We start from the raw sequence: 54,737 nt of genomic DNA, 5'->3' as shown, positions 1-54,737 counted from the left end.
GCAGTACTGCCCACGCCGTTCAAGGCAAGGTTCAGGTCATTGCCGGCCAGGTCCGTCAGCGTTTGGCCACGCAGGTCGAGGCTGCTGACCGCGATGCCATCGCTGTCGTTGTCGCCCGCCTGGACGATGTACTGGAACACCAACGCCGACGTGCCACTGCCAGACACGTAGTTGGCATAACGGGTGACCCCGCCCACATCCAGCGCCAGACGCGGCGCCAGTGCGCCGGTTTGCACGGCTTCGCTGGCGTTGACGGTGAAGGTCAGCACATCGCCGGCCTTGTAATGGCCCTCCAGCGGCGGCGCCACACTCACCACCGTTGGGGCAACGCCGTCGACATTGACAGCGGCAGTACTGGCCACATTGTTCAGGGAGGCAACAATGGTGTTGCCCGCCAAGTCGCGGATGGCGCCGCCATTGAGCTCGATGCTGCTACCTACGGTAATGCCATTGCTGTCGAGCTGGCCGTTGGCCACGGTCATGCGGAATACCAGGGCAGTGCTACCGGACCCGGATACATAGTCAGCATAAACGGTGCCGCCGTTATCCAGGGTCACAGCAATGCGCGGCACCCCGCCAAGCGTATCGAGCACCACCTGCTCGCTGAAGTTGACGGTGAAATCCAGGTTCTGGCCGGTGATGTAAGTGCCGTCGGACGGTGCCTGGACGCTCGCCACCCGTGGCAGCACACCGTCGACCACAATATTGCTGCGCCCACCAAGAGAGTCGCTGCCCCCCACGCTCGGCAGGGTAAGGACCGCCAGGTCATTGCTGGCATTGGCCAGGATCGCGCCGTTGAGTTGCAGCGCTGCCGTGCTTTGGAAGTCCAGGTCGGCACTGACATCCCCTGCCTGCACGGTGTACTTGAACACCAATGTATTGCTGCCCGAGCCGCTCGAGTAAACCGCCGCCCGATCAACCAAGCCAGTCTCCAGCAGCAGGCTAGGAACCCCACCGCTGGTATCGGCGTTGACCACCTGGTCGAAAACCACGTTGATCAACACTTCATCACCCACCTTCACAGTGCGGTCCATCCCTTGGGCCGAGACGCTGGTGACTCTGGGGTTCAACGGGATGACGTTGATCGTAAGGGTATCGATATCGGTTCTTGCCCCGCCGCTTCCGCTGTTGCCATTGTCATTGGTCTCGATGGTGAGCGTGGCGCTGCCGATGAAGTTGCTAGCAGAGGTGAAGGTCAGGGTCTGCAAGGCTGCATTGAGGTTGGCACGGGTACCCTCGAAGATCATCAATGGGCTGTTGGTTCCCGTCCCCAACAGCAGAGTGATACCGCTGAGGCTGCCAAGGCTGAGGGTGCCATTGGTCGCGCTCAAGAACACGGTTAGCAGGCCATTGCCTGCATCGACATCGCTGATGGATATCGCGTTGCCGTTGGCAGTATTGAAGCCTAGGCCGATGCCTTGCTGAGCAGTCTGGGCTATGGGCAGATTGTTCACCGGCGCATCGTTGACCGCAGTGACATTGAGGGTCACGGTCTTGCTGTCGGTCTGCGCAGGGCCGCCGGTATTGCCGTTGTCGTCGAGGGTGACCGTAAGGATCACGCTATTGGTGGCATCCTGCGCGGTCTTGAAGGTCACGCTGTTGGCGGCGATGAAGACGTTGATATCGGCCAGGCTGCCGGACAGGGTCAGCACGCCAGTATCGGCACCACTGACGGTGACGCCCAGCCCACTGCTGGCGCTCAGCGTGCCGCTGGGTACCGAGAAGGTAGCAGTGACGGTGCTCGCACCCGCATCCACATCGCTGAAGCTGATACCGCTGATCACGCTCGCCACATCCTCGGTCACGGTGATCGACGCCGGCGCGGTAACCACGGGCGCATCGTTCACTGCAGCGACTTGCAAGGTCAGGCTGGTGGTGGCGTCAGAAACGCTCAAGGTGTTGACGTTGATGGTCAGTTGCACATCGCCGCTGGCGTTGGCCGCCGGGGTGAAAACCAGGCGATTGTTGGCGATGAACAGGTTGATATTGGCCAAGGTGCCGCTCAAGGTGAGCGCAGTCGAGGTCCCCCCCACGGTCACACCACCGGCGCCGGTCGCGCTGAGGGTGCCGCTGGCGACCGAGAAGGTCACGATACCCAATGTGGAGTCGACATCGCTGAAGCTGATCTGGCTGAGCGCGGTGGGTGTGTCCTCGATGATCGGCAAGGCGGCTACAGCAGTGATGACTGGCGAATCGTTGACGGCGGTGATGGTGATGTCCCGGGTCACGGCAGCCGACGCAAGATTACCGCCATCAGTCACGATGAACTGTACCGTGCGGGTGGTGGAGTTCGGGTTGTCCGAGGCGTTGTTGTAGCTCACCGCACGCAGGGCGGCCTGGAATTGCTCCACGGTCGCCTGGTTGCCCGCGGAAGTAAGCGTCAAGGTGCCAGTGCCCACATTCCACACGCCGACGATATTGCCCATCGACACACCGTCGTTGATGAAGCTGAGGCTGTCCTGAGCGCTGTAGTAAGTCAGCAGGCGGGCGGTAGCCCCAAGCGGATTGGGGCCGTCCGTATCGGCCACGGTCAGGGCCGGGTCCACCGCGATTGGGCTTGAAGGCACGTTATTGCCTTCGATCCAGGCGGCCGGGGTGCCGCTTACAGTAACCACTGGCGCATCGTTGACCGCTGTCACCACTACACTGGCGCTATCGCTGGCCGTGGAATAGGCCGACGTGCCGCCGGAGGTCAGGACACTGACCTTGCTGCCCTGCAGGCCGGCGTTACTGCTTTGATCCCAAGCCTTGTAGGTAATGGTCGCGGTTTCGCCATGGATGCCGTCAGGCACGAAACGCACCAGGTTCTGCGCGGTGAGCAGCAACGCAGCGCTGGAGGAAACCACCCCCACATCATTCCAGGTGCTGCCCGCGTCGAGGCTGTACTGCCACGTGCCATAGGTGCCGGTCAGGCCGGTGACCGCCATACCCTTGAGGGCGCCGGTATCGACATCGGTGACCCCGCCCAACAGTGATTGGACGGTATTGCCGCCGTTGTTTACAGCGGTGTCGGTGAGCCCGCTCAGGCTAGGTGAGAGCGGAGTCATCACAGGTGCATCGTTGACGGACGTCACCCCTTGGTTGGCCACTGCCATAGCGCTGGAGAATGCTGAAGCGCCGCCGTTGCTGGAGGTATCGGCAGTGCTGCGGATACCGTTGACAGACGCACTACCCTGCGTTTGATCCCAGCCACGGAAAGTGAAACTCGCGGTTTCGCCGTTGGCGCCATCGGGGACGTAGCGCAGATAGGTGGTGGCGCTGAGCAACAGCGCGCTGGTATTGGACACGGCACCGAAGTCAGTCCAGTTGGCGTTATCGGAGGAATACTGCCAAGTGCCGTTGCCGCCCCTGGCCACCACCGCGATGCCGCTCAAGGCACCGGCGTCGGCGTCGACCACGGTGTAGTTGGCCAGCAGGGTCGAAACCTGCATGCCAGATGCGGTAGTGTCTTCGGTGATGCTCGGCAGGCTGTAAGGCCCGCCTGACAACACCGGAGCATCGTTGACGCCCACTAGCGAGACAGTACTGAAAATGCCCACTGCCGTGGTCGGCAGGCCGCCGTTGGCGGAGCCTCCGTTATCGCTCAGGGTGTTCAGGGTCACTACCCGGTTGGCCGTGTTCGGGCTGTCGCTGTCATTGCGATAGGCCAGAGTATTGACGATGGTCTGCGCCGTCGACGTATCCAGGCCTGAGCTGCTGCTGAGGATGACAGTCGCTGTACCGCTGGCCACCGAGACGGTGACCACCGTACCGTTGTTGGTGGTGACCACACTGTTGCCATTGACCAGGGCCACGTCACTGCCGTCGATGACCAGCTTCTCGGCCGCGCCATTGGCGACATTGGTGACGGTGAACGTGATCTGGGCCACTTTCTGCCCAGACTCTACGGTGTTGATCGTCGCCCCACTGAACAGCTGCACGGCTGAGGTGTTCTCGGTGTAGGTCGGGTTGGCCGCCGTTACACTGACCAAAGGTGCATCATTGACTGACGCGACGGCCACGCTGACCACCGAGACGGTGCTGCTACCGCCAGCACCGTCATCCATGCTGATCGACACGCTGCGCACCGTTGTCGACGGCTCGGTGGTGTTGGAATTGCGATACGCAAGGTTCTGGATCAGCGCTGTGACCGTGGCCGCAGTGGCATTGCTGGTCAAGGTGATCACCAGTGGATTGCCGTTACTGCCGCCGGTGAAAGTGCCCAGCACCAGGCCGTTGTACAGCACCGAGGCGCCGGACAGCACAATCTGGTTGGCCCCTGCCCCCTGATCGCGGATGAACAGCACATCTTCACCGGACGTACCGCCAGCTGTGACCTGCACCGTCAGCTTGCCGCCGCTGAAGCTGGCCGAGTCGGCGTCGGTGACCGTCGCATTGCTGCCGGCATCGAGCAGAGCGTAGGCGCTTTTTTCCACGTAGGTGACGGAATCGCCGTTGAGGTTTCCGATTACAGGGGCTGCCACTGCGGCAATCGTGAAGTTCAGCGTGGTGTTGTCCTGGATGCCCTTGTATACCTGGTTAGCGGCATTGACGAAGGTCTTGCTGTCAATGCGAACGGCATATTGCACCCCTGCCAGCAGGTCGGCCGGAGGGTCGATGGTCCAGGTGGTGCCACTACCGGTGACCAAGGCGCTGCCCACGTCGATCGTCTGAATTATCGCGTTGTCACTGGTGCGTACGATGTAGATGTTACCGGCCCCCTTGCTCACCGACTGATCGAAGGTCAGTGTAATGTTCGCGCTCGGAGCAACACTCAGGCTATCGTCGGCCGGGGTTGCGCTATTGAGCTTGGGTGGGCTCCCATCCTGGTAATAGATGACCGTAGCGCCTGCGGTGGAAGACGTCCCGATCAAGTCGAGATCGCCATCACCATCGAAATCCCCGACACGGTACCGCTGAGACGTGAAATCCGGGAAGGTGGTGATACTGGCAAACGGCGACAGCGACCTTGGAAGGTCGACGAAGCTTCCGTTGTCGTTGCGCACGTAGCGAATTTCGGTACCGTCGCCGCCCACCTGATACAGGATGTCCGCGTCCCCGTCACCGTCGAAGTCCGCCACGATCGCCCGCGACACCGTTGGCGTCGGCAAACCCGCTGTACTGGTCAGCTCGACAAATCGGCCGTTGTCATTGCGTAAGTAGCGCATCTGCTGGTTAGCAGAGACGATGATGAGGTCGGTATAGCCATCACCATCGACGTCGGCAGCTTTGTAGGAGTAGGTGGCGAAGTTGGGCAGTGTGAACGTCTGGTTCCAGCCAGGATCGGTGTCCAGGATGTTGGTGAAATTACCGTTGCCATCGTTTACCAACATTCCCCAAGGTGAGTTTGTAGCGGTCTGCTGATACAGCACATCGACGGCACCATCGCCATTGAAGTCGCCAATGAGCGTCTTGACGCCGCCGAAAGTCCCCGCGACATTGGTGGTGGTGAAGCCCGAGCCATTGTTCAGGTAGAGCTTCATCGAGCTGTCGGTGATGGACGCCACCAATAGGTCGATGCGCCCATCACCGTTGAAGTCCGCCGCATGGAAGTTGGTTCCGGTGGTCGAATGGGCGCCGAGGGTCAGGCCGGCGAAAATCGAACTGTTCTGGTCTTGGATACTGAAAGTCCCGTCACGGTTGTTCACCGCGAAACTCCAGGCACCGGACGTACCATTCGCTTGATAGAGAATGTCGTCATAACCATCGCCATTGAAGTCGGCGACCACGTACTTCATCAGATTGTTGAGCGTAGCCCCCAGCACCGGCGCAGAGGCCACGGCCCCGCCGGTATAGTTGGCTGCCAGCAGACCTGAATAGCCATCCACGCTGAGCGCACTGGTTTCAATCACCCCGCTGCTGCGCTCCAGCGTCCAGTTACCCCCCAAAGCGGCGGCACCCGTGTCATCCACCGAAGCTGCGACATCGGCACCGGTAATAGACGCCAATTCATCGAGGAAGGCCTGGCCCTTGCTGCCTTCACCGACATCACAGCCGTACAACATCAGATCGCCATCAGCCTTGAGTGTCGCACCGATGCTTTGAAGGGCTGAGCGATGCTCGGCAAGGTTGTTGCTGGCCAGCCAGATATTGCCCAGTTGCACGGTACCGTCGGCACCATGGGACAGTAGGTGGATGGCATCCAGGTTGTCCCGGCCTTTGAGGTAATCGGCCATCTGCTGCAGGCCATCCTTGTCAGGATCGAGCACGACCACTTCGGCATTGGCCGGCAAACCCGCAATCAGTTGATCGGCTTGTCCGACCTGCCCATCGACGAACACGACTTCCTGGCGCTCGGCCCCTGGTTGAGCACCAGATGCCTGAGTGGAGGCCGAGGCTTGACTGTCTTGGTTGCTGGAGGTGCTGTCATTGGCCGTGTCGACGGTTGTCTGCGTGGCCGCATCCTGGGCTACGGCACCGACCGACGCATCGAACATGATTCGCGGTTCAAGAGCCATCAGCAGCGGAGCCTGGCTAGGTTCAGCGGTTTGGCGCTGCTGGGCGGCCTTGCGCAAGAATCGCTCGATGAGTTTCATGTGCACCTCCTGGTGAACTGCCGTGCTGGCGTGGCGCCAAAACAGCGAAAAAATTGGCGGTACCCTTGGGCACCGCCGTTTGTAGCCGTTAGTTGCGCGTCGGGAACACGCCCTGCATCGCAATGATGAAGTTCACTGAGATGAAAGGGCTAAGTACCGGGATCGCTACGCCGCTACCGGTTACGCTCACCGTATTGGTTGCAGTGATGGCACCGCTGACTGGCACCGTTTGCGAAGCCAAGCTAACTCGAGGCAGCGGGTTCCCGCTGTTGTCCAGGCCGTCGTGATACAGATTGAGCGCGCCTCCGCCGCCGTCGTTGACCACACCCAGGCAGCCACCGGGAATCGGCTGGGGGCTTGTCGCTTCGGCGTTCACCACTTGCAGGGCAGTGCTGCCACTCAGCGCACTGCTGACGTTCGACTGAACCACGTGGTTGTGAGGCGGCATGTTGGTCAACGACTGGGTGACCGTTTCAGTGCCGCCTTTTTCGCCCATTTCGTACATCGCCAGGCCAGGCCCCTGGCCTTGGCCGACCGGTGTACGACCGCGTAGGTCAGGCAGTGCGAAGGTACTTACGCCGTCGCCGCCAAACTGCGTGCCTAACAATGCGAACAAAGCGGTATTTTGGCTCAGGGGTACAGTCTGCCCTTGGCACAACGCCCAGCCGTACGGGTTGAAGTTGAACCCAGCCATTCTGATTTCGCCCAGATAGGGATCAGCCATGAGACTCTTCCTTACGTTGATTTGCGTGGTTGAAATACTACGAATCAAAGAGCATCGGCGCCCGCGGGGCGGTCGCAGTGAATAATGGCTTCAAGTACATGGCGCCCATCGGGCTCAGGCATCACCGGGCTCATCATCAACATCCAGGGCTGCTCGCGGCCAGGCCCGTAAAGGTTGAATACTGCTTGCGGTAACTTGACGCCCAGCGGCAAGGCCAGCACCAACGAATAGCATTGATAGTTACGGTTCATGGCCACCCCTTCGCGCACTTCCAGCAAGCTGACTTTGAGGCCCTGATCGGCGGCTATCTGCAGCACGAAACCCTCTGGGTCGGCATCGCGCAGTTCCTGCAGGGTCGGGATGGCATTGCTGAGGATGTCGTTCATGAAACTTTCCTGGCTTGAACACGGGCGTCGCGGCGCAACTTCAAGTACACCCCGGAATCACCGCACACATAAAAACCCAGCCGGGCATATAGCCGCTGTGCAGGGTTGTAGTACTCGACGAAAAGTTCGACGTTAAGCCCAAGCTGATCCGCGCGGTACAATTGTGCCTCGATCAACATCGAACCGATGCCGCGCTTTTGAAACTCAGGAAGCAGGCATATTTCAATCAAGTTGAGGGTAGTTGGCCCCCAAAATAGATAGAGACGGCCGATAGGCTGGCCATCAAGTTCGACGATCAGGAATTGGCCATCGGCATAATGAGCCTGGTAATAAGTATGTTGGGCGTTGAACTGTTGGCGAAGAAAGTTCTCGATCTGTTCTGCAGGCCAGCCACTATGGGACATTTCCTCAGACCGCGAGCCCGCGAACAGGCGCTCGATGAAAGGCATATCATCTGGATGCAAAGCACGGAGGGTCACAGCGTCCTTGTACATGAATGCATTCATCCCTGATAAGCCGACTGGTTAATTAGCAGGCTATTATTATTTTGAAGCGTTACGCTTACTTGCGTGGCGCATTGATATCAGATTACCGCAACTGTCCTACAATCGCACGATCAAAATCCACTTTCCCTCACCCCAATGGCTGCCGTGCGTCGCCATGCCGCAGCGAGCAACGACTCGCCTTGCCCCTCGAGCACGACAACGCCGCGCACCGGATGAGTTATAGCCAAGGATGTGGGGTGGCGTAACTGAAACTGCACACCATATTGCCCTTGCAACGGCTGAGCGCGCTTCTGATCGTCACGGCGCGTTGCAATAGGCCCGTGATGCTCAGAAATCAACGCCTCCTGATCGATGTAAGCCACGCCATTGGCGTCCATCGACTGCAGCGTCACCGGCAGAGCGTCACGCAACACATCGTCAGCGACGAACTGGCCGTCAGCACCCGGCTTCACCCGCCATAGATCCGCTTCGGCCAAGTAACCGCGCAAACGCAGGCCACTTTCAGCCACGTAAACCAGCGGCAGCTCAGAACTGACCCAGCGCCCAGGCACCAGGTTGTCGGCCATGTCCCGCACGATGCCAGCGTGGGGCGCACGCAACACCAAGCGGTCGCGCTGAGCGGCAAGGCCGCGAAACTCGGCCACGGCCTCGGCCAGGCGCTGTTCGAGAATACCGCTGTCCGCCGCCGTCTCGCTGCGCCCGGACTGACGCCGCAACTGTAGTTGCAGAATCTCGATCTCGCGCCGGCCTATGCCCATCCGCGCCTCCAGGTCGGGGGACACCAGGCTCAGCAAGACCTGGCCTGCCTCCACCGCCTGCCCATCGCTGACCTGCACCTGGCGCACCTGCGCGGCGGCCGGGGCATGCAGGGGGCTCAAGCGCGCCACCTCCAGCATCGCGGGCACTTCCACGCTGCTGCGCCATGGCAGCAGCAGTATTGCCAACATCAGCACCAGGCCGCTACCGAGCAGCAGGACCTTGCGTGGCTGGGCCGCTTGGCGGTGCTTCCACCAATGCTGCCACTCGCGCCAGATCGGCAGGCCGATGAACCACACCAGCTCGACCGTCATCAGGAAAATGCCAAGCACTTTGAAGAACAAGTGATACACCGCCAATGCGATACCGAAGAACAGCACGGCGCGCCATAGCCACGAAGCGTAGCTCCAACACAGCAACCGTCGACGCAGCTTCGGTGACCAGCGTTCAGGCATCGGCTCGCCGTACCCGAACAACAATTCCCGCAGGTGCCAGCGCCCCAGGGCAAAGCCGCGGCCTTGCAGGTTGTCTACGCCCCACAGGTCACTGAGCAGAAAGTAGCCGTCAAACCTCATGAGCGGGTTTACGTTGATAGCCACCGTTGTGATCCAAGTGGCACTGGCCAGCATGAAAGCAGCGGTGCGCCCTGCCCCGTCCGGCAGCAACGACCAGGCCAGCAGGGCGATACAAGCCAACAGCAGCTCGGCAAGCACACCGCCAGCACCGATCAGCAGGCGTGTGCGGCGGTCTTGCACGCGCCAGGCATCACTGACATCGGTATAGAGCATCGGCAGCAGGACCATGAAGGCGATGCCCATGCTCGACACCCGGCAACCGGCGCGCTTGGCCATGTAGGCGTGGCCGAACTCATGGCACAGCTTGGCAAAACCCAACGCGATGGCGAACGCCGCCATGCCCCCGAGGCTGAGCAGGTGCGGGAAAGTGGAAAGGAAACGCTCCCAGTCGCGCATCACCAGAAATACGCCCAGCAGTAGCACGACCGGCAAACCAAAGCGCAACAGGTTCGGGCCATAGCGCTCCAGCCAAGGCCAGGTGCGGTTGAGAAACGCATCTGGCCGCCACAGCGCAATACGGAAGAACAGGTACTTGTGCAACACCAAGCTCCAGATGCCCTGGCGCTGCGCCGCAGCCTTCGCCGCATAAGTGGCGCGCTGCTCGGCATCGGTGGCGCTGATCAGGTCATGGCCGCGCAAGAAATGCAGCAGTTCGTCCAGAGACTGGCTGGTCAACGGTGCCCCTGGCTCGGTATTGGCCGCGTTCAGCACTTGCCCAGGGTCACCCAGACTCCAATGTCGAAGCAAGCGCATGGCCGGGGCGCCGAGTTTGAAATAGCGCCCGCGCAGCGGGTCGGCCAGGGTCCACTGGGGCGCGCCATCAAGCCCCGGCGCCCCCGGCGAAAGCTGAAGGTCAGGGCGCAGCGCCGGCAGCCTCACAGGCCCACCGACTGGCGCAGGGCCGCCAAGGGCCGACGCAGCAGGTACAACGCCAGTGGAGCACGGGCACCATATACCTTGGCGGTGCCACGCAGGCCGATGCGCGGCGGCGATTGCCCGAAGCTGGCATCCAGCCGGTAGGCCAACTGCCCGGCTGGGGTCGTCTGAGCTTGATAAGCCATGCGTTCAAGCGTGGCATCGTGGCGGTTCAACGGGTCGCTGTCGAGAAACAGCGCAACCTCGGCACCAGGCGCCAGCCCTATGGCGTCAGCCACCGGCAACTCGATCCGAAGCTCGGCCTGGGCTGGGTCGGCGATCTCCATCAAGCGTTCACCGGTGCGCATCGGCTTGCCGACAAAGCGCTGGCCATCGGCGAATACCGCGATGCCATCGCGCTCGGCGCGCACCTCACTGCGCCCGAGCAGGTCACGGGCGTAATCGCGCTCGGCACGCTTTTGTTCGACCCTGGCCGCCAGCAGGTCGAGCCGGGCACTGGAGTCGGCATCGGAGAATGCCCGCTGGCTGTTGGCGCGCAATTCGGCCTCTGCGACGCCAAGGGTACGCTCGGCCACATCGGCCTGAGCCTTGAGCGTGGTGGCATCGAAGCGCACCAGTACCTGCCCGGCCTGGACGGCCTGGTTTGGCTTGACCTGCAATTGCGCAACGACCCCGTCCAACGGCGCAGCGACCACTTGGCCGTTGCGTGGCACCACCTCGGCAGGCGCCAGCACCGACTGCCGCACCGGCACCAGCAAGGTCAGCAGCAGCACGCCGGCCAGCGCCCAGCGCGTGCGAGCCGGCCACCGCAGACGCCATGGCTTACCAGGCTGCAGGGCACACCAGGCATGGTTATAGCAGTCGCCCAACTGCACAAGCAAAGCCTGCTCGGCGTCGTTCCAAGGGTTTTCGCGGGCCAGCCACAACCCTCCGAACACTTCGCCTTTACGGTCCTTGAGCGGTAGCCAGAACCCATAGGGCGCCGACAAGCCCTGCCATTCTTCGCGGCTAGCTTGGTCAAGGTCCTCAGCCGGCACTACCCCGGCCAGGGCGAAACGCTCACTGCTCGCCAACTGCGCAGCGACGCGCTCGATGAACACCACGAACGGGGCGTTGGGTTCCACAGCGCTGATGCCGGTCAACGCGCGCACCCTGCCGGTGATCAGCAAAGCGCCATGGCGATAGCCAAACAACGGCTGGCTGTCATTGACCATACTGAACGCCAGGGTCTCCAACGACGATGCGCTGCGGGCCTGACGCTCCAGCTTCAGATAATGGGCAAGCAGTTGCTCGAGCGCACCTGGCACCGGGGCGTTCATGGCCGCTCCGCAAACTGCGCGGTACCGCTCATACCTGCCAGCAGCCCCGGCGTGTTGGCCGGTACGCTGGCTATCAGCAACAGGGTCTGACTGCCCTCGTCAATCCGCGCTCCCAGCCGCTTGACCACCGCCTCGATAGGCTTGCCAGTCTCATCGGGTACGAAGCTGAAAGCCTGCTCGGGCTTGAGCCTGCCAAGCCAGCGCGACGGCACCAACAGGTGGATTTCCAAAGAACGGTTATCGACGATTTCCAGCAGCGGCGCACCGCTGGCCACACTCTCGTGAGCCTGCACCCGGCGCGTTACCACCTGGCCATCGAACGGTGCCTTGATCTGGCAGCGCTGCACCTGCACCTGATAAACCTGCGATTCAGCCTGAGCCTGGGACTGGCGCGCCTCGGCCAACGCCACTTCGAAACGGCCGACCGAATTCAACGCCGCCAGTTGCTGCTTGTTACGCAGTTCTTCACGGGCAGCACGTACGGCCGCGGCGGAGGCGTTGGCCTGAGCTTGGTAAGCGCTGCAGTCGAAACGCACCAGCACATCGCCTTTACTGAACGCCTGCCCTTCGGCGTAGGGGATTTCAACCACTCGGCCAGGCAACTCGCTAGCCAGCACTGCCTGGGAACGGGCACGCAGCACGCCACGCACTTCGCCAGCAGTGGCGCTGGCAGCGTCCAACAACGGGTCGCCAGCGTCGGCAGCCATCACCCCAGCGCTGAACAACGCCAGCACCGCACCCCAGACAACCTGCTTCATCTCGCTACGTCCCTGTAATAATTGCACCGCTTGAACACGATGTATCGGCTGCCCGCACAAGAACGTGAGCGCCGCTGGTCTGCGTGTTTGGCATTTTGCGCGTTAGAGATCACATTCCATCGAGGCGCAAGCTCCTCGCCAGCCTTGGGAGAGTGGCCGGATGCTATCAGTGATTGTGCACGCCCGGAAGTGCCCTTGTGGGGGTGGCGGATTAGAACTTGGAGCGGGTTGCATACGCTCGAGTGTGCGGATGGCAGGCGATCGAAACACAAGGTGTTCACCCTGGTCCTGGACCGAAAACGACAAAGCCCCGAAACGGAACCGTTTCGGGGCTTTGTTTACTTCGCGTATGGCGGAGAGATAGGGATTTGAACCCTAGGTACTGTTGCCAGTACAACGGATTTCGAATCCGTCCCGTTCGACCACTCCGGCATCTCTCCAATGCCGCGCATCATACCAGCGAATTCTTGAAAGGCAAACTTTTTTTCAAAAAAAATCACGTGGTATCAGGCGCTTGCGTGAACGCGCAGCTTACAGCGGCACGCCCAGACGCTTGGCAACTTCTTCGTAGGCTTCGATCACGTCGCCCAGGCCCTGACGGAAGCGGTCCTTGTCCATCTTCTTGCGGGTTTCTTTGTCCCACAGGCGGCAGCCGTCGGGGCTGAACTCGTCGCCCAGAACGATCTGGCCATGGAAGACCCCGAACTCCAGCTTGAAGTCGACCAGCAGCAGGCCGGCGTCATCGAACAGCTTGCTCAGCACTTCGTTGACCTTCAGCGACAGCTTCTTCATCTCCACCAGTTGCTCGGCGGTACCCCAGCCGAACGCAACAACGTGAGACTCGTTGATGAACGGATCACCCTTCTCGTCGTTCTTGAGGAACAGTTCGAAAGTGGAAGGCTCCAGCTTGATGCCCTCCTCCACGCCCAGGCGCTTGACCAGGCTACCGGCAGCGTAGTTACGTACCACGCACTCGACCGGGATCATGTCCAGCTTCTTGACCAGGCATTCGTTGTCGCCCAGCAGCTTGTCGAATTGAGTCGGCACGCCGGCCTCTTCGAGCTTTTGCATGATGAAGGCGTTGAACTTGTTGTTGACCATGCCTTTGCGGTCGAGCTGTTCGATGCGCTTGCCGTCGAACGCCGAGGTGTCGTTACGGAACAGCAGGATCAAGCGGTCGGCGTCGTCGGTCTTGTAAACCGATTTGGCCTTGCCGCGGTAGAGTTCGTCGCGTTTTTCCATGATTGGGCTCCGCTTGCTGAGGTGTTGGGCTAGGCGATTTCGCGCCAGTCGAGCCCGTGTTCCTGATTAGCCACCTGGAGCCAGGCCGGGTCGCACCCTAGGGTGTCGACGAAGCATTGGCGGGCCAGATGTGGCAGGTTGTTCTTGCTGCTGAGGTGGGCCAGCACCAGGTGCTGCAGGGTGCTCCAGCCCAACTCCTGCACCAGGCGCGCGGCCTGATGGTTGTTCAAATGTCCGTGCATGCCACCTACCCGCTGCTTGAGAAAGGCAGGGTAATGACCACGTGCAAGCAGGTCACGGCAGTGGTTGGCTTCGATCAGCAGTGCATCCAGGCCCTGATAACGCTCGAGCAGCCGCGCATCGTACGAGCCAAGGTCGGTCAGCATGCCGAACCGCCGACGCCCATCACTGATCACGTACTGCAAGGGCTCGTAAGCGTCGTGCTCGACCCGAGCCGCGCTCACTTGCAGCGCGCCAACCTGCAACCGCTCGCCACAAGCGAGAAAACCGGCCACCTCCACCGGCTTGCGCATGCCGCGCAATGTGCCCTGGCTGAGGTAGACCGGTACATTGTAGCGCCGCGAAAGCAACCCCACCCCATGCACGTGGTCGGCATGTTCGTGGGTCACCAGCACGGCACTCAACTGGGCCGCCGAAACGCCGAGCAACGCCAGGCGCCGCTCGGTTTCACGCAGGGAAAAACCGCAATCGACCAGGATGAAGGTGTCACCACTGGCGATCAGCGTGCCATTTCCCTGGCTGCCGCTTCCAAGTACCGCGAAGCGCACTTAACCCAGGTGGTCCTGAATGGCGCTCAGCACACGGCGGGCGACATCGGCCGGGGCCACGGTGTTGATGTTCTTCTCGACGGTGACCTGCACGCTCTCGCCAACCTTGCTCAGGCGTACCTGATAGCGCTCGGCGCGGGCTTCACGCTCTTCCTTGGTCGGGGCACTGCCGAACAGGCGGCTGAAGAAGCCTGGCTCGTTCTGCTTGTCCTCGGGCTTTTCCGACAGGTTGATGTAGTACAGGCCCAGGCTGCGGTTGATGTCCTCAACCCGCCACTGGCCACCCTGCTCAAGCGCACGCCCCACACCGGACCAGGCACGGTCCAGGTCGGAGCCCAGGAACAACACAGGGTTGCCGCTACCGTCTTCGCTCAGGCTGACCCGGCTAGGGGCGTCGAAATCACGCGCTGCCAGCAACGATACCGAACCGCCCTTCTCGGCGCTGCGGCTCATGCTGGCGAGCATTTCGTCGACCAGCAGCGCATCGGCGCCGGTGTTTGCGGAAGTGGACGGGAACGCAGGGTCGGCAGTGCTACCGGCCGGGCGCTCGACGCTGACGATGTACACCTCGGAGGTGTTGCGCTGCACGCCAGGCTCGATGCGCACACGCACACGCACTTCGCTGTCGCCGCTACTGGCGGTGCTCGCCAGACGCTGGCCGAGCGACGCCGAGAGCTCGTCGAAACGCTGCCAAGTGGTGTTGAATTCACCAGTCTGCGGGCGCTCTTCAGCAATACGGAAGCCATTGTCCTCGAAGAACTGGTGCGCCACCGGCCACACTTCGGCCGGTGAGTGCTGAGCCAGTACCCAGCGGCTGCTGCCACTGCGCTGCAGTGTGTAGTCGCTGGCTTCGACGCCGGCACTCAGGGGTTGTGGACGCGGCACCTCGAACTCGCCAGTGACGCTGTCGTCGGCGACGTTGCGCGGAATTGGCAGCAACGGGTCGAGGCGTTTGACGTTGGCCGCATCCGGTGGCAATTGCATCGGTGCAGTCGGGTGCGCCTGCAGGTAATCGCTGCCGCGGTCACGGAAATAGCCATCCTCGCCCCACAGCCAGCCACACCCACTGGTGCTGGAGATGATCAGGGCAAGCGCGGAAAGACCAGCCAGTCGCTTCATGCGGTGTACTTCCTCTTAAACCAGTACGCCGGACTGGCGCAAGGCAGTACGGACTTTTTCGTGGCAGCCTTCGCTCAGCCAGGTCAGTGGCAGGCGAATGCCTTTTTGCATCAGGCCCATTTCCACCAGCGCCCACTTCACAGGGATCGGGTTGGCTTCGCAGAACAGGTCTTTGTGCAGCGGCATGAGTTTTTCGTTGATTGCGCGGGCCTTCTCGGCATTGCCCTCAAGGGCGGCCTCGCACAGGTCGGCCATTTCGCGCGGGGCGACGTTGGCGGTGACCGAGATGTTGCCCTTGCCGCCCATCAGGATCAGCTCGACGGCGGTCGGGTCGTCACCGGACATGACGATGAAGTCCTTGTCGACACCTTCGAGGATCGCTTTGGCGCGGGCCAGATCGCCGGTGGCTTCCTTGATCCCAATGATGTTCTTGACCTTCGACAGACGGATCACGGTCTCGGCCTGCATGTCGCACGAGGTGCGGCCAGGCACGTTGTAGAGGATCTGCGGGATGTCGACGGCTTCGGCGATGTGCTTGAAGTGCTGGTACAGGCCTTCCTGGGTCGGCTTGTTGTAGTACGGCACCACCAGCAGGCAGGCATCGGCGCCAGCGTTCTTGGCGTTCTGGGTCAGGTGCACGGCTTCGGCGGTGGAGTTGGCACCGGTGCCGGCGATGACCGGGATCGGCTTTTTGCTGTGCTTGACGCGCTCGACCACATGCTTGATGACCAGGATGTGCTCTTCGACGTCGAGCGTGGCCGACTCACCGGTAGTGCCGACAGCGACGATCGCGTGGGTGCCGTTTTCCAGGTGGAAGTCTACAAGTTTGTCGAGGCTGCCCCAGTCCAGACGCCCTTGTGCATCCATGGGTGTGACCAACGCCACCATACTGCCCGCAATCATGTAACTGCTCCTGCCGGAAAAAGAGAGCGGTAATGGTACTGGGGGCATCGACCTTGCACAAGCGAAGCAGGCGGGCGGAGCATTCCCCTCGGCGCCTTATTTCGCTACCCTTGATCCTTTGATCGGTGCAGCGCGGCCCGCCGGGCCGTCGACCATGCTCCCCGGCCAGTGTCCACGTCCTCGCATGCGAGCCCCGGGCTCTGCCGACAGGAGGCTTTCGCCCGTCCTGCACCGACCGCTCATCGCTTTAGGAATGCTGCATGTCCACCCCCACCGTCCGTGAACAATTCCTCGTCATCAGTGCCCTGGGCCCCAATCCCATGGAACTGGCCAACGTTCTCAGCCGCGCCGCCTTCGAAAACCGCTGCGCGGTGGTCACCTCGCGCCTGAGCCGCCACGGCGAGACCAGCGCTTTGGTGCTGCAGGTAGGCGGCAGCTGGGACGCCCTCGCACGCCTTGAAGCCATGCTGCCGAGCCTGGGCAAGAAGCACGGTTTGACCCTCGATGTGGTGCGCAGCGCCGACCAGGAGGTGCGTCCGCAGGCCCTGCCTTATGTGGCCTACGTCAGCGCCGCCTACCGCCCGGATATCATCAACGAGCTGTGCCAGTTCTTCCTCGACCACCGCGTCGAGCTCGAAGCCATGACCTGCGACACCTACCTGGCGCCGCAGACCGGCAGCAGCATGCTCAATGCGCAATTCACCGTGATCCTGCCGGCCGGCACGCAGATCAGCTGGCTGCGCGACCAGTTCCTGGACTTCGCCGACGCCCTGAACCTCGACGCGCTGATCGAGCCATGGCGTCCACAAAACCCCATGTAAGGAAACCCGCCATGGCTGTAGAAATCGACCATCCCGTCGCCGACTTCAAGGCTCAGGCCACCAGCGGCCAGACTATCAGCCTGGCCGAGCTCAAGGGCCGCCAGGTGGTGCTGTACTTCTATCCCAAGGACAGCACCCCAGGCTGCACCACCGAAGGCCAAGGCTTTCGCGACCAGCATGAAGCCTTTGCTGCCGCCAATACTCTGGTCTTCGGCGTATCTCGCGATGGCATCAAGTCGCACGAGAACTTCAAAGCCAAACAAGCCTTCCCGTTCGAGCTGATCAGCGACAAGGACGAGGCGCTTTGCCAGCTGTTCGACGTGATCAAGCTCAAGAAGCTGTACGGCAAGGAATACCTGGGCGTGGACCGCAGCACGTTTTTGATCGACAAGGACGGCGTACTGCGCCAGCAATGGCGTGGCGTGAAAGTGCCCGGCCATGTGGATGCGGTGCTGGCTGCTGCTCAAGCGCTGCACAAGGCTTGAACCAAGCGCCGGCCTCTTCGCGGCTGAACGCCCACACCAAGGTCAGTGGGTGCGGCTTCACCTGCGAAGACGCCAGCGCTGCACACTTCAAAGCATCGGTGAAACACTCGGCTCGTGCCGCGGCCAGGCATCCAGTACAGCCTTGATCAAGGTCGCCAGCGGGATCGCGAAGAAGATCCCCCAGAAGCCCCACAACCCGCCAAACAGCAGTACCGCGCAGATGATCGCCACCGGGTGCAGGCTCACGGCCTCGGAGAACAGCAGCGGTACCAGCACATTGCCGTCCAGTGCCTGGATAATCGCATACACCGTCATCAACAAAATGAACTGGTCGCCCCATCCCCACTGGAACAGCGCAATCAGCGTGACCGGCACGGTCACCACCACTGCCCCGACATAAGGCACCACCACCGACAACCCCACCAGCAACGCCAGCAAAGCCGCGTAGTTCAGCCCGAGGGTAATGAAGGCGATGTAAGTGGCAATGCCGCAGATCAGGATTTCGATGCCCTTGCCCCGAATGTAATTGGCAATCTGCCGATTCATCTCGCTGCCCACCCGGTTGAGCAAAGTGCGCTGGCGCGGCAGGTAACCACTGACCCAGCGCCCGATCAACTCGCGGTCCTTGAGGAAAAAGAACACCAGGATCGGCACCAGCACCAGGTAGATCATCGCGTTGACCAGCAGCGGCAGGCTGGACAGCGAAAAGGTCAGCGCCCATTGGCCGAACTTGCCAATTTCGCCGCGAACCGATTCGATCGCATGCAACACCTGCTCGTCAGACACCAGGTGCGGATAGCGCTCAGGCAGCAACAGCAACAGCGACTGCCATTTGCCCAGCATCCCAGGCAGTTCGTTGAACAGCGTAATCAGCTGATGCCAAAGCAGCGGCACCAGCACCAGCATGAACACCGCCAACGCCCCCATGAAAAGCGCGAATACCAGCATCACGGCCAGCCGGGTCGGCACCCGCAGGCGCTCCAGCGCGTTGACCAGGCCCTGCATGAGAAAGGCCAGAACCATGCCCGCCAGCACCGGGGCCAGCATGCCGCCCAGGGTGAGTACCACCGTGAAAGCCAGGAACAGCAAGACCGCCAGCACCACCGCTTCCTCATCGGAAAAGTAGCGCTCTATCCAGTCGCGAAGCACTTTGAACATTGACGATCCTTGGGTGGGCTCAGGCCTTGCGCAGCCAGTAGGTGTAGGTACCGGCCTCGGCCGTTTCGTGCAGCAGCGTATGACCGGCCAGTTGAGCGAAAGTGCGGAAGTCGCGCTGGGAACCTGCATCGGTGGCGGTGACCTTGAGTACCGCCCCGCTGGCCAGGCGGTTGAGTTCCATCTTTGCCTTGAGCAGTGGCAGCGGGCAATTGAGCCCGCTGGCATCGAGTTCGGCGTCGCAGGTCAGGGTATCACTCATCGGGCGCATCTCCAGAGCGGGGGCGTAGATTACGGAAAATGGCCGGTAGCATACCGCCACTGGTCGGGCACGCGCGACCCGGCTACAGTAAGGCTTTTTTGATCGACGCGAGCTTGTGCATGAATCTACTGCGCCCCACCCTGCTGGCGCTGGCCTGCCTGATGGCCCTGCCCGGCCATGCCGATGACTTGCCGTCGCTGGGCGACGCCAGCTCCGCGATCGTTTCACCGAAACAGGAGCACGACCTCGGCCGCGCCTGGCTAAGCCTGCTGCGCGGGCAAGTCCGGCAGCTGAACGACCCGCAGCTCAAGGACTACGTCGAATCCACCGTCTACCGCCTGGCCGAAACCAGCCAGTTGCAGGACCGGCGCCTTGAATTCATCCTCATCGACAGCCGCGAACTCAACGCCTTCGCAGCGCCTGGCGGCATCGTCGGCGTCAACGGTGGCCTGTTCCTAAACGCCAGAACCGAAGGCGAGTATGCCTCGGTATTGGCCCACGAACTGGCGCACTTGTCCCAACGCCATTTCGCCCGCGGCGTCGAAGCACAGCAACGTATGCAATTGCCGATGATGGCTGCGCTGCTGGCTGGCATCGTGCTGGCGGCCGGTGGTGCAGGCGATGCCGGCATCGGTATGATTGCCGGCACTCAGGCTGCTGCCATTCAGGAACAACGGCGTTTTTCGCGCCAGAACGAGCAGGAAGCAGACCGCGTCGGCATCCAGAACCTGGAAAAGGCCGGTTACGACCCCCGTAACATGCCAACCATGTTCGAGCGCCTGGCCCAGCAATATCGCTACGGTGCCAAGCCACCGGAGTTCCTGCTGACGCACCCGGTGACCGAGTCGCGTATCGCCGACACCCGCAACCGTGCCGAACAGGCCCCCAAAGGGGGCATCGAGGACAGTGCGCGTTACCAACTGATCCGTGCCCGCGTGGCCCTTACCTATGAAGAAACGCCTGGCCTGGCAGCCAAGCGCTTTCGCGCTCAGCTCGACGAGGACCCGAAACTGGACGCGGCCCGCTATGGCTTGGCCTTGGCTCAGATCAAGGGTGGCCAACTCAACGAAGCACGGGAAAACCTCAAACCTTTGCTAGCCAAAGCGCCGAACGACATTACCTACAACCTGGCGCAAATTGATCTGGACATCACCAACAATCGCTTGGCCGACGCCCAACAGCGCGCTACCCGCATGCAGGGGCTGTATCCAGGCAACTACCCGCTCAAACAGGTGCGCGCCGACCTGCTGGTGAAACAGAACAAGCCGGCTGACGCCGAAAAAGTGCTGGACGACCTGCTCAAGAGCCGGCCAGATGACCCGGACGTGTGGTACGACATGGCTGAAGTACGCGGCTTATCCGGCAATACCATCGGCTTGCACCGGGCGCGCGCGGAATATTTCACATTGGTGGGGGATTTCGACCAGGCTATTCAGCAGCTCGATTATGCCAAGCGTCGGGCCGGCAGCAATTTCCCGCTGGCTTCGCAGATCGACCAGCGCCAGCGCGAGATCATGGAGCAACGGCGCATGGTTCAGGAAATGATGGGGCGCTAGGATGCAAAGGGGGCGCATCGCGCCCCTGCACTATCAGGCGTTACCGGACAACTTCAGGCGTGCAGCCTGGGTGAAGTCCAGCATGCGGTTCAGCGGCTTGATCGCCTTGGGCACCAGCGCCGGGTCGACGAAAATCTCATTGGTCCCGTTGCGCAGGCAATCGAGCACGCGCTCCAAGGTGTTCATCGCCATCCACGGGCAGTGCGCACAACTGCGGCACGCCGCACCGTTACCGGCGGTCGGCGCCTCGACGAACGCCTTGTCAGGGCACAACTGCTGCATCTTGTAGAAGATGCCGCGGTCGGTGGCGACGATGAAGGTCTTGTTCGGTAGCGTCTGCGCCGCGTTGATCAGTTGGCTGGTGGAGCCCACCGCATCGGCCAGCTCGATCACCGCTTCTGGGGACTCCGGGTGCACCAGAATGGCGGCATCCGGGTACAGCGCCTTCATATCGGCCAATTGGCGTGATTTGAACTCTTCGTGGACGATGCAGGCACCGTCCCACAGCAGCATGTCGGCACCGGTTTGCTTCTGGATATAGCGGCCCAAGTGCTGGTCCGGCCCCCAGATGATGGTCTCACCGTTGTCCATCAGGCTTTCGACGATTTCCAGCGCGCAGCTGGATGTCACCACCCAATCGGCCCGCGCCTTGACCGCGGCGGAGGTATTGGCATACACCACCACGGTACGCTCGGGGTGCTGATCGCAGAAGGCAGAAAACTCTTCTACCGGGCAACCCAGATCGAGGGAACAGGTCGCTTCGAGGGTTGGCATCAATACACGCTTTTGCGGCGTGAGAATCTTGGCGGTTTCGCCCATGAAACGCACACCGGCGACGATCACCGTCTCGGCCGGGTAATTTTTGCCGAAGCGGGCCATTTCCAACGAGTCGGACACGCACCCGCCGGTTTCTTCGGCCAGCGCCTGAATGACCGGGTCGCAGTAATAATGGGCCACCAATACCGCATTCTGCGCTTTGAGCTCGGCAGCGATGGCCGCACGATATTCGGCCTCCTGCTCGGCAGTCAGCGGGTTGGGCTGCTTGGCGTCGAGGTGAGCCTGAACCAAAAGGCGTTCGGAAATCTGGGTCATGATCGCTGGACCTGCGGGCGCGCGTGCGCGTCGAATCGAGTGTACCACCCGGCCCTGGCAGATCGGCTAAGGATGCCGGGCGGCAGACACACCGCCACGGCCCTCTGCGGGCGCGGATTATTATCGGACGCCGAAGGCTACAGCCAAACAGGGGAATTCAAAAGTGGTTTTTGCAGGGTTGTGCCGGCCTCTTCAAGGCTCGGGCAGCTCCCCGAGGGAGCGCCCTGCCTATGGAGCGGCTTTAGCCGCGAACAAGCCTACACACCTTATTGCCTCAGTCTTGCGGTTGCATCGCGGCAAAATGCGCTGCCAGCAGCATGGCGAACTGCTCGACGGTCATTTTCTTGCCATTGAAGTCGACCATGCCATCGGCGTAGTGAAGGCTTGCCACTACATCATTGCCCTGTACGGTGGCCAGACCACTTTGCAAGGCCATCAACCCGACCATTTCACCGGCCTGGCTAGATTGCGCGGCAATCGCCTGGGCATCGGTTTGGCCTTCCAGCAGCGCTTGCAATGTAGCCAGGTCACCGATCATCGGCTTGGATAGGGAAAGCTTGCTCTTGACCTCGGTGATCAATTGCTTACTCAACTCATCAGGCGGCAAGTCGAACGATGCCGGGTCGGCAAAATCCATCGACAAGTCGAAATGGCTCTCACCATTGGCGGTGCGCAGCGCCAGGTTTTCAATGGCCAGTTTGGGCTTGGACGCCAGCAACTGCCGCAGGTCACCCTGGAATTTGGCCTTTTCCGTTTCGTCCATCGGAATCACCGGCACCGGCTGACCGGCAGCCTGGGCCGCTTCGAACTCCGGCAAGTGGGCCTGATACCACTGCGACAGCGACTGCAAAGCTGGGGCATTGAGCGACTTGAGGCTCACCCCCATCTGCAAGCTGCCAACCGCACGGCCATCCCAAGTGATATCAGCCACCCGATAATCCGCACGACCACCCACTGTGTCAGGGCCATCCACAGTCTGCAGCAGGTTCTGTTCGATACCCTTAAGTACCAGTTGCTGTTGCCTGGCGCCCAGGGTTGCCTTGGCCTCGGCCAGCAGCAGGTCGACATTGCCGACGTACACGGCATCATGCTTGCTGGCCGCCAGGTTGCCGCCGACCTTCAGCCCCGAAAGCTCGAAAGTGGCGGGCGGATGGTCATCGCCGACCAGCTTCATCTCCAGGCGATCTGCACTGCCATGGAAGGTTGACGCCTTACCCTGCTGATCACCGCTGACCTGCAGGGTCATGCCCGAGAAGTTCAGGCTGCTGCCATTGGCCTCGTTGCGTTGGAGCGGCGCAAAGGTGATGCTGCTGTCGACATCCCCCATGTAACCCAAGCTGGTATGGGCACTGACCGGCGACTGCTCACCCGCCGCAGCGAACCACGGTGCGGTGAGCTCGTCCTTCTGCAGGCGGCTATTGCTCACCGCCATTACCGGCAGCAGTTTAAATGCCTTGACTCGGGACCAGGGGAAGGGACCGTGCTCGATCTGATCGGTCACTCCCAGGTCGAAACTGACGATCTCGCCATGACCAAGGTTGATGTCCTTGGCCTTGAGGCGGTACTGCGCAGAGCTGCTGAACCAGTGCCGATCGAGCGCGACCAGCTCGACGGTCATGCTACCGCCATAGTTGACCAGCGCTCGCTTGAGCTGCTCGTTGCTGCGGCTGACCGCCTCATCGAGCTGCTCAGGCAGCTGCTTACCGGTGTACCAGGCGCCAGCGGTGGTGATGCCGGCTATGGCAATGGCCAGGCCGCAGAGAATGCCTACTGATTTCTTCATGAATAGAACCGATCGATGTCCATATGGGCGAATTTGCGGCCTGTGCCGCACTGGGGCCAGAGAATATCACCCTATCCCCCTCATGGTGGCGGCCGAGACGGCATCATCCATTATTTGAGAATGTTCTGAATCGGCATTTCACCGCGCCCATTTGTTAATTTTTACGGACACAAAAGACGATCAAAAACGCAGATAAACGCACAAAAATTGAACATTTCAGCCATCTAATCGATAAAAATCTCGAGATAGCAACATTTTGTCATGTTTAACTTGACGCCCTGCTATCAATCGTTTTTTATTTTCACCACCTCGCTCAGCGCCCGATCCACGAAGAAGAAAAAGTCGCGCCGTCAAGATGCTCGGATGCCCCTGCCCGCACGCTTCAACCTCCTCGCCAAGGCACTGCCAGCCTGATGCCGGCGCCTAGCACGCGCCTATCTCTGCTCCAAACAAAAAAGGTGAACAACATGGGGCCACACCAGCATGCAGCATGACCAAAACGCCACCGGCAATGGCCAGTTCCGTAAATCCTTGCGCCTCTGGCACGTAGTCATCATCGGCCTGGCTTACCTGACGCCCATGACCGTGTTCGACACGTTCGGCATCGTCTCCGGCGTCACCTCCGGCCACGTGCCGAGCGCCTACCTGCTGGCCTTGGCCGGTGTGCTGTTCACTGCGGTGAGCTATGGCACGCTGGTTCGGCGGTTCCCGCAGTCCGGCTCCGCCTACACCTATACCCAACGCGCCATCAGCCCGCATGCAGGCTTCATGGTCGGTTGGGCTTCGCTGCTCGACTACCTGTTGCTGCCGATGGTCAATGCGCTGCTGGCCAAACTGTACCTTTCGGCCATGTTTCCCGAGGTGCCTGAGTGGATGTGGGTGGCAGGCTTCGTCACCCTGATCAGCTTGATCAACATGCGTAGCATAAACCTGGTGGCGCATTTCAACCTGTTGTTCGTGGTTGTGCAGCTGGCGATCATGTCAGTGTTCATCTACCTGTGCGTGCGCGGCCTGGGCCAAGGCGAAGGGCTGGGCACCACCTGGAGCCTGACCCCCTTCGCAGACTCGCAGACGCAGTTCAGTGCGCTGGCTGCCGGCGCGACCATTCTGTGCTTCTCGTTCCTGGGCTTCGACGCCGTTACCTGCCTGTCTGAGGAAACCAAAGAGCCTGGCAAGATCATCCCACGGGCGATCTTCCTCACTGCACTGATCGGTGGTGTGGTGTTCATCGCTGTGTCTTATTTCATGCAGGCCTACTTCCCCACCAATGCCCGCTTCCACGACCCGGAAGCGGCGCTGCCGGAAATTGCGCTGTATGTGGGTGGCAAGTTGTTCCAGTCGATCTTCATCGCCTGCACGGTGATCAACACCATCGCCTCGGGCCTGGCTTCGCAGACCAGCGTGTCGCGCCTGCTGTATGTGATGGGCCGGGACAACGTCATCCCAAGCACTGTCTTCGCCCGCCTGCATGCGCGCTACAAGACCCCGGTTGTGAACATTGCAGTGGTCGGCGTGATTGCACTTTCGGCGATCTTCTTCGACCTCGTCACCGCTACCTCGATCATCAACTTCGGCGCACTGGTGGCGTTCAGCTTCGTCAACCTGTCGGTGATCAACCACTGCTACCTGCGCGAAGGCAACCGCCGGGGGCTGGCGAACAAGATGAAGTACCTGGTACTGCCGACCATCGGCTTCTGCATCATTGCCAAGCTCTGGCTCGATCTCAACGAACACTCGTTGATCTTCGGCGGCCTCTGGGCGCTCGCCGGGCTGCTGCACCTGGCTTGGCTGACCAAGGCGTTCCGCGTCGCACCGCCGAACTACGTTGCCGAATGACCTGAGCCACTGCCAACGCCCGCGTCTGAACGCGGGCGTTGTACTTGCCCGAGAAGGAATGCCCCAGATGCTGCTGCGCCGCCTGTCCATCCAATGGAAAATCACCCTGCTCGCCGGCCTCTGCCTGCTGGCCATCGTCGTGTTGCTGGTAGCCAGCTCTCTGGCGCAGTCTCGGCGCAGCGCAGCACTGGTCAACCAGGCCAGCAGCGAAATGCTCGAGCACAGTGCGCGCCTGCGCTTGCAGGCCCACGCGCAAAACCAGGCACTGCGGATCCAGCGCTACTTCATGGACGCCTACCAATACGGCAACGGCTTCGCTCGCCTGGTCCAGGCGCTCAGGGCCAGGGGCGGCAGCGACCTGCGCGCTGAACTGACCCGTCAAGCACGCACCAGCCTTGCCGGCAACTCGAACGTGATCGGCTTGTATCTGGTGTTCCAGCCCAATGCGCTGGATCATCTGGACAGCCAGTTCATCGGCCAGCAGAGTGATGCAAGCAACGAAACAGGGCGCTTCTCGTTGTACTGGTCTCAGCCTCGCCCAGGCGCTCTGGAACTCGAAGCGATGCCCGAATCGATGCTGGGCGACAACGCCGCCGGCAGCAACGGTCAGGCCAAGAATCGCTGGCTGACCTGCCCGCAGGAAACCGCGAGGGCCTGCGTGCTGGAACCCTATCTCGACGAGGTCAACGGCCAACAGGTACTGATGACCAGTATCGCCCTGCCACTGCTGGAAAACGGCAAGGTCGTAGGCGTGGTAGGCCTGGACATTGGCCTGGATAACCTTCAGCAATTGAGCCTGGAGGGGCGCAAGGAACTGTTCGAAGGCCAGGGCCAAGTCAGCATCGTGAGCGCCACTGGCCTGCTCGCAGGAAACAGTCGCGACGCTGGCAAGCTGGGCCAGCCGCTCGACAAGCAAGTCCAACAGGGCCTGCTGCGGGTTTCTGAGCCGTTCGCTCCCATCCCAGACGCCAACCCATGGCAGGTGCAGGTGGAACTGCCCGAGGCCGTGCTGCAAGCACCCGCTCTGGCCCTCAATCAGCGCTTGAGCAGCCATAATCAGAGCGCCAACCTGACCAGCTTGTTGATCGGCCTGAGCGCTGCGGTCGTCGGCCTGTTGTTGGTGTGGCTGACGGCGCGGGGCGTCACACGGCCGATTCTTGCGGTGGCGGCGCGCCTAGAGGACATCGCCAGCGGTGAAGGCGACCTCACCCGTCGCCTGGACTATGCCCGCCAAGACGAGCTCGGCCAATTGACGGGCTGGTTCAACCGCTTCCTGGACAAACTGCAACCAGTGATCGCCCAAGTCAAAGGCTCCGTGCTCCAGGCTCGGGGTACCGCCGACCAGTCCGCCGCCATCGCGAGCCAGACCAGCAACGGCATGCAACAGCAACAGCGCGAAATCGAGCAGGTCGCTACCGCGGCCAACGAAATGAGCGCCACCGCCCAGGACGTCGCCCACAATGCGGCCCAAGCAGCGCAGGCCGCGCGGGGCGCCGATCAGGCCAGCCGGGAGGGCTTGCAGTTGATCGCCAGCACTCGCCAGAGCATCGATCAATTGGCCATCGGCATGGATCAGGCCATGGACGAAGCGCGCGCGCTGGAGCAGCGCAGCGAGCAGATTGGTACGGTACTGGAGGTGATCCGCGCCATTGCCGAACAGACCAACCTACTGGCACTCAATGCCGCGATTGAAGCCGCCCGTGCAGGCGAGGCCGGCCGTGGCTTTGCCGTAGTTGCCGATGAAGTGCGCAGCCTAGCTCAACGCACCCAGGTGTCGGTGGAAGAAATACGTCAGGTGATCGAAGGGTTGCAGCAGGGTACTCAGGACGTGGTGGGCGCCATGCATGCGGGGCAACGCCAGGCTCAGGCAAGCGCCACGGGCATGGAACAGGCGTTGCCCGCACTGCAGCGCATTGGTGAGGCCGTGGCGGTGATCAGCGACATGAACCTGCAGATCGCTTCGGCAGCCGAAGAGCAAAGTGCCGTGGCCGAAGAGGTGAACCGCAACGTAGCTGGCATCCGCGATGTGACCGAATCGTTGTCGGGCCAGGCCGATGAATCGGCGCGGATCAGCCAGGACCTGAACCGGCTGGCGAACCAGCAACAAGCATTGATGGAACAGTTTCGCGTCTAGCCTGTAAGGGCCTGGGCGCCTGCATCAAAGTTGAACCTGCTGCCACAAGCGGATCGCTGCACTGACGGGCAGCACGGTACCGGTGGCGGTTTCACCCGCGAAGCAGGCCGGAGTAGACAATACAGCAAGAGCGTCATTTACCGAGCACAGCACATGCACAGCACTACCCGATCCTCCTTCTTCGATATACACAGCGAACAGGGCCTGCTACGCACCTCCATTGCCGTCACCCTGTTCATCGCCACGATCGGCATCGGCTTCGGGCTGGCCTCCGGGTCGTTCTCGATCGTCTTCGACGGTGTCTATTCACTGGTCGACGCCAGCATGAGTGGCTTGTCGCTGGTGGTGGTCAAACTCATCACCTCCCACGCCACCAGCCTGCAACTCTCACGCAAGCTGCGCGAACGCTTCACCATGGGTTTCTGGCACCTGGAGCCGATGGTACTGGCGCTCAACGGTATGCTGCTGAGCAGCGTTGCCATCTACGCACTGATCAACGCAGTCAGCAGCCTACTGCAGGGCGGTCGCCATCTGGAGTTTGGCATTGCCATGGTCTACGCGGCGCTGACGGTAATAGCCTGCGCCACCATCGCGGTGGTCGAGCAGCGCGCCAACCGTGCATTGAACTCGGACTTCGTGCGCATGGACGTGAAAGGCTGGGTGATGTCGGCCAGCATCACCGCAGCGCTGCTGATCGCATTTTGCTTCGGCTATGCCGTCCAGGGCACGCAATGGCAATGGTTATCGCCCTATATCGACCCGGCAGTATTGGCGCTGGTGTGCTTAGTGATCATCCCGCTGCCACTATCGGTGGTGCGTCAGGCCCTGGCGGAGATTTTCTTGGTGACGCCGGGCGACCTTAAATTGCATGTCGACGAAGTCGCGCGGGCTTTCGTTGCACGCCACGGGCTGGAGTCATACCGAGCCTATGTGGCCAAGGTCGGGCGCTCCCGGGAAATCGAGTTGTATTTCATCGTGCCCAAGGCCATGGCCGCAAAAACTATTGATGAATGGGACGCATGGCGCAATGAAATTGGCGAGGCGGTAGGCGGCGAAGGGCCCGATCGCTGGATTACCGTGGTGTTCACCGGCGACCCCGAGTGGGCGGAGTGAACATCAGTGGCGCGTTGCGCCCCTCTCGCAGGCCACACAAAACACGGGGCCAGAAACGACAAAACCCGCGACCATTACTGGCTGCGGGCTTTGGCTACTGCGTATGGTGGGTCGTGTAGGATTCGAACCTACGACCAATTGGTTAAAAGACAATTGGGATCTAGGCAGAAATTTCCACCTAGGGAGGGGTTTTAAGCAACATTCCAGCGCCTAGGCACGCAGCCTCTAATGAAATCCACATTAGAGGCATGGCAATGACACACCCGAAGAAAGCAAAACGAGCTGGTAAGGTTTCCACCAAAGGCGGCACCGGTAAATCCACTGGGCCCACCAATCTGGGGGCATTCACTGCAGACGCTGGGCTGCGCACCCTCCTCATCGATCTGGACCCCGTCCAGCCTTCCGCATCCTCCTACTTCCCCCTGGAGTACACCGCCCCGGGCGGCATTTTCGAGCTGCTGTCGTACAACGAGACCGACCCGGCCAAGATCATCTCCCGCACGTCGATCAAGAATCTCGACGTCATTAACACTGTCGCGGAAGGCTGCAAACGGTCTCAAGTGATCGTTGCTTGCCCGTCCTTGATCGAGAAGGTTGCAACTCAATCCGTACACTTTCAAGGCCAGATAAAAAGCGCAGCGCGTAGCCAGCTAGTAACACGCCCCGCACTGTTGAATAGTTTCTGCCATCTGCTCGGTGATCCATTCAAGGAATATTTTACATTTGGAGCTGTCATTAAAAGGACGCGGAGCCAGTAAGCAATATCGTGAACCGTCTCGTCTGAAGCCGAAAGGAGCAATAAGTTGTCCGGACTTCAGTTCATCTTGGACCATCAGCAAGGACGCCATACTGACGCCCAGACCCGCCGCAGCTGCCTGGATACAAAGGTAGAAATGTTCGTATTCCACCCAAGTCGCCCCCGCTTTGGAGACGTTTGCCAGCCTCATCCAATTGTCCCAAGCCAAAGGCCGAGTCGTACTGCGCAGAAGCCTCAACCCATCGAACTGTTGACCCTCAGACCACAAAGGCGGGACGCATACTGGTCCTATCCATTCTTCGCAAATCGTCGCGGAGTAAATCGTCTCACCCCAGTGGAAGTCGTCTCGACGTAGCGCGACGTCTGCTCCAGAACGAGCGAAGTCGATGGGGCCCCCTGCAGCGAGCAGTTGCATCCGCAAATTCGGGTGCGACGCATGGAAATCTGGCAAACGGGGAATCAGCCATTTCATCGCGATAGTGGGTTCGCAGGACACGACCAGCACCTCTTCGCGAGATTCGTGCTGCAATCGGTGGAGAACACCTTCGAGCTGTTCAAAGAAGGGACGGGTGAGATTGTAAAGCTCCTTACCCGCGTCGTTAAGAAAGATGGCCCGGTTGCGACGCTCGAACAATTCGATGCCAATCGATTCCTCCAACTGCCTCACCTGCCGACTAACCGCACCATGTGTGACATGGAGCAGGCGGGCAGCCTGAACGAAGCTCTGGGTCTGGGCGGCGACTGTGAAGAAGTGGAAAGACGTAAGGGCAGGCAGCTTCATATAGGCGATGATCTCTCACAGATTACGACGAATATAAATCGATTTTAATCAGCCAGCCAGATTGCGATTATCCCCTCGCTGCACACAGCCCACACTCGACAAGCATGGAGGATAGACTGATGGATACGATGGAACGTGCCACCATACAGACCCAGCAACAGGACTTCTACTTCGCGAGCCAACACTCTGTACAGAATCTGTGTGAAATCGTAGCGCAAAAGGACTTTGCCATAATGTCCTCACGCAAGATCGCAGGCCTACTCAGCGCCATTGACCCGGATGTCCAGGAGGATTGGGCCGAGTTTCAGCAGAGTTGGAACCGCCTGGAGCAAGACAGGTTCATGAGGGACGGTGGCACTTATCGCTTCCGTCGCCATGCGACATACAGTGCTACGCCTGGCAGCATCTCTCCGAAGCTTGAAGCTCATCAGCCCCACTACCAAAGTTTGGCCTACAACACCCTAAACGGCGACATCGCCCGGCACTTCGCCCCGATCGAGGCGGGGATCACGCAAAACAAGGTAATGAATGCCGCACTGGAACTGTGCTGCACGACATTCAGCCGCTTAGCGCCGTACTACACCTGGCACATTGAGGTCCATCAGTTCCGCATTAACGCTTCGGAGCAAGGAGCCTCGCCCACACCAGAGGGAGTGCATCGTGACGGCGTTAACTTCGTCTTCATGATGATGGTAAATCGAGTGAATGTAGTTAATGGCGAAACGAGCATTTTCGACCGCCACAAACGCCCCCTCACTCAGTACACACTCTCCGAAGCGATGGAGGCAGCCATAGTCAATGATGAACAAACCATGCATGGGGTTACTCCCATCATCAAGCTCGACACGCTGCAACCCGGCTATCGGGATGTACTGGTCATCACCTTCAGCAAACGCTGAAAGCTACTGCGGCATGGCTAGCCCATGCCGCTTGGAGTTCCTTTCATGAACGAATTGATAGCGGTAGCCGCGATCACCGTCCTTGCAGTGATCAGCCCAGGCCCCGACTTTGCGATGGTCACCCGCAATAGTTACGCCTATGGGCGTAGCAGCGGACTCATGGCTGCCTTCGGGATTGCCTGCGGCGTGCAAGTACACGTGTTCTATACCGTACTTGGCATCGCCTTTGTCATCACCCACTCCCCAGCGCTGTTCACGGCCATGAAAGCCCTTGGTGCGGGATACCTGATATACCTAGGCTGGAAGTCGCTGACGAGCAAGTCAAAATTGCAAGTGGGTACCGCCACTGGTCCCCGACCATCAAACGGTAGGTCGTTCGCCATGGGTTTTCTGACGAATGCGCTGAACCCGAAGACAATGCTGTTCGTGGTAGCTACTTATAGCCAAGTGGTGCAGCTCAGCAACAGCCTGGCGACCAACTTCGCCTATGGTCTATTCATGTCGTTCTCACATTGGGTGTGGTTCAGCTTCGTTGCCCTATTTTTTTCGGCCGACTCCCTGCGCCAGCGCATGCTGGCCAAGCAGCATATCGTCGATAAGGTGATTGGCACCATTCTCATCGGTCTGGGCGTGAGCCTGGTACTCCCTGGGATGGCACGCTGATGAACAGCATGGATAAACTGGCCTGCATCGACCTCGAAGGAGTATTGGTGCCCGAGTTGTGGCCGGCGATTGCGGTGCGAACCGGCATCAGGGACTTGTTTGCTACGACTAGGGAAATTCCTGACTATGACGCGCTGATGCGCCAGCGCATCGTTCTACTGCGCCAGCATGGAGTCACCTTGAGCGATCTCCAGCGCATCCTTAAGGCGATCAAGCCTTTCAATGGCGCCTTGGCTTTTCTACAGGTCTTGGAAGCCAAGGGTTACCGGGTGAACATCATTTCTGACTGTTTCCATGAATTGGCTGACCCACTGCTGCACTTGCTGGGCGGCCCGACTACCTTGTGCCACCGCCTAACGGTTGATGACGAAGGATTTGTCTCGGGCTGCGACTACTACCCACGCAAGGGGAAGGAAGAGCATGTCGACAAAGCCCTTGCCCAAGGGCAGCAGGTCGTGGCGGTTGGCGACGCCTTCAATGACATCAATATGCTGCGGCAGGCCAGCCAAGGTTTTCTGCTGAACCCGTCCATTTCCACTCTCAGCGCCGCACCGGACGTGCGTGCAGTAGAAAGCCTGGAGGAGATTCTTGAGCTAATTGGCTAATCTCGGCATGTCTGCTGGGAGAATTTATGGTGATCAACAGGGGTCAGTCGACTCCCTACATGGATTCATGATCGTATCCTGGGAGCAGGGCCAACCTAGCGTTGGCCTTCCTGCCCATATCGATCAGCTCCATTGAGTCACCTCTGCTTGATGCTGCAGCAGCTCCGCCGCCAGCACTGCTTTGTCCTTGCGATCTCATCTCGGAAACGATCACGTAGAAAGTTCGATAGCTAAGCTTCACTTTCCACGGCATACGACTCGCCTTAAATCAGTTTTTCTGTATGCCTCGTCCCTGGCTTAACTTCGGCTATTTTGCATCGGTGTGAGCTACTCAATTTCCCCGCCGATGTGAATCGATCCCTGTCACCAAAGCGTGACCGCATTCAAGAAAAAAATTCTGAGGACCTCAGATAAGTATTTCTTGAGGCACCCCCCACCCCTGCTCTCGGCATTCTGACGCCCACAGTCAGCCTTGCCAGAGCCCAGCCGTGAACAAGCCATCCCTCCTCCGTGTATCTCCTCGCCGAATCCTGCTTGGCGCGCTGATCAGCGTCAGCGGCGGCTTTTCACTAATACCCAGCGCTCAGGCGGCCGGTGCATCAGAACAGGCCAACATCGAGGTGATGATCCGACAGCTGAACGCGCTGGAGGACTCAGCGCGCCGCAGCGCCACGATCGCCAGCGAACCTGGCCAGCGGTACTACTTCGACTATGAACGTCTGGCCGGCGATATCCAGCGCGTTCGTCAGGGCCTGCAAGAGTATCTGACTCCAAGTCGCGCACAGCCGCGAGATCCGGCAGAGCTGGCGGGAAAATACACCCTCACCGGCGGGCGGATGCCATGAGCATGAGCGGCACTCAAGTCGCGGCCTTCACCGCTGCCAGCGGCATCACCCCTCAGGCCATCACCGTACTGTTCGTAGGCGCCGTCATCGCACTGTCGACCCTTTGGGGGGCCTGGGCGCTGTACAGCATCTACCGAGGCTGGGCGACCCAGAACATCGACAGAAACATTGCAGCCGCCTCGACCGTCAAGGTCATCGTCCTGCTGCTGATCCTCTCCACACTCGTACTCAGCTAGCCAAGGAGCTAACCGATGTCTATTCGCACCATCACCAAGTCACTCACCGGCACCGCCGCATTGATCATGGGGCTGCACCCAGTCATTGCCGCTGCAGCTTTACCAGGAGCACAACCCCCGACACGCGGCGAGGGATCGAGCTGGCTGCAGACCATCCAAAACTACGGTTACGACTCATTCATGCTAATCGGGCTCCTGCTGCTCGGCGGGATGATTATCGGTGTCTCCAGCCACGCTTATGGGGTGTATCACGACATCCACGAAGGCAAAAAAAAATGGCGGGATCTCGGGCTCACCGCTGTCGTGGGCGTCTGCCTTATCGGTGTGGGAATTTTCATGGTCTCCAAGGCTACCGGAATACTGTGACAGGTTGACCCAAGGTGGCTGAGACCGCTTACCTGAAGGATGGAACGCTCGACTTCCTCCCCCACAACTTGAATAGACAGCCCATCGTAATGGGCGGCCTCACTGCTGATGAAATGTGGGGAACGATCGGCGTGTGTGGAGGTGTGGGTTTGATCCTGGGCATTCCCGTGTCGTTCTTGTTCGGCAACCCAGCTCTTTTCGTCGCTGGTGCTCTTGTCGGAGGCGCCTTGGGCTTGACCGTGGCAAGCCGAATTCTCCGGAAGATGAAGCGCGGCCGGCCGGATACATGGTTCTACCGCCAGCTCCAGTTCTACAAGGCTCAACACTTCCCCTTCCTCGGTGGCCCCCAGTTGGTCATCTGGAAGGGCGCGTGGGCATGCCGTCGTACAGGAAAGTAGGGATCTTCATGAGTTTTCGAAAACGAGTGGATGCTCAGCAAGCACACATTCTCAGCTTGCGGATCGCGGTCATTGTACTGGGCGCAGTCAGTTTGTTTGCGTTCTATGGCTGGCACAAAGCCCCCGAGGACCTGACCGTGCATGTGCCGCCGGATCTGCGCTCCGGTAGCACTCGCAAATGGTGGGAGGTACCACCAGAAAACGTCTACGCATTTGGGTTCTACATCTTTCAGCAGATGCAGCGTTGGGAGAAGAACGGGGAGGACGACTACCAGGACAACATCCAGCGCTTGGCCTCCTACGTGACCCCTAGCTGCAAGGAATACCTGCAGAAAGACTACGAGATGCGCCGTAACGCCGGTGAGCTTCGCCGCCGTGAGCGGAATGTCTCAGAAATCCCTGGCCACGGGTTGACCGACCCTGGCGTGCTACGCGTGGAAGAAATTGGAATCAACGATTGGACAGTCAACCTGGATCTGCTCGCTGACGAGTCGGTGAACGGCGAGCGGGTCAAGCGTGCAATGACCCGTTACCCACTGTCCATCGTCAGGGCCGACGTCAACCCAGAGAAAAATCCGTTCGGGTTGATGTGGAACTGCTATGCGTCCAACCCGCAACGCATCGAGGTTGATCTGCAACCCTCCGGGGTGAAGCCATGAATATGCGCGCCTGGCTCCTTGCTCTGAGCCTCTTAGCAGCTGCCGATGTAAAAGCGCTAGAGCTACTGCAGTGGGACCGTATCCCCATGGCAATCCCGCTGCTTGTGGGGCAAGAGCGCATTGTGTTCGTCGACCAAAACGTGCGTGTAGAAATGGCCGTGGCTGAAAAACGATGATCTGCCCCAGCTACGAAGCTGTTTTTCCTGATTTTTTTCTTTGAGCACTAGGCGCAGGTCGGACCGGAGTGAAGGCAGGTGCTAACGAAGGCTGTACCAACGAAAAAGCCCGCAAACCAATGCAGGATGCGGGCTATTTCATATTGACATCACGGTGAAGCGAGCCTAAGGTTCGCTCCAGACGGCTGCAAGACTAGACATGGCTGTGGCAAGCCCCCCTCTCTAGCACTCACGAACCGCTGTGAATATGGTGGGTCGTGTAGGATTCGAACCTACGACCAATTGGTTAAAAGCCAACTGCTCTACCAACTGAGCTAACGACCCGTTGGATGGCGCGTATAATACTGATTTCTAACGGGAAATCAATACTTGCGGCAGCCTTTTGTCAGAAGTAGCGCGTCGGGTCGTCGACGCCCGCCGCTTTGAAACCTTCGGCACGCAGGCGGCAACTGTCGCATTTGCCGCACGCCTGGCCTTCATCATTGGCCTGATAGCAGGACACCGTCAGGCTGTAGTCTACGCCACGGGCAATACCCGCCTGCACGATCTGCGCCTTGCTCATGTTCTGCAACGGCGCCTGGATCCGGAACCCCTGCCCTTGCACGCCAGCCTTGGTCGCCAGGTTGGCCATGCGCTCGAAGGCATCGACGAACTCGGGGCGGCAATCCGGGTAACCGGAATAGTCCACGGCGTTGACGCCGATGAAGATATCTCGGGCTTGCAACACTTCCGCCCAGCCCAGGGCCAGTGAAAGAAACACCGTATTACGGGCAGGCACGTAGGTCACAGGAATACCCTCACCCGGCGCCTCTGGCACGTCGATGCTGCTGTCTGTCAGGGCAGAGCCGCCTATTCCATCCAGGTTCAAGCCGATGACCTTGTGCTCGACCACGCCAAGGTCCCGGGCCACGCGTGCCGCAGCAATGAGCTCGGCACGGTGGCGTTGGCCATAATCGAAGCTCATGGTGTAGCAGCTGTAGCCTTCGGCTTTGGCCATGGCGACGACCGTGGCCGAGTCGAGGCCGCCGGACAGCAGGATTACCGCGCGTTTTTCCGTCATCTCATTCACTCCTCAATCAACGGCCGGGTTCGTCGTTCCACAGCAGCTTGTGCAACTGCAACTGCAAGCGTACGGGCAAGTTGTCGGCAACGATCCAGTCGGCCAGGTCAGTGGCGCTCACCTGATGGTGGCTGGGCGAGAACAATACTTCGCCGGCACGTTCGGCCAGGTTGTACTGGATCAGCTTGGACACCGCCCAGTCATAGTCCTCGCGGGAACAAATGACGAACTTGACCTGATCGTTGCGGGTCAGCTGTTCGATGTTCTCGTAGCGGTTACGATGCGACTCTTGCGAGCCTGGGGTCTTGAGGTCGACCACCCGGCTGACACGCACATCGGTGCCAGAAATGTCGAGAGCGCCACTGGTCTCCAGTGAGACCTCGTAGCCGGCATCGCACAAGCGCTGCAACAGCGCCAGCGCGTTGGGCTGAGCCAAAGGTTCGCCTCCGGTGACGCAGACGTAGCGTGGCTTGAAGCCAGCAACCTGCTCCAGGATCGAATCAAGAGTACGAAGCGTACCGCCAGTGAAGGCGTAGGCGCTGTCGCAATATTGGCAGCGCAGGGGGCAACCGGTCAGGCGCACGAATACCGTGGGCAGCCCAGCCGTTCGTGTTTCACCCTGCAAAGAGTAAAAGACTTCGGTGATGCGTAAGGTGTCTTGCATGCTCGCCACGGGCGTGACAGCTAAACAGGCTGTCCGCCTCCGTCAGGCACTGCCTCGGACTCGACATGGCGTTATCCGTGACAGCGTGTTTATAAAAGGGACGTGATTCTAACGAAAAAACCCGCGGCAAGCGCGGGTTTATTTCATGGGTGAAGCTTATAGCTTCTGCAGATCGCGCTGCGCCAGTTGCGCGGCAGACGTGCCAGGGTACTGATTGATGACCTGCTGCAGGATGCCTTTGACCTTGTCGGTATGGCCCATGCGGCGTTCGACGTCGGCCAGTTTGTACAGCGAATCAGGCACTTTGCTGTGCTTGGGGTACTTCTGGCTGACCTGGGCAAAAGCCTGGCTGGCCGCAGGCAGATCGCCCTTGGCAAGATTGACTTCACCTAACCAGTACTGCGCATTGCCAGCGTACTGGCTGTTGGGATACTTGCGCAGGAAGGCATTGAACGCCTGGGTGGCCTTGTCGAAGTCTTTCTGCTTGATCAGGTCGAAAGCCGCATCGTAGTAGAGCTTTTCTTTCGCCGGATCACCGGGCTCGCTATTGGCGGCCGGTTGTTGCGCAGCAGCGCCAGCGGCGCCTGCTGCAGCACCGACGGCAGCATTGGATGCACCACCGGTGGAAGAATTGTCGGGAGTCGCGGCAGGCGCGGCACCACTGTTGATACGACGATCAAGGTCCTGGTAACGCTCCAGGTTTTCCTGCTTCATGCGCGACACATCGTTCTGCAACTCTTCGATGATGCCTTGCTGGCGGGAAAGTTGATCCTGCATCTGTTGCAACTGCATGAACAGCTGGCCCTGCGCCGAGGCAGGGGCCGAAGCCCCTGCACCGGCATAGGCGCCGCTCGTGCCATAACCGGAAGGTGGATAAGCACCCCCGTTGTCATCAACTACAGGAACCGCAGCCCACGCCGAAAGCGGTAGGCTGAGTGCGAGGACGGTTACAGCACGACGGCACATACGCATAAGAACTTACTTACGCAGTTCTACGCGACGGTTCTGAGCCCAGGACTGCTCGTCGTTGCCGGTAGCAACTGGACGCTCTTCGCCGTAGGAAACCACTTCCAGCTGAGCAGGGGAAACGCCCTGCAGAACCAGGTAGCGCTGAACGGCTTTCGCACGACGCTCACCCAGAGCCATGTTGTACTCGCGGGTGCCGCGCTCGTCGGTGTTACCTTCCAGGACAACGCGGTTGCCGTTGGCTTTCAGGTCCTTGGCGTGAACGTCCAGAGCGCGCATGGCTTCTGGCTTCAGGTCCGAGCTGTCGTATTCGAAGTAGAAGGTGGTGATTGCGCGCAGGGCGGCTTCTTCGCTCAGGGAACCGTCAACGGCGCCGGTGTTTGCACCGTAGCCAGCGTTCGGGTCAACAGCGCCTTCACCAGCGTTGTCACCGCCTTTGGAGGAGCAACCTACAGCTACGGCCATGGCCAGAGCCAGCGCAGCAAATTTACCAAACTTCAGCATTTCCATCGTGAAACTCCTAATGAAACCCCAGTGTGTTAAGCAAAAACGTTATACGCCGCAATCAGTTCAGGTAAGGGGACCAGGACGGTTCTCTGACTTCGCCTTGAGCGGTAGGAAGCGGGAGCCTCACGCGGCCGTTAAGCGACACGAGCATCAAGACTCCCCGGCCCTGCTGGCGGGTGGCGTAGATTAGCATGGTGCCGTTTGGCGCAACAGTGGGCGACTCATCAAGACTCGTTTCCGAGAGAATCTTTACACTTCCGCGCTGCAAGTCCTGTGCCGCCACTTTGAAGTTGGTGAAACCTTGCTGGCGATGAATCATTACCAGCGTTTTTTCATCGGCCGAGAGTTTCGGGTTGGCGTTGTAGTTACCTACGAAAGTTACACGCTCAGCCCCACCGCCGCTGACCGACTGCTTGTAGATCTGTGGCTTGCCGCCGCGGTCAGAGGTGAAGTACAGCGTGTTGCCATCCTTGCCCCAGAAAGGCTCGGTATTGATGCCTGGGCCTGCAGTTACACGGTTGATCTGGCGGGAGGCCACGTTCATCACGTAGATGTCCGGGTTGCCGTCCTTGGACAGCACGAACGCCAGACGCGAACCATCAGGCGACCAGGCCGGCGCACCATTGAGGCCTTCGAAGTTGGTCACCTGCTCGCGACGACCCGTATCGATGTTCTGAACGAAGATGCGTGGGCGCTTTTGCTCGAACGACACGTAGGCGATACGCTTGCCGTCTGGCGCAAAGCGTGGCGACAGGATCGGCTCGCGGGACTGCAACAGGGTGACTGCGCGGGCCCCGTCGTAATCCGAACGCTGCAGCGTGTAGCGGGTGTTGTTGGTGGAGAAACGCTCGGCGGTCACGTACAGCAAGCGAGTCGAGAACGCGCCCTTGATACCGGTGAGTTTTTCGAACGACTGATCGGCAATATAGTGCGCCATGTCGCGCAGTTGGTCGGCGGTGCCCGCCACGCTACCGGTCAACACTTGCTGCTCGGTGGCGACGTTGAACAGCGCGTACTGCACCTGCAGTCGACCGCCCGACGGCACGATGCTGCCGACCATGACGTACTGGGCACCCAACGCTTTCCAGTCACGGAAGATGACTTCGCTGGCCTGGGTCGGCTGGCTGATCATGTTCTGACGCGGAATCGGCGAATAGTAGCCGGAGTTGCGCAGGTCGTTGCCAATGATATCGGCCATGTCTTCTGGCAGCACGCTGCCACCCTGCAGACCGAACGGCACTACCGCAATGGGCGTGGCCCGATCGCTGCCGCTGGTGACCAGGATGTTCTTTTCCTCTGCCATGGCCATGCCAGCCACGCAGCAGAGCATGACCAGCATTCCTCGAAGGAGTTTAATCACAACGCTAGATCCTCAGGTGTAAATGTCATCTTGAACGAACGATAACGGTTGAAATCGCTCGGCTTCATACCCTGCATCTCGGTCAAACGACCAATGTTTTTCACTGCTGCCACCGCCGAACTATCGAACGGACCATCACCACTGGACTTGATCACGCTGACGCCGGTAATGGTGCCGTCTGGCAACATGTTGACCTGCAGAGTCACCGTCATGCCCTTACGCGCGGAAGGCGGACGAGCCCAACCTTCGGCCGCTCGCATGCGAATCAGGTCGTCGAAATCGCCGGCTACCTGGTCACCCTGCTCGTCGGCCAGGGCCTGCTGCCGCTCGGTGGTGTCGGACAACAGCTCGGCCAAGGCCTGAGCTTTCTTGTCCTCTGCCGACTTGCGTGCCGCTTCCTGTGCCTTTTTCTTCTGGGCGTCTGCAGCGGCTTTTTTCTTGGCCTCTTCAGCTGCCTTCTTCTTCGCTTCCTCGGCCGCCGCTTTCTTCTTGGCGTCCTCGGCTGCTTTTTTCTTCGCGTCTTCGGCGGCCTTCTTCTTGGCCTCCTCGGCGGCTTGTTTCTTGGCTTCTTCCTCGGCCTGCTTCTTCGCCTCTTCCTCAGCCTTTTTCTTGGCGATGTCAGCCTGCTGCTTTTCGGCAGCTTTCTTGGCTTCCTCAGCCTTCTTAGACTCGGCGGCTTTCTTGGCTTCGGCCGCTTTGGCTGCTTCCTCAGCCTTCTTGGCCTCGGCGGCCTCGCGGGCTTGCTCAGCCTTTTGAGCGGCGTCTGCTTTCTTTTGTTCCGCGGCCTTTATTGCCTCCTGCTCGACTTTCTTCTGTTCCAACTGCTCGACTTCAGTCTGGCGCGAGGCAGTTTTCTTCGCCTCCCCGGCAATCTTCTGATTGGTCTGGGTGGTCGCCTGGCTCTTGGACTTGAGCTGATACAGCGTAGCCTGAACGATCGGCTTGGAAGGCGGCAATTCAGGCGTCATGGCGAAGCTGACGAAAAGCAGCGCGAACACCAGTACATGCAGGCCAATGGCCCAGATACTGGGCCAGAAGTAACTTTCCGAGGCGGATGGCTCTCGCTGTTGCATCAGGGCGCCTCGGTAATCAGGCCAACGTTACCGACACCGGCCTTCTGCAACCCGCCCATGGCGCCCATGACGGCACCGTAGTCGACAGCCTTGTCGCCACGAATGAACACCTGGGTCTGCTTGCCTTGGTCACGCCCGGCGGCAATGATCTTGGTCACTGCGCTGGTCATGTCCGGCAAGGTCATGGCCTTGTCCATCTGTTTGTCGGTGTCGACTTCACTGCCAAGGTTCCAGTAGTAGGTCTTGTCGGCCTTGATGGAAATGGTGAGGATCTGGACGTTGTTGTCCTGCGGCAAGGCTTCGCTGGAAACCTTGGGCAGGTCGACCTTCACGCCCTGGTTGAGCATGGGCGCCGTCACCATGAAGATGACCAGCAGCACCAGCATCACGTCGATGTAGGGCACCACGTTCATCTCGGCGACGGGCTTGCGTTTGTGGCGAACTCGGGCCATGGGCTTGTACCTGATTACTCTTCGCTGGTGTGCACTTTACGGTGCAGGATCGCCTGGAACTCGTCGGCGAAGGTGTAGTAACGGCCGATCAGCACTTCGCTGCGCGCCGCAAAACGGTTATAGGCGATGACCGCTGGAATGGCAGCGAACAGGCCGATGGCCGTGGCGACCAGTGCTTCGGCGATACCCGGGGCCACGGTGGCCAGGGTAGCCTGCTGGGCGCTGGCCAGGCCGCGGAAGGAGTTCATGATGCCCCAAACGGTGCCGAACAGGCCGATGTACGGGCTGGTCGAACCGACCGTGGCAAGGAACGGCAGGCTCTGCTCGAGCTTTTCTTCTTCACGGGAAATGGCCACACGCATGGCACGACCCACGCCTTCCATCACCGCGTCAGGATCTACGCCCGGCTGCTGGCGCAGACGCGAAAATTCCTTGAAGCCGGCGCGGAACACCTGCTCCACACCCGAGTCCGGGTCTGGGTTGCTGCCTGCCTGACGATACAGCTTGGACAGGTCGATACCCGACCAGAAGCGTTCCTCAAAGGCATCCAGCGCACGACGACCAGCGCGCAGCATGGCGCTGCGCTGGAAGATCATGATCCATGAAGTGACCGAGGCGGCCACCAGGGTCAGCATTACCAGCTGTACCACCACGCTGGCATTGCTGACCAGACTCCACATGGAGGTATGGTCGACGACGTTAGCTTCCACGCTTATTCTCCTGCGTTCGATTGATTCCCCCAGCCGTCCGCCGCAAAGGCGTCGCGCAACTGGGGCGGTATGGCTCGGGGTTTGAAAGTGTCGGCGCGCACCGCGGCCACCAGGAACTGCCCTTCACAGAGCAGCGTTTCATCTTTTTCCCGCCAGACCTGCTGCACGAAGCGCAGGCTGGCGCGATTGAGTTCAAGTACTTGCGCGGTGACCCTCAGCTCGTCGTCCAGGCGTGCCGGCGCGTGATAGCGGGCTTCGCTGGAATGGACCACGAACAGCAGGTTGTCCTCGGCCAACTGCGCCTGAGAAAACCCCAGATGCCGCAGGCGCTCGGTGCGCGCGCGCTCCATGAATTTCAGGTAATTGACGTAATACACCACGCCACCGGCATCGGTATCTTCGTAATAGACACGACAACGGTGTGCGAACGGTTCCAGGCCATTTAGCGCGCGCATACTCTAGTGCTTACTCCTCAGCTTGCCAATCCGCCTCGGCAACTGTTTTTTCATCATCAATGTCCTAGTGCCAGCACTCGGTAGGCATGCCAGCGGTAGGACCACGAAAAGCCCGTTTCGATCTGTCATTCATCGCCTGGATCGGAAAAATCACCGGCACCCCCCAAGCTGCCAGGCACGTTCAGGCCAAAGTGCAGGTAAGCATGTCGGGTCACCACCCGCCCACGGGGCGTACGCATGATGTACCCCTGCTGGATCAAGTAGGGCTCGAGTACATCCTCGATGGTATGACGTTCCTCGCTGATGGCTGCGGCCAGGTTGTCCACGCCCACCGGCCCACCGTCGAACTTCTCGATCATGGTCAGCAACAAGCGCCGGTCGGAGTGATCGAAGCCGCGCTCATCGACGTCCAGCAGGTTCAGCGCCATGTCGGCTACCGCCTTGGTGATCTGGCCTTTGCCACGCACCTCGGCGTAGTCGCGCACTCGGCGCAACAGGCGGTTGGCGATTCGCGGGGTGCCGCGCGCGCGCCGGGCGATTTCGTAGGCGCCGTGATCCTCGATTGCCAGGCCCAGGATGTTGGCCGAACGACTGACGATGGTGGCAAGGTCCTTGTCGCTATAGAACTCCAGGCGCTGCACGATACCGAAGCGGTCACGCAACGGGTTGGTGAGCATCCCCGCGCGCGTGGTAGCGCCCACCAGCGTGAACGGCGGCAAGTCGAGCTTGATCGAACGGGCCGCGGGGCCTTCACCGATCATGATGTCCAGCTGGAAGTCCTCCATCGCTGGATAAAGGACCTCTTCGACTACTGGGGACAGGCGGTGGATTTCGTCGATGAACAGCACATCGTGCGGTTCCAGGTTGGTGAGCATGGCCGCCAAGTCACCCGGCCTTTCAAGTATCGGACCCGAGGTGCTTTTGACCGAAACCCCCATTTCCTGGGCGATGATGTTGGCCAGGGTGGTTTTGCCCAACCCTGGTGGGCCGAATATCAGTGTGTGGTCAAGTGACTCGCCACGCCCGCGCGCTGCCTGGATGAACAAGGCCATCTGCTCACGCACCACTGGCTGGCCGATGTACTCGTCCAGGCGCAAGGGGCGGATCGCCCGGTCCTGTACCTCTTCACGGTCGCGGCCACTGGCAGCGATCAGGCGGTCGGCTTCGATCACTTGGTAATCATCCCTTTAAGGCTGCGACGGATGAGTTCTTCACTGCTAAGGCCGGCCTTGTCTTTGATGGCGGCAATGGCTTTGCTGGCTTCCTGGGGTTTGTAACCCAGAGAAACCAGGGCGCTGACGGCATCGGCTTCGGCACTGGACTCGCTGGCAAGTGGCAGCGGGCCGTCGGAAACCAGGGTGAACATTGCCGGGGAGGTTTCCCAGGCCTTGAAACGATCCTTGAGTTCGATCAGCAGGCGCTCGGCGGTTTTTTTACCGACACCTGGCACGCGCACAAGCACCGCTGCGTCTTGGGCCTGCACGCAGCGGACTAGGTCGTCCACTTCGAGGCCTGACATCAACGCCAGAGCAAGCTTGGGGCCTACTCCATTGAGGCGGATCAACTCACGGAACAGCTCGCGTTCACGTTTTTCGGCAAAGCCGTAAAGCAAGTGAGCATCTTCGCGCACCACCAGATGGGTGTGCACGGTCACCTGCTCGCCAACCTTGGGCAGGCGATACAGGGTCGTCATGGGCACTTCCAGTTCGTAACCCACACCGTTGCAGTCGATAATCAGATGCGGTGGCTGTTTTTCCGCCAGGGTACCGCGCAAACGTCCAATCACGTTCCGTTCCTTCCTCTCGGGGAGCCGGTCGAAGACCGCTCAACCCTATCAGCAAAAGTGTCGGGTGACCGTTTCACCCGAACAAAATGTGTATCAGCGCATGAAGCGGTTACAGACGCAAGCGCCCGCCACGCCGCCTAGCGGTTGCCAGGCCGTGGGGCACTAGGCTTGAGCGGGTATGGGCATGACACAAGGCGATGGCCAAGGCGTCGGAAGCATCGATCTGCGGCTTCTGAGTCAACTTGAGCAAATGCATGACCATCAGCATCACCTGCTCTTTATTGGCCCCACCGCTGCCGGCAACAGCTTGCTTGACCTGGCTGGCACTGTACTCGGCAATCTCCAGCCCCGCCTCGGCCGCTGCCACGATGGCCGCGCCACGGGCTTGGCCGAGCTTGAGCGCAGAGTCGGCGTTGCGTGCCATGAATACCCGTTCGATGCCCATGGTGACAGGGCCGTGCTGGGCGATGATCTGGCTGACACCGCGAAAAACAATCTGCAGCCGCTCGTGCAGTTCACCACTGCCAGTGCGAATGCAGCCCGACGCGACGTATTCACAGCCGCGGGCGGTCTGGCGGACCACTCCGTAACCAGTGATGCGTGAGCCGGGGTCGATACCAAGAATCAGAGTCATAGCGCCTGTCATTCAGAGGTTACATTGGTAAAAAGATTGCCGGCCCCTTCGCTGTTATGCCTGCATCCACACACAATGTGGTAACAGACATACCCGCGAAGGGGCCGGCACAGGCGCTGAGAAGCTCACGGCGATGGCACAGGATGCCAAATCACCTTAGCCAAGTTTTTCCATGATCTCGTCGGAAATCTGCGCGTTGGAATAGACGTTCTGTACGTCGTCCAGGTCTTCGAGCATGTCGATCAGCTTGAGCACCTTCTCGGCGCCGTCCTGGTCGAGATCGGCGCTGGTAGTCGGCTGCATGACGATTTCCGCGTCAGCGGCCTTGAAGCCTGCTTCCTCCAGCGCGTTACGTACCGCGTAGAAGCTGTTGAACGAGGTGAAGACCTCGAACGAACCGTCGTCGTTGGCCACTACATCGTCAGCGTCGGCCTCCATGGCGGCTTCCATCAGGGCATCTTCCTCGATACCCGGAGCGAAACTGATCTGCCCCTTGCGCTCGAACAGGTAGGCCACCGAGCCGTCGGTGCCAAGGTTGCCGCCACATTTGGTGAAGGCATGGCGCACGGCGGCGGCGGTGCGGTTGCGGTTGTCGGTCATGGCCTCGACCATGATCGCCACGCCACCGGGCCCGTACCCTTCGTAGCTGAGCTCTTCGACGTTGTCGCTCTCGTTGGTACCCGCGCCACGGGCGACAGCGCGATCGATGATGTCGCGGCTCATGTTGGCACCCAGTGCCTTGTCCAACGCCAGACGCAGACGCGGGTTGGAGGCCGGATCGCCACCACCCTGCTTGGCGGCAACGGTCAGCTCACGGATCCACTTGGTGAAGATCTTGCCTCTCTTGGCATCCTGGCGCTCTTTGCGGTGCTTGATGTTCGCCCACTTGGAATGACCAGCCATAACGACTCCGAATCCTTGAAACAGAAACAGGTTCCGCCCCGAAGGGCGGAACGTGGGAATACTGCGCCGAAGCGCCAGGGCGCACCCGCCGGATGCGCCCAGGGCCGATTACTCGACCTTGGTCTGCTCGCGCAGACGGATGTGCAGCTCGCGCAGGGCTTTGGCGTCGACCATGCCAGGAGCCTGGGTCATGACGCACGCGGCGCTCTGGGTTTTCGGGAAGGCGATCACTTCGCGAATCGACTGAGCGCCGGTCATCAGCATGACCAGACGGTCCAGGCCAAAGGCCAGGCCACCGTGAGGCGGTGCACCGAACTTCAGTGCATCGAGCAGGAAGCCGAACTTCTCTTCCTGCTCCTCTGCCTCGATCCCCAGCAGGCGGAATACCGCTTGCTGCATTTCCTTGCGGTGAATACGAATCGAACCACCACCGAGCTCAGTACCGTTGAGCACCATGTCGTACGCCCGCGACAAGGCAGTGGCCGGGTTGGCCTCAAGCTCTTGCGGGGTGCATTTGGGGGCGGTGAACGGGTGGTGCAGCGCGGTGAAGCTACCGTCTTCGTTCTCTTCGAACATCGGGAAGTCGACCACCCACATCGGTGCCCACTCGCAGGTCAGCAGCTCGAAGTCGTGGCCCAGGCGGATACGCAGCGCGCCCAGGGCTTCGCTGACGACCTTGAACTTGTCGGCACCGAAGAACACGATGTCACCATCGACTGCACCAACGCGGTCGAGAATGGTGTTGAGGTTGGCCTCAGGAATGTTCTTGACGATTGGCGACTGCAGGCCTTCAACGCCCTTGGCGCGCTCATTGACCTTGATGTAGGCCAGGCCCTTGGCACCGTAGATGCCGACAAACTTGGTGTATTCGTCGATCTTGCTGCGCGGCATGCTGGCGCCGCCAGGCAGGCGCAGGGCGGTGACACGGCACTTAGGATCGTTGGCAGGGCCTGCGAAGACCTTGAAATCCACGTCCTTGAGCTGGTCGGCAACATCTACCAATTCCAGCGGGTTACGCAGGTCTGGCTTATCGGAACCGTAGCGACGCATGGCCTCTTCGAAGGTCATGTGTGGGAACTCGCCAAACTCCAGGTCGAGCACTTCCTTGAACAGCTTGCGGATCATGCCCTCGGTCAGGCCCATGATCTCGGTTTCGTCGAGGAAGCTGGTCTCGATGTCGATCTGGGTGAATTCCGGCTGGCGGTCTGCACGCAGGTCTTCATCGCGGAAGCACTTGGCGATCTGGTAGTAGCGGTCGAAACCGGCAACCATCAGCAACTGTTTGAACAACTGAGGCGACTGCGGCAGGGCGAAGAAGCTGCCCGCGTGGGTACGGCTTGGCACCAGATAGTCACGCGCACCTTCAGGGGTGGCGCGGGTGAGGATCGGGGTTTCGACGTCGAGGAAGCCGTTTTCGTCGAGGAAGCGGCGGATGCTGCTGGTGATGCGCGAGCGCAGGCGCAGCTTGTCGGCCATTTCCGGGCGACGCAGGTCGATGAAGCGGTAACGCAGGCGGGTTTCCTCACCGACGTCGGAGTACTCGTTCAGCGGGAACGGTGGGGTTTCCGCTTCGTTGAGCACGTTCAGCTGGTAGCCGAGGATCTCGATGGCGCCAGACGCCATGTTGGCGTTCACCGCGCCGTCGGGGCGCTTGCGCACTTTGCCGGTGATCTGCACGACGTACTCGCTGCGTACGCGGTCGGCAGCGGCGAAGGTGTCGGCGCGATCCGGGTCGAAAACGACCTGGGCCATGCCTTCGCGGTCACGGATGTCGAGGAAGATCACCCCGCCGTGGTCGCGGCGACGATGGACCCAGCCGCAAAGGGTGACTTCCTGGCCGTCCAGGCTCTCGTTCAGTTGGCCGCAATAATGGCTGCGCATCATGATGGTGGTTTCGCTTCTCGTGATTCGTGTATTCGTTGGAGGCCTTGGCCGCCCAGAGGGCTAATACTGCAAGACCCGGCTACTTCAATTCAACTCAGTCGGCTTTATCGCCACCGGCCAGGTTCTTTTTTGCCCCGGTCTTGAAGTCGGTTTCGTACCAGCCATTGCCACTGAGGCGAAAGCCAGGGACCGACAGCAGTTTCTTCAAGGCCGGCGCCTGACAGGCGGGGCAGTCGGTCAGCGGTGAAGCGCTGATTTTCTGCAGCACCTCCATCCGGTGATCGCAGGAAGCACATTGATAGTCATAAAGGGGCATGAACGTCTCTCGTCAACCACAACGCTGGCTGCCGGGGGCAGCAAAAAGCGGGATTATATATGGTTAACCGACACTGCGCAGCCCGCCGGGCGATCAGCGTACGCTCGGGGGGTCGAGCAACCAAGCGACGCAGATCACTCTGATCAAACCGCTGAAGTTGCGCACCCCGCCCTGGCGCAGATGCACCTCGCGATCGACATAAGACAGCACGGCACTGATCGAACACTGATTGACAGCAGCGATCTGCTCCAGGATACCCCAGTACACTGCCTCCAGACGCAGGCAGGTGGAGAAACCGTTCAACCGTACCGAGCGCGAAACCGGCTGGGTCTGCAACATATCGAAATCGGCCTTGAACGGGTCTATGCAGTGCTTGCCAGGCCACCCCCCTGCCCTCACCGTACGCTTGACTGCTTGCATCTGGCCACATCCTCAGCTCACTCAACTGGGGCTCAATGAAGCGCCGAGCGAGGCGCGGGAAGCAGCGGCAAAACCTTCCCGCGCAAATAAATGCATCTAGGCCAACGCGCGACCGCGCGGCGGCCTTCGGTTTGAGAAGCCCGTGCCTTTGCTGTTAAATAGGCAACGTGCCACCCGTGCGGACAGTTATTGCCCGGGTGCATAGGCTGGCCCGCCATGTGTTCGCGCTTAATACCTCATGCGCACCGTGCACCCAGCTCTTCCTGTGATCGGCCTAATCAACTGTGAGCCATACCATGTTCAAGATCGTCCATCTGGTGACGGGCGTTGCGGCCTTGCTGCTCGCGCTCATGCCCAGCCTTAGAACCGAGGCAACCCCTTTCCTGCAGCAACCCGACGCGGTCTATCTGGCGCTGCTGGGCCTGCTCAACCTGCTGCTAGCCCCCGTCGTGCCGGTTTACTACCGCGGCGCGCGACAACAGCTGCAATACCTGGCGTGTGCCCTACTCGCGGTGGCTGTTGTACTGCAGGCCCTGACGCTGCTGGCACGCCCGGAAATGGGCAACCTGGCGGCGCTGGTCTGCGCCGCACTGGCAGTTGCCTTGCACCTGACAGCCGCATTTGCCCGCAGCAATAAAAAGGGTCGCACCAACCAAGGCACAGCCGCACAAGCCGGCACCCGCGATACTGGCACCGTAAAGTGGTTCAACACATCCAAGGGCTTTGGCTTCATCTCCCGCGATTCGGGTGACGACATCTTCGTTCACTTCCGCGCCATCCGTGGCGAAGGGCACCGCATTCTGGTCGAAGGCCAGCGCGTCGAATTCTCAGTGATGCACCGGGACAAAGGCCTGCAGGCCGAAGACGTGGTCGCGGTCAACCGTCGCTGAAACTGCCCAGCCCTGGAGCAACCCAGGGCTGACCTATCAATAATGTGGCGGCGGCGCTTCTTCTCCCTCACTACCGTATTGCCCCACCATCTCCTCGTAGCGCTTGATCAGCTCGGCCATTTGCAGTTGCAAGCGCTCGATCACCCGCCCCTGCTCGATCACCACATCATTGAGTGCCTGAATCGTATCGTCCTGGAAGGCCTGACGGGTCTCCAGTTCGATGATGCGCTCATCCGGCGACATAGGGAGCCTCTTGATAATCTTGGGTCAGCATTGTGCGCAGGCGCTGACGAATCGCGTCGACCTGCCCCGAAATATACTCGCTTGCCGGCACTTTGCCCCAGACCGGTGCAGGCCACGCTGCGTCAGTCTCGTAGCGAACGATCACATGCATATGCAGCTGGCCGACCACATTCCCAAGGGTCGCGACATTCATCTTGTCCGCTGCGAATTCCTGTTTAAGCGCCTGGGCAAGGTTGGTCGTTTCTTTCCAGAGCTGCGCTTGGTCTTGCGCGCTCAGGTCGAACACTTCGCTCACATTTGCTCGCCTGGGCACCAGTATGAACCAGGGATAATTGGCATCTTTGCTGAGTAACAAACGGCATAACGGCAAATCACCCAGCACCAGGGAATCTTGTTGCAAACGCGAATCCATATCAAACACAAAAAGTCTCCACTCTTAACAGGATGCGCCAAGGATACCGTGCTTCGCTTGAACCGGCATGAAACCGCCCGCGATGCAGGCCGAAACTAGTCAACCTGCAGGTCGCGCACAATTGCGGTAACACAGCGCTACTTTTCGCACCAAAATGATGCCGCAAATGGCGGTAGCACCACACTTCTACTCACATGAGTGACTGTGGATCAACAGTTGCCGGTAACACATTGACTTTTATGGCAGCTTTTTTCCTGGCGACCGACCTCGAAGCTGGTACACCATCTGACAGCTTCTAGCCCGTGTTTTCGGCGGTTTCGCGCCGGGCCTCACCGCATTTGTGAAAATTTCATTAGCCGTTGTTAATTTTGTGCACGCTTGTTGCATTCCTTCCACGCCAAGTCGGCACGACACCTGCAATGTCCGGTGACGCGACAGACAACCACAGCGATATGGGTACACCAGGGAGTTTCATTCGCCAGGACGCTGCAAAGCTGCAGAACCAGGCATTGAGACAGCGCTGGAGTTTCACGAACCGTTAAGCCGGAGCGTGATTTGCGACAGGGAAATACTTAAAAGCGACATGGCCAAAAAGTTCCGTAAAGATGATCTTTGCCATATCGCCAACAACAGTCAGCGTGCTATACATTTCCGCCGACATAACAAGAAAGAGCTGCCCCATATAACTAAAAAACTTGGGCGCAGCGGTACTCTTCCTAAAAACCAAAGGAGCAAGTCACGATGCGCGTGATGAAGTGGAGCATGATCGCCCTGGCCGTTGCGGCAGGGACCTCGCAGATGGCCGTAGCCTCGTCCCAGGACGAATCCAAGGGCTTCCTCGAAGACAGCAAGCTGAACGTCAAGACTCGCATGCTGTACTTCAGCCGCGATTTCCGTAACAACGCGCCAGGCTCTCAAAGCCGCGTGGAAGAAACCGGCCTTGGTTTCCTGGGCACTTACGAGTCTGGTTTTACCCAAGGCACCGTCGGTGTGGGTATCGATGCCATCGGCATGCTCGGCCTGAAACTCGACAGCGGCAAAGGCCGCCACAGCACCGGCCAGTTCCCGACTGACGCCGATGGCCGTGCCCAGGACGAATTCTCCGAAGGCGGCGGCGCAGTCAAGCTGCGCATCTCCGATACCGTGCTGAAAGTCGGCGATCAGTTCACTGCCATGCCAGTGTTCGCCACCGATGACAGCCGCTTGCTGCCAGAAGTAGCCCAAGGCGCTCTGATCACCAGCAGCGAAATCAAGGGCCTGACCCTGAACGCCGGCCGCTTCACCGCGCTGAACGCTCAGTCCCAGACCTTCCATGACAGCCTGCACCTCAAAGAAGCCGACGTCATTGGTGGCACCTATGCCTTCACCGACAACGTTTCCACCAGCCTGTACTACTCCAAGGTCGAAGACTACTGGCGCAAGTACTACGCCAACGTGAACTGGGCTCTGCCACTCTCGGACAAGCAAGGCCTGGTGTTCGACTTCAACATCTATGACACCAAAAGCGATGGCCAGGGCCTGCAGCGCGCCGAGAAAGATGGCGTGACCAAGCTCGACAACCGCGCCTTCAGCCTGTCCGGCGCTTATAACATCGGCGCTCACACCTTCACCCTGGCCTACCAGAAAGTCACCGGCGACGGCGACTACGGCTACGGCGTGGACGGCGGCGGCACCGTCTTCCTGGCCAACTCCGTGGCCCGTTCCGACTTCAACGCTGAAGACGAAAAATCCTGGCAGGCTCGCTACGACCTGAACTTCGCCGAATACGGCGTGCCAGGCCTGACCTTCATGACCCGTTACGTGCGTGGTAGCGATGCCAACACCGGTTCCACCAGCAATGGCAAGGAATGGGAACGTGACGTAGACGTCAAGTACGTGCTGCAAGAAGGCCCAGCCAAGGACCTGAGCTTCCGCGTGCGTCAGGCTACCTACCGCTCCAGCGATGGCGTTTACTACGGTTCGAGCTCGATCGACGAACTGCGCCTGATCGTCGAGTACCCGCTGAGCATCCTGTAAGCCTGGCTTATAGTGCACCGCACCTGAAAAGCCCGGCACAGTTGCCGGGCTTTTTCTTGGCTGACAACTGCCACGCCCTGGGGCATCCTGTACGCCTTCGTTTCACCCCCGTACAATGCGGGGCTATTTCAACGTCTTAGGCAATCGACACGGCTAACCATGCGCACCAGTCAATATTTGCTCGCCACCCAGAAAGAAACCCCTGCCGATGCAGTGGTCATCAGCCATCAGCTCATGCTGCGTGCCGGCATGATCCGCAAACTGGCCTCCGGCCTGTACACCTGGCTGCCAATGGGCCTGCGGGTAATGCGCAAGGTCGAGGCCGTGGTGCGCGAGGAAATGAACGCCGCCGGTGCCCTGGAAGTGCTGATGCCAAGCATCCAACCTGCCGAGCTTTGGCAGGAATCGGGCCGCTGGGAGCAGTACGGTCCCGAGCTGCTGCGTCTCAAAGACCGCCATCAGCGCGAGTTCTGCGTCGGCCCGACCCACGAAGAAGTGATTACCGACCTGGCCCGCAACGAGCTGTCCAGCTATAAACAGCTGCCACTCAACATGTACCAGATCCAGACCAAGTTCCGTGATGAGATCCGCCCACGCTTCGGCTTGATGCGCGGCCGCGAGTTCATCATGAAGGACGCCTACTCCTTCCATGCCGATCAGGCTTCCCTGCAGGAAACCTACGACCGCATGCACCAGGCGTACAGCAACATCTTCACCCGCCTGGGCCTGGACTTCCGTCCGGTGCAGGCCGACACCGGCTCCATCGGTGGCAGCTACTCCCACGAATTCCACGTGCTGGCCGAATCGGGCGAAGACGACGTGATCTTCAGCGACAGCTCCGATTACGCTGCCAACATCGAGAAGGCCGAAGCCATCCCGCGCGAAACCGTGCGCCCTGCGCCAACCGAAGAACTGCGCCTGGTGGACACCCCTAATGCCAAGACCATCGCGCAATTGGTGGAAAACCACGGCCTGGCTATCGAAAAGACCGTCAAGACCCTGATCGTGCGTGGCGCCGAGGAAGGCAAGCTGGTCGCCCTGATCGTGCGTGGCGACCACGAGCTCAACGAAATCAAGGCCGCCAAGCTGGAACAGGTTGCCGACCCACTGGTCATGGCCACCGATGCCGAACTGCGCGAAGCCATCGGCGCTGGCGCAGGTTCGCTCGGCCCGCTGAACCTGCCACTGGAAATCGTAATCGATCGTTCGGTCGCACTGATGAGCGACTTCGGCATTGGCGCCAACATCGACGATAAGCACTACTTCGGCGTGAACTGGGAGCGTGACCTGCCAGTTCCGCAGGTCGCCGACCTGCGCAATGTCGTCGAAGGCGACCCAAGCCCGGATGGCCAAGGCACCCTGGTAATCAAGCGCGGCATCGAAGTAGGTCACATCTTCCAGCTGGGCACCAAGTACAGCGAGGCTCTTAAGTGCCAGGTACTGGGCGAGAATGGCAAGCCGGTCACTCTGGCCATGGGCTGCTACGGCATCGGCGTGTCCCGCGTAGTTGCCGCCGCGATCGAGCAGAGCTACGACGACAAGGGCATCATCTGGAACGACGCCCTGGCGCCCTTCCAGATCGCCCTGGTGCCGCTGCGCTATGAAACCGACGTGGTGCGCGAGGCCACCGACAAGCTGTACGCCGAACTGACCGCGGCCGGCTACGAGGTGCTGCTGGACGACCGCGACAAGAAAACCAGCCCCGGCATCAAGTTCGCCGATATGGAGCTGATCGGCATCCCGCACCGGATCGTGGTCAGCGACCGGGGCCTTGCCGACGGTAATCTGGAGTACAAGCACCGCACCGAGCAGGACGCCAAGCAGCTGCCGCTCAACGAAGTGCTGAGCTTCCTGCAGGCCCGCGTTCGCCGCTGATAATCAATGCACGAGTGATCATGTCCAAGCGAAGTACCTTTACCCTGGGGGGCACCGCATTGTGCGGTGCTCTGCTCGTCAGTGGTTGCGCCAACCAGATGTCTCAGCGCAGCGACCATGAGGAGCGCGTCGAGCGCAAGCTGCTCGAACACACCCTGCAGATAGATGTCGGCGAGCCCAAGGTGATGGAGCTTCCGCAACGGCGGGTGCGCATCCATGAACAGAAGCGTTTCGAGGTCACCGACTACGAAGTGACCCGGCGCTACGATCGCTACACACCTTACCAACCCTGGCGGGAGATCTATGAGATCCCGCTTGGTGCGGTGGCCGTAGTGGCAGGCATCGGCGCCAATGTGGTGAACGTGTTCGCTCTGGGCAATCTTCCGCAAAGCATGACCCATGACTGGCTAAGCTACGGCGTCGATGGGCTTAACCCGTTCATGAACGCGCCATCCAATGGCCGCGCGCAACAGAATCTGGCAGGCATCAGCGAAGTACAGAAGGACAAGCGCGAAGAGTTCACCAGCATCCCTTGGAGCGAGCGACTGGTCGAAGTCAAGGCTGGCAAGATGACCCACGAGCTGACTACCGACAAAAACGGCGTGCTGCGCTTGAACCTGTTGGACAGTCCGTTCTCGGAACAACATCTGAACCACGTCGGCACCCTGCACCTGCAGGTGGTGGACGAGGACAATGGCGTACGAGGCGATGCAAGTCTGCTGGTCAGCGCTACTTTGCGCGACAAGCTGCGCGAAGCCCATGAGCTGATCTTCGATGACCTGGAAGATGACGATGTCGGGCAGTGGGTACATCGGGTCAAGCGCTTGTCCGAACTGGGCCTTGAGGAAGAAGCCAGCGAGATGGAGCAAAGCCTGATCGAGCTGACGCGCAATGATCCAGAGCTGCAGCAGGAGTTTCTGTCAGCCCTGACCAAGGCTACCGGCCGCCTTGTTGCTGACCCAGGTGCGCAGTAAGCAGCACGTTAGATGAAGGGCCGCAACGCGGCCCTTTTTAATTGCCGG

The 54,737-nt window shown here is 60.2% G+C and carries 53 protein-coding genes, 2 tRNA genes and 2 pseudogenes; 21 read left to right on the top strand and 36 right to left on the bottom strand.

Translation table 11 applies throughout. The features are described 5' to 3' along the window. The 12 genes from ACK59H_RS15015 to dapA all read right to left on the bottom strand — a co-directional run. On the bottom strand, positions 1 to 6,515 hold a 6,515-nt coding region (locus ACK59H_RS15015; protein WP_409264590.1), incomplete at its 3' end, for a DUF4347 domain-containing protein. Positions 6,516 to 6,603: 88 nt separating this feature from the next. Beyond that, positions 6,604 to 7,239: a tail fiber protein gene (locus ACK59H_RS15010; RefSeq protein ID WP_060478889.1), complete on the bottom strand. Its 636-nt coding sequence runs from the start codon at positions 7,237 to 7,239 to the stop codon at positions 6,604 to 6,606. A 44-nt stretch (positions 7,240 to 7,283) separates the two neighbouring features. Further along, on the bottom strand, positions 7,284 to 7,625 hold the full coding sequence (locus tag ACK59H_RS15005; RefSeq protein WP_060478888.1) for a DUF6916 family protein: 342 nt from the start codon (positions 7,623 to 7,625) through the stop codon (positions 7,284 to 7,286). After that, a complete protein-coding gene (locus ACK59H_RS15000) occupies positions 7,622 to 8,119 on the bottom strand; it encodes a GNAT family N-acetyltransferase (protein ID WP_060478887.1) in 498 nt (165 codons plus the stop codon). The genes ACK59H_RS15005 and ACK59H_RS15000 overlap by 4 nt, the downstream gene beginning before the upstream one ends. Before the next feature lie 122 nt (positions 8,120 to 8,241). Next, complete coding sequence (locus tag ACK59H_RS14995; protein ID WP_060478886.1) at positions 8,242 to 10,341, bottom strand: efflux RND transporter periplasmic adaptor subunit; 2,100 nt, start codon at positions 10,339 to 10,341, stop codon at positions 8,242 to 8,244. After that, on the bottom strand, positions 10,338 to 11,657 hold the full coding sequence (locus ACK59H_RS14990; protein ID WP_409264589.1) for an efflux RND transporter periplasmic adaptor subunit: 1,320 nt from the start codon (positions 11,655 to 11,657) through the stop codon (positions 10,338 to 10,340). Before ACK59H_RS14990 ends, ACK59H_RS14995 begins: the two co-directional genes overlap by 4 nt. After that, entirely contained in the window at positions 11,654 to 12,364 is a 711-nt protein-coding gene (locus ACK59H_RS14985) for an efflux RND transporter periplasmic adaptor subunit (RefSeq protein WP_261745659.1), read from the bottom strand. The genes ACK59H_RS14990 and ACK59H_RS14985 overlap by 4 nt, the downstream gene beginning before the upstream one ends. Before the next feature lie 401 nt (positions 12,365 to 12,765). Further along, a tRNA-Ser gene (locus tag ACK59H_RS14980) sits at positions 12,766 to 12,855 on the bottom strand. 91 nt (positions 12,856 to 12,946) lie between these two features. Continuing rightward, the gene (gene purC, locus ACK59H_RS14975; protein ID WP_011535129.1) at positions 12,947 to 13,657 is read right to left on the bottom strand and encodes a phosphoribosylaminoimidazolesuccinocarboxamide synthase; all 711 of its coding nucleotides are present in this window, start codon (positions 13,655 to 13,657) and stop codon (positions 12,947 to 12,949) included. A gap of 29 nt (positions 13,658 to 13,686) precedes the next feature. After that, positions 13,687 to 14,445 carry an MBL fold metallo-hydrolase gene (locus tag ACK59H_RS14970; protein ID WP_060478883.1) on the bottom strand — a complete coding sequence of 253 codons (759 nt, stop codon included), beginning with the start codon at positions 14,443 to 14,445 and terminating at the stop codon, positions 13,687 to 13,689. Next, positions 14,446 to 15,564 (bottom strand): outer membrane protein assembly factor BamC, encoded by a 1,119-nt coding sequence (bamC, locus tag ACK59H_RS14965; protein WP_060478882.1) that lies wholly within the window; start codon positions 15,562 to 15,564, stop codon positions 14,446 to 14,448. 15 nt (positions 15,565 to 15,579) lie between these two features. Continuing rightward, complete coding sequence (dapA, locus tag ACK59H_RS14960) at positions 15,580 to 16,467, bottom strand: 4-hydroxy-tetrahydrodipicolinate synthase (RefSeq protein WP_060478881.1); 888 nt, start codon at positions 16,465 to 16,467, stop codon at positions 15,580 to 15,582. A gap of 260 nt (positions 16,468 to 16,727) precedes the next feature. Between dapA and ACK59H_RS14955 the strand changes: the two genes are divergently transcribed. Continuing rightward, entirely contained in the window at positions 16,728 to 17,288 is a 561-nt protein-coding gene (locus tag ACK59H_RS14955) for a glycine cleavage system protein R (RefSeq protein WP_009682012.1), read from the top strand. Between the two features lie 11 nt (positions 17,289 to 17,299). Beyond that, a complete protein-coding gene (locus tag ACK59H_RS14950) occupies positions 17,300 to 17,773 on the top strand; it encodes a peroxiredoxin (RefSeq protein ID WP_060478880.1) in 474 nt (157 codons plus the stop codon). 87 nt (positions 17,774 to 17,860) lie between these two features. Here the strand turns inward: ACK59H_RS14950 and ACK59H_RS14945 are convergent, their stop codons facing one another. Both ACK59H_RS14945 and ACK59H_RS14940 read right to left on the bottom strand, forming a co-directional pair. Beyond that, on the bottom strand, positions 17,861 to 18,931 hold the full coding sequence (locus ACK59H_RS14945; protein ID WP_060478879.1) for an AI-2E family transporter: 1,071 nt from the start codon (positions 18,929 to 18,931) through the stop codon (positions 17,861 to 17,863). Between the two features lie 19 nt (positions 18,932 to 18,950). Continuing rightward, a complete protein-coding gene (locus ACK59H_RS14940; RefSeq protein ID WP_060478878.1) occupies positions 18,951 to 19,190 on the bottom strand; it encodes a sulfurtransferase TusA family protein in 240 nt (79 codons plus the stop codon). A gap of 119 nt (positions 19,191 to 19,309) precedes the next feature. On the opposite strand from ACK59H_RS14940, the gene ACK59H_RS14935 reads away from it, so the two are divergent. Continuing rightward, positions 19,310 to 20,746, top strand: a complete 1,437-nt coding sequence (locus ACK59H_RS14935; RefSeq protein ID WP_186478669.1) for a M48 family metalloprotease — start codon at positions 19,310 to 19,312, stop codon at positions 20,744 to 20,746. Positions 20,747 to 20,779: 33 nt separating this feature from the next. Here ACK59H_RS14935 and nadA read toward each other — a convergent pair whose 3' ends face one another. Further along, positions 20,780 to 21,838, bottom strand: coding sequence for a quinolinate synthase NadA (gene nadA / locus ACK59H_RS14930; RefSeq protein ID WP_409264588.1), 1,059 nt, complete (start codon positions 21,836 to 21,838; stop codon positions 20,780 to 20,782). A gap of 274 nt (positions 21,839 to 22,112) precedes the next feature. Next, complete coding sequence (locus ACK59H_RS14925; protein WP_409264587.1) at positions 22,113 to 23,621, bottom strand: YdgA family protein; 1,509 nt, start codon at positions 23,619 to 23,621, stop codon at positions 22,113 to 22,115. A 483-nt stretch (positions 23,622 to 24,104) separates the two neighbouring features. Between ACK59H_RS14925 and ACK59H_RS14920 the strand changes: the two genes are divergently transcribed. The 5 genes and pseudogenes from ACK59H_RS14920 to ACK59H_RS14900 all read left to right on the top strand — a co-directional run bounded on the left by ACK59H_RS14920 (position 24,105) and on the right by ACK59H_RS14900 (position 29,462). Further along, complete coding sequence (locus ACK59H_RS14920; protein ID WP_060478875.1) at positions 24,105 to 25,457, top strand: APC family permease; 1,353 nt, start codon at positions 24,105 to 24,107, stop codon at positions 25,455 to 25,457. 58 nt (positions 25,458 to 25,515) lie between these two features. Beyond that, positions 25,516 to 26,733, top strand: a pseudogene (locus ACK59H_RS14915) (HAMP domain-containing protein); the annotation flags it as partial. Positions 26,734 to 26,835: 102 nt separating this feature from the next. Beyond that, complete coding sequence (locus ACK59H_RS14910) at positions 26,836 to 27,591, top strand: methyl-accepting chemotaxis protein (protein ID WP_371326778.1); 756 nt, start codon at positions 26,836 to 26,838, stop codon at positions 27,589 to 27,591. 153 nt (positions 27,592 to 27,744) lie between these two features. Further along, a complete protein-coding gene (locus tag ACK59H_RS14905; protein ID WP_409264586.1) occupies positions 27,745 to 28,704 on the top strand; it encodes a cation diffusion facilitator family transporter in 960 nt (319 codons plus the stop codon). Between the two features lie 254 nt (positions 28,705 to 28,958). Beyond that, the gene (locus ACK59H_RS14900) at positions 28,959 to 29,462 is read left to right on the top strand and encodes a ParA family protein (RefSeq protein ID WP_081016664.1); all 504 of its coding nucleotides are present in this window, start codon (positions 28,959 to 28,961) and stop codon (positions 29,460 to 29,462) included. On the opposite strand, the gene ACK59H_RS14895 is transcribed toward ACK59H_RS14900, so the two are convergent. Further along, positions 29,355 to 30,242: a LysR substrate-binding domain-containing protein gene (locus ACK59H_RS14895; protein ID WP_081016663.1), complete on the bottom strand. Its 888-nt coding sequence runs from the start codon at positions 30,240 to 30,242 to the stop codon at positions 29,355 to 29,357. The two genes, ACK59H_RS14900 and ACK59H_RS14895, sit on opposite strands and share 108 nt — an antisense overlap. Positions 30,243 to 30,361: 119 nt before the next feature. Between ACK59H_RS14895 and ACK59H_RS14890 the strand changes: the two genes are divergently transcribed. From ACK59H_RS14890 to ACK59H_RS14850, 9 genes and pseudogenes are all read left to right on the top strand, one after another. Beyond that, positions 30,362 to 31,141, top strand: coding sequence for a 2OG-Fe dioxygenase family protein (locus tag ACK59H_RS14890; RefSeq protein WP_060478871.1), 780 nt, complete (start codon positions 30,362 to 30,364; stop codon positions 31,139 to 31,141). Between the two features lie 45 nt (positions 31,142 to 31,186). Continuing rightward, complete coding sequence (locus ACK59H_RS14885) at positions 31,187 to 31,804, top strand: LysE family translocator (RefSeq protein ID WP_060478870.1); 618 nt, start codon at positions 31,187 to 31,189, stop codon at positions 31,802 to 31,804. Continuing rightward, complete coding sequence (gene thrH, locus ACK59H_RS14880; RefSeq protein WP_409264585.1) at positions 31,804 to 32,409, top strand: bifunctional phosphoserine phosphatase/homoserine phosphotransferase ThrH; 606 nt, start codon at positions 31,804 to 31,806, stop codon at positions 32,407 to 32,409. Before ACK59H_RS14885 ends, thrH begins: the two co-directional genes overlap by 1 nt. A gap of 527 nt (positions 32,410 to 32,936) precedes the next feature. Continuing rightward, entirely contained in the window at positions 32,937 to 33,254 is a 318-nt protein-coding gene (locus tag ACK59H_RS14875; protein ID WP_028690570.1) for an RAQPRD family integrative conjugative element protein, read from the top strand. A 2-nt stretch (positions 33,255 to 33,256) separates the two neighbouring features. Further along, positions 33,257 to 33,490 carry a TIGR03758 family integrating conjugative element protein gene (locus tag ACK59H_RS14870; protein ID WP_371326777.1) on the top strand — a complete coding sequence of 78 codons (234 nt, stop codon included), beginning with the start codon at positions 33,257 to 33,259 and terminating at the stop codon, positions 33,488 to 33,490. A gap of 15 nt (positions 33,491 to 33,505) precedes the next feature. Continuing rightward, a complete protein-coding gene (locus tag ACK59H_RS14865) occupies positions 33,506 to 33,856 on the top strand; it encodes a TIGR03745 family integrating conjugative element membrane protein (RefSeq protein WP_060478866.1) in 351 nt (116 codons plus the stop codon). A 14-nt stretch (positions 33,857 to 33,870) separates the two neighbouring features. Further along, a complete protein-coding gene (locus tag ACK59H_RS14860) occupies positions 33,871 to 34,254 on the top strand; it encodes a TIGR03750 family conjugal transfer protein (RefSeq protein WP_060478865.1) in 384 nt (127 codons plus the stop codon). 8 nt (positions 34,255 to 34,262) lie between these two features. Continuing rightward, a complete protein-coding gene (locus tag ACK59H_RS14855) occupies positions 34,263 to 34,913 on the top strand; it encodes a PFL_4703 family integrating conjugative element protein (RefSeq protein WP_060478864.1) in 651 nt (216 codons plus the stop codon). After that, positions 34,910 to 35,062 (top strand): annotated as a pseudogene (locus ACK59H_RS14850) (DUF3438 family protein); the annotation flags it as partial. The gene ACK59H_RS14855 and the pseudogene ACK59H_RS14850, both read left to right, overlap by 4 nt. Positions 35,063 to 35,337: 275 nt before the next feature. Here the strand turns inward: ACK59H_RS14850 and ACK59H_RS14845 are convergent. The 17 genes from ACK59H_RS14845 to ACK59H_RS14765 all read right to left on the bottom strand — a co-directional run bounded on the left by ACK59H_RS14845 (position 35,338) and on the right by ACK59H_RS14765 (position 48,279). Continuing rightward, a tRNA-Lys gene (locus ACK59H_RS14845) sits at positions 35,338 to 35,413 on the bottom strand. Positions 35,414 to 35,474: 61 nt separating this feature from the next. Next, on the bottom strand, positions 35,475 to 36,149 hold the full coding sequence (gene queC, locus ACK59H_RS14840) for a 7-cyano-7-deazaguanine synthase QueC (RefSeq protein WP_060478863.1): 675 nt from the start codon (positions 36,147 to 36,149) through the stop codon (positions 35,475 to 35,477). A gap of 16 nt (positions 36,150 to 36,165) precedes the next feature. After that, positions 36,166 to 36,813, bottom strand: a complete 648-nt coding sequence (queE, locus tag ACK59H_RS14835; RefSeq protein WP_060478862.1) for a 7-carboxy-7-deazaguanine synthase QueE — start codon at positions 36,811 to 36,813, stop codon at positions 36,166 to 36,168. Between the two features lie 156 nt (positions 36,814 to 36,969). After that, positions 36,970 to 37,785 carry a tol-pal system protein YbgF gene (gene ybgF, locus ACK59H_RS14830; protein WP_060478861.1) on the bottom strand — a complete coding sequence of 272 codons (816 nt, stop codon included), beginning with the start codon at positions 37,783 to 37,785 and terminating at the stop codon, positions 36,970 to 36,972. 6 nt (positions 37,786 to 37,791) lie between these two features. Continuing rightward, positions 37,792 to 38,289, bottom strand: coding sequence for a peptidoglycan-associated lipoprotein Pal (gene pal / locus ACK59H_RS14825; RefSeq protein WP_060478860.1), 498 nt, complete (start codon positions 38,287 to 38,289; stop codon positions 37,792 to 37,794). 55 nt (positions 38,290 to 38,344) lie between these two features. Then, a complete protein-coding gene (gene tolB, locus ACK59H_RS14820; protein WP_186478720.1) occupies positions 38,345 to 39,625 on the bottom strand; it encodes a Tol-Pal system beta propeller repeat protein TolB in 1,281 nt (426 codons plus the stop codon). A 17-nt stretch (positions 39,626 to 39,642) separates the two neighbouring features. Beyond that, a complete protein-coding gene (tolA, locus tag ACK59H_RS14815; RefSeq protein WP_060478859.1) occupies positions 39,643 to 40,719 on the bottom strand; it encodes a cell envelope integrity protein TolA in 1,077 nt (358 codons plus the stop codon). Further along, positions 40,719 to 41,171 carry a protein TolR gene (tolR, locus tag ACK59H_RS14810; RefSeq protein ID WP_008090221.1) on the bottom strand — a complete coding sequence of 151 codons (453 nt, stop codon included), beginning with the start codon at positions 41,169 to 41,171 and terminating at the stop codon, positions 40,719 to 40,721. Before tolR ends, tolA begins: the two co-directional genes overlap by 1 nt. 14 nt (positions 41,172 to 41,185) lie before the next feature. Next, complete coding sequence (gene tolQ, locus ACK59H_RS14805; RefSeq protein WP_009684054.1) at positions 41,186 to 41,881, bottom strand: protein TolQ; 696 nt, start codon at positions 41,879 to 41,881, stop codon at positions 41,186 to 41,188. Between the two features lie 2 nt (positions 41,882 to 41,883). Next, complete coding sequence (gene ybgC, locus ACK59H_RS14800; protein ID WP_060478858.1) at positions 41,884 to 42,336, bottom strand: tol-pal system-associated acyl-CoA thioesterase; 453 nt, start codon at positions 42,334 to 42,336, stop codon at positions 41,884 to 41,886. A 125-nt stretch (positions 42,337 to 42,461) separates the two neighbouring features. Then, entirely contained in the window at positions 42,462 to 43,508 is a 1,047-nt protein-coding gene (ruvB, locus tag ACK59H_RS14795; protein ID WP_060478857.1) for a Holliday junction branch migration DNA helicase RuvB, read from the bottom strand. Beyond that, positions 43,505 to 44,122, bottom strand: coding sequence for a Holliday junction branch migration protein RuvA (gene ruvA, locus ACK59H_RS14790; RefSeq protein ID WP_060478856.1), 618 nt, complete (start codon positions 44,120 to 44,122; stop codon positions 43,505 to 43,507). Before ruvA ends, ruvB begins: the two co-directional genes overlap by 4 nt. Positions 44,123 to 44,231: 109 nt before the next feature. Next, on the bottom strand, positions 44,232 to 44,756 hold the full coding sequence (ruvC, locus tag ACK59H_RS14785) for a crossover junction endodeoxyribonuclease RuvC (RefSeq protein WP_261743972.1): 525 nt from the start codon (positions 44,754 to 44,756) through the stop codon (positions 44,232 to 44,234). A gap of 156 nt (positions 44,757 to 44,912) precedes the next feature. Next, positions 44,913 to 45,659 (bottom strand): YebC/PmpR family DNA-binding transcriptional regulator, encoded by a 747-nt coding sequence (locus ACK59H_RS14780; protein ID WP_060478854.1) that lies wholly within the window; start codon positions 45,657 to 45,659, stop codon positions 44,913 to 44,915. 108 nt (positions 45,660 to 45,767) lie between these two features. After that, on the bottom strand, positions 45,768 to 47,543 hold the full coding sequence (gene aspS, locus ACK59H_RS14775) for an aspartate--tRNA ligase (protein WP_060478853.1): 1,776 nt from the start codon (positions 47,541 to 47,543) through the stop codon (positions 45,768 to 45,770). A gap of 94 nt (positions 47,544 to 47,637) precedes the next feature. After that, the gene (locus ACK59H_RS14770) at positions 47,638 to 47,859 is read right to left on the bottom strand and encodes an FmdB family zinc ribbon protein (RefSeq protein ID WP_060478852.1); all 222 of its coding nucleotides are present in this window, start codon (positions 47,857 to 47,859) and stop codon (positions 47,638 to 47,640) included. 93 nt (positions 47,860 to 47,952) lie between these two features. Beyond that, positions 47,953 to 48,279 (bottom strand): ribbon-helix-helix domain-containing protein, encoded by a 327-nt coding sequence (locus tag ACK59H_RS14765; RefSeq protein WP_060478851.1) that lies wholly within the window; start codon positions 48,277 to 48,279, stop codon positions 47,953 to 47,955. A 296-nt stretch (positions 48,280 to 48,575) separates the two neighbouring features. On the opposite strand from ACK59H_RS14765, the gene ACK59H_RS14760 reads away from it, so the two are divergent. Next, on the top strand, positions 48,576 to 49,169 hold the full coding sequence (locus ACK59H_RS14760; protein WP_060478850.1) for a cold shock domain-containing protein: 594 nt from the start codon (positions 48,576 to 48,578) through the stop codon (positions 49,167 to 49,169). A 36-nt stretch (positions 49,170 to 49,205) separates the two neighbouring features. Here ACK59H_RS14760 and ACK59H_RS14755 read toward each other — a convergent pair whose 3' ends face one another. Then, positions 49,206 to 49,412: a SlyX family protein gene (locus tag ACK59H_RS14755; protein ID WP_060478849.1), complete on the bottom strand. Its 207-nt coding sequence runs from the start codon at positions 49,410 to 49,412 to the stop codon at positions 49,206 to 49,208. After that, positions 49,399 to 49,833, bottom strand: coding sequence for an HIT domain-containing protein (locus ACK59H_RS14750; RefSeq protein ID WP_060478848.1), 435 nt, complete (start codon positions 49,831 to 49,833; stop codon positions 49,399 to 49,401). The genes ACK59H_RS14755 and ACK59H_RS14750 overlap by 14 nt, the downstream gene beginning before the upstream one ends. 732 nt (positions 49,834 to 50,565) lie before the next feature. Between ACK59H_RS14750 and ACK59H_RS14745 the strand changes: the two genes are divergently transcribed. The 3 genes from ACK59H_RS14745 (at position 50,566) to ACK59H_RS14735 (ending at position 54,689) form a co-directional block, all read left to right on the top strand. Next, a complete protein-coding gene (locus tag ACK59H_RS14745; RefSeq protein WP_060478847.1) occupies positions 50,566 to 51,840 on the top strand; it encodes an OprD family porin in 1,275 nt (424 codons plus the stop codon). Positions 51,841 to 51,999: 159 nt separating this feature from the next. Then, a complete protein-coding gene (locus tag ACK59H_RS14740) occupies positions 52,000 to 53,715 on the top strand; it encodes a proline--tRNA ligase (RefSeq protein ID WP_060478846.1) in 1,716 nt (571 codons plus the stop codon). Positions 53,716 to 53,735: 20 nt separating this feature from the next. Next, on the top strand, positions 53,736 to 54,689 hold the full coding sequence (locus tag ACK59H_RS14735; RefSeq protein WP_186478683.1) for a hypothetical protein: 954 nt from the start codon (positions 53,736 to 53,738) through the stop codon (positions 54,687 to 54,689). Positions 54,690 to 54,737: the final 48 nt, after the last annotated feature.

The organism is Pseudomonas sp. KCJK9000 (genome assembly GCF_046230725.1).
Classification (GTDB): domain Bacteria; phylum Pseudomonadota; class Gammaproteobacteria; order Pseudomonadales; family Pseudomonadaceae; genus Aquipseudomonas; species Aquipseudomonas promysalinigenes.
Note: the sequence above shows the minus strand (reverse complement) of the source record. Positions and strands in the feature narration are given on the sequence as shown.

Excerpts from the sequence above, each read along its gene's own strand:
- ACK59H_RS15010 (WP_060478889.1), bottom strand. The coding sequence starts at position 7,239 with ATGGCTGATCCCTATCTGGGCGAAATCAGAATGGCTGGGTTCAACTTC.
- ACK59H_RS15005 (WP_060478888.1), bottom strand. The coding sequence starts at position 7,625 with ATGAACGACATCCTCAGCAATGCCATCCCGACCCTGCAGGAACTGCGC.
- ACK59H_RS15000 (WP_060478887.1), bottom strand. The coding sequence starts at position 8,119 with ATGTACAAGGACGCTGTGACCCTCCGTGCTTTGCATCCAGATGATATG.
- ACK59H_RS14990 (WP_409264589.1), bottom strand. The coding sequence starts at position 11,657 with ATGAACGCCCCGGTGCCAGGTGCGCTCGAGCAACTGCTTGCCCATTAT.
- ACK59H_RS14985 (WP_261745659.1), bottom strand. The coding sequence starts at position 12,364 with ATGGCTGCCGACGCTGGCGACCCGTTGTTGGACGCTGCCAGCGCCACT.
- purC (WP_011535129.1), bottom strand. The coding sequence starts at position 13,657 with ATGGAAAAACGCGACGAACTCTACCGCGGCAAGGCCAAATCGGTTTAC.
- bamC (WP_060478882.1), bottom strand. The coding sequence starts at position 15,564 with ATGAAGCGACTGGCTGGTCTTTCCGCGCTTGCCCTGATCATCTCCAGC.
- dapA (WP_060478881.1), bottom strand. The coding sequence starts at position 16,467 with ATGATTGCGGGCAGTATGGTGGCGTTGGTCACACCCATGGATGCACAA.
- ACK59H_RS14955 (WP_009682012.1), top strand. The coding sequence starts at position 16,728 with ATGTCCACCCCCACCGTCCGTGAACAATTCCTCGTCATCAGTGCCCTG.
- ACK59H_RS14950 (WP_060478880.1), top strand. The coding sequence starts at position 17,300 with ATGGCTGTAGAAATCGACCATCCCGTCGCCGACTTCAAGGCTCAGGCC.
- ACK59H_RS14945 (WP_060478879.1), bottom strand. The coding sequence starts at position 18,931 with ATGTTCAAAGTGCTTCGCGACTGGATAGAGCGCTACTTTTCCGATGAG.
- ACK59H_RS14940 (WP_060478878.1), bottom strand. The coding sequence starts at position 19,190 with ATGAGTGATACCCTGACCTGCGACGCCGAACTCGATGCCAGCGGGCTC.
- ACK59H_RS14935 (WP_186478669.1), top strand. The coding sequence starts at position 19,310 with ATGAATCTACTGCGCCCCACCCTGCTGGCGCTGGCCTGCCTGATGGCC.
- nadA (WP_409264588.1), bottom strand. The coding sequence starts at position 21,838 with ATGACCCAGATTTCCGAACGCCTTTTGGTTCAGGCTCACCTCGACGCC.
- ACK59H_RS14925 (WP_409264587.1), bottom strand. The coding sequence starts at position 23,621 with ATGAAGAAATCAGTAGGCATTCTCTGCGGCCTGGCCATTGCCATAGCC.
- ACK59H_RS14920 (WP_060478875.1), top strand. The coding sequence starts at position 24,105 with ATGCAGCATGACCAAAACGCCACCGGCAATGGCCAGTTCCGTAAATCC.
- ACK59H_RS14910 (WP_371326778.1), top strand. The coding sequence starts at position 26,836 with ATGCAACAGCAACAGCGCGAAATCGAGCAGGTCGCTACCGCGGCCAAC.
- ACK59H_RS14905 (WP_409264586.1), top strand. The coding sequence starts at position 27,745 with ATGCACAGCACTACCCGATCCTCCTTCTTCGATATACACAGCGAACAG.
- ACK59H_RS14900 (WP_081016664.1), top strand. The coding sequence starts at position 28,959 with ATGACACACCCGAAGAAAGCAAAACGAGCTGGTAAGGTTTCCACCAAA.
- ACK59H_RS14895 (WP_081016663.1), bottom strand. The coding sequence starts at position 30,242 with ATGAAGCTGCCTGCCCTTACGTCTTTCCACTTCTTCACAGTCGCCGCC.
- ACK59H_RS14890 (WP_060478871.1), top strand. The coding sequence starts at position 30,362 with ATGGATACGATGGAACGTGCCACCATACAGACCCAGCAACAGGACTTC.
- ACK59H_RS14885 (WP_060478870.1), top strand. The coding sequence starts at position 31,187 with ATGAACGAATTGATAGCGGTAGCCGCGATCACCGTCCTTGCAGTGATC.
- thrH (WP_409264585.1), top strand. The coding sequence starts at position 31,804 with ATGAACAGCATGGATAAACTGGCCTGCATCGACCTCGAAGGAGTATTG.
- ACK59H_RS14870 (WP_371326777.1), top strand. The coding sequence starts at position 33,257 with ATGAGCGGCACTCAAGTCGCGGCCTTCACCGCTGCCAGCGGCATCACC.
- ACK59H_RS14865 (WP_060478866.1), top strand. The coding sequence starts at position 33,506 with ATGTCTATTCGCACCATCACCAAGTCACTCACCGGCACCGCCGCATTG.
- ACK59H_RS14855 (WP_060478864.1), top strand. The coding sequence starts at position 34,263 with ATGAGTTTTCGAAAACGAGTGGATGCTCAGCAAGCACACATTCTCAGC.
- queC (WP_060478863.1), bottom strand. The coding sequence starts at position 36,149 with ATGACGGAAAAACGCGCGGTAATCCTGCTGTCCGGCGGCCTCGACTCG.
- queE (WP_060478862.1), bottom strand. The coding sequence starts at position 36,813 with ATGCAAGACACCTTACGCATCACCGAAGTCTTTTACTCTTTGCAGGGT.
- ybgF (WP_060478861.1), bottom strand. The coding sequence starts at position 37,785 with ATGCGTATGTGCCGTCGTGCTGTAACCGTCCTCGCACTCAGCCTACCG.
- pal (WP_060478860.1), bottom strand. The coding sequence starts at position 38,289 with ATGGAAATGCTGAAGTTTGGTAAATTTGCTGCGCTGGCTCTGGCCATG.
- tolB (WP_186478720.1), bottom strand. The coding sequence starts at position 39,625 with ATGCTGGTCATGCTCTGCTGCGTGGCTGGCATGGCCATGGCAGAGGAA.
- tolA (WP_060478859.1), bottom strand. The coding sequence starts at position 40,719 with ATGCAACAGCGAGAGCCATCCGCCTCGGAAAGTTACTTCTGGCCCAGT.
- tolR (WP_008090221.1), bottom strand. The coding sequence starts at position 41,171 with ATGGCCCGAGTTCGCCACAAACGCAAGCCCGTCGCCGAGATGAACGTG.
- ybgC (WP_060478858.1), bottom strand. The coding sequence starts at position 42,336 with ATGCGCGCGCTAAATGGCCTGGAACCGTTCGCACACCGTTGTCGTGTC.
- ruvC (WP_261743972.1), bottom strand. The coding sequence starts at position 44,756 with ATGACTCTGATTCTTGGTATCGACCCCGGCTCACGCATCACTGGTTAC.
- ACK59H_RS14780 (WP_060478854.1), bottom strand. The coding sequence starts at position 45,659 with ATGGCTGGTCATTCCAAGTGGGCGAACATCAAGCACCGCAAAGAGCGC.
- aspS (WP_060478853.1), bottom strand. The coding sequence starts at position 47,543 with ATGATGCGCAGCCATTATTGCGGCCAACTGAACGAGAGCCTGGACGGC.
- ACK59H_RS14770 (WP_060478852.1), bottom strand. The coding sequence starts at position 47,859 with ATGCCCCTTTATGACTATCAATGTGCTTCCTGCGATCACCGGATGGAG.
- ACK59H_RS14765 (WP_060478851.1), bottom strand. The coding sequence starts at position 48,279 with ATGCAAGCAGTCAAGCGTACGGTGAGGGCAGGGGGGTGGCCTGGCAAG.
- ACK59H_RS14760 (WP_060478850.1), top strand. The coding sequence starts at position 48,576 with ATGTTCAAGATCGTCCATCTGGTGACGGGCGTTGCGGCCTTGCTGCTC.
- ACK59H_RS14755 (WP_060478849.1), bottom strand. The coding sequence starts at position 49,412 with ATGTCGCCGGATGAGCGCATCATCGAACTGGAGACCCGTCAGGCCTTC.
- ACK59H_RS14745 (WP_060478847.1), top strand. The coding sequence starts at position 50,566 with ATGCGCGTGATGAAGTGGAGCATGATCGCCCTGGCCGTTGCGGCAGGG.
- ACK59H_RS14740 (WP_060478846.1), top strand. The coding sequence starts at position 52,000 with ATGCGCACCAGTCAATATTTGCTCGCCACCCAGAAAGAAACCCCTGCC.
- ACK59H_RS14735 (WP_186478683.1), top strand. The coding sequence starts at position 53,736 with ATGTCCAAGCGAAGTACCTTTACCCTGGGGGGCACCGCATTGTGCGGT.